Genomic DNA, 56,803 nt, shown 5'->3' on the forward strand with positions numbered 1-56,803 from the left:
TCACCCCGCTACGCACCCCAAAACCGGAAGAGCCCGTTAACCCCAGCCCGCTACTCTGGAGTGCATGCCAGTAAACGAGGAAGCACACGTAGCACAACGCCCCGTCCGCATGGTTTTCACCAGCCGTGCCGGCGGGGCGTCGTCGTCCCCTTATAACTCTTTCAACTTGGGCGATCACGTTGGTGATGAGCCCGAGGCCGTGACCGCCAATCGCCAGCGGCTTCTGCGGGTGACTGGTCTAGAAGACATCGTGTGGATGGAACAGCTCCACACCAACACGGTCACGGTGGTGGGGGCCGAACGCCGCGGTGTCCGCGAACCCGTCCCCGCCACCGATGCCGTCGTAACCACCGAAAAGCGCTTGGGGCTAGGCGTGCTCGTTGCTGATTGCACGCCGGTGCTGCTTGTCGACGTCTCCGCGGGCGTCATCGCCGCCGCCCACGCCGGACGCCTAGGCGCGCGCAACGGAATCGTCCGGAACACCGTGAACGCAATGGTTGAGCTGGGGGCGACTCCCGCGTCGATCCAGGTACTTATGGGGCCTGCTGCTTCTGGACGCAACTATGAGGTGCCGGAGGAGATGGCGGAAGACGTCGAGAAGCACCTGCCCGGCTCCAAGACTCGCACCTCGTCTGGTACGTGGGGAGTTGACGTGCGCGCCGGCCTGATTCGCCAGCTGATGGGGATGGGAGTTACGGCCATTGAGTCGGATCCGCGCTGCACGATCGAAGACACTGAATTCTTTTCTTATCGCCGCGAGGGCGTCACCGGGCGTCAATCCGGTGTGATTTGGTTGGAGGATTAAATGACTAGCAAGGACCCCGCTGAGCGTCGCGAAGAACTACGGGCCGGTTTGGAGCGCACCCGCGCTGAGATTCGAGGCTTCGCCGCCACGTATGACCGTCCCGTGCCACAGCTGCTGCCGGTGACGAAATTTCACCCGGCAGAGGACATCGCGCTGCTGGGGGAGCTGGGAATTGCGGATGTAGCAGAAAACCGTGAGCAGGAGGCGCGCGCCAAAGCAGAGGCGCTGCCCGAGATTCGCTTCCACATGATCGGCCAGATTCAAACCAAAAAGGCGAACCACGTCGCCCGCTGGGCGCACAGCGTGCACTCCCTTGACTCAGAAAAGCTTGCCCGGGCGCTGGACCGAGGCGTGGCGCTTGCCCAAGAACGCGGGCAACGCGAGGACGCCCTTCCGGCATTCATTCAGGTTTCCGCCGATGGCGACACCGCACGCGGCGGATGTCCGCTGGAGGATGTCCCCGCTCTGGTGGATGTCGTTGAAGAGCTGGAGAATGTGCAGCTGCAGGGATTCATGGTGGTTCCTCCACTGGAGAGCGAGCCTGCGGAGGTATTCGCTCGGGTAAGGGCGCTGACCGACGAGGTCGCGGCGAAGCTCGGACGGGCTTTAAAAATGTCAGCCGGAATGAGCGCAGATTTGGAGGCGGCGATTGCATCTGGAACGGATATCGTGCGTGTCGGAACCGGAATCATGGGAGCTCGCCCGCTAGGTTAATTGACATTGCAAAAGTGCATTACAAGACAGCAAATGAACAGCACACACTAGGTCAGAGGGAGACCCAGAATGTCACTGATTGATAGGACTAAAGAGTTCTTCGGGCTGGGCCCGATGGACATGGACACCGACGATGCTTACTACGCTGACGAGCGCAGCTACAGCGCTCCGGCGTATGCACCTTCCTACGAGAAGCCGGAAGAGGAATTTGTCCCGACCATCGTGGCGCTGTCGCTCGTCTCTTTCGACGATGCAGCGAAGGTCGGTGGCCCTTTCCGCGACGGTGACGCAGTGGTCTTCGAGCTCACTGACGCTGACCGTGGCTCCGCAAAGCGCTTCGTTGATTTTGCCGCTGGCCTCTGCTTTGCATTGGAGGGCCGCATGAAGAACCTGACCAAGGGCGTGGACACCAGCCGAAAGGTGTTTGCCATCGTGCCGAAGGGCGCCGATATCTCCACTGTTGAGCTGGAGCGCGCAGCTCATCTGCGCTAAGTACGTCGCGTTCTGCCGTCTCATCGATTTCTTTTCTCCCGTGTTGGCTTAGGGGAGGGGAAGCGATGGGGCGGTTTCGCATTTATGGGGCCGGCGGCGAACTGAGTTCGGGGATAGTTCAGCCGACGATTAGCCGTTCATGTTCGCCGAGCGCGAACCGGAGGGCAGGGGAATACCGTTAGCGGGGGTGGTTCGGATAGGCTCGGGCACTGTGAATGCTTTAGGTTCAATTCTCCTCGTTGCCGTGAGTCTTTACTCGTGGATTTTGTTAGCGCGAATCGTCATCGAAATGATTCAATCTTTTTCGCGCCAATTCAATCCACCCCGCTGGTTCATGATGGTTGCAGAGGTGCTTTTCGTAGTCACTGACCCGCCGGTTAAGGCGCTGCGAAAGGTGATTCCTCCGCTGCAGTTGGGAGGCGTTGCGCTGGACGTTTCCATCATTGTTTTGTTCCTGCTTTTGTCCATTCTTTCGCAACTGATTTCGTGGCTATTTTTCGGCCCCAGCGGACTTGCTGTGTAACTAACGGGTGTATTAAACCCTCCTGTTAACGTTGAGACTCGTGCCAGCGTTAGATAATGTGTTGATTCGGATACAATGAGTTAGCAAAATCCGTATTATTAACCGCATATGTACCCGGCCTCTGGAACCTCTAGAGGTTTGACCGATTCGTAAGGGGAAGAGAAGTCAATGCCACTGTCACCCGCTGATGTACACAACGTCGCTTTCAGCAAGCCGCCAATTGGCAAGCGTGGCTACAACGAGGATGAGGTAGATCAGTTCCTCGACCTCGTTGAGGATGCTCTTGCTCAGCTGCAGGACGAGAACGATGATCTCCACGCCCAGGTTGAGGAACTGAAGTCTCAGACTTCGGCCGGCGCCGCTGGCGGCGCTACTGCCGCTAAGGTCGACGAGGCCGCTGTGCGCAAGGAAGTTGAATCCAAGCTTCGCGCTGAGTACGAGGCAAAGCTGGCTGACTCCAAGAATGAGATTGCCAAGGCCAAGGAAGAGACGAAGCGTGCGCAGGAGCAGGCAAAGGCTGCTCAGGCACAGTCTTCCCAGGCATCGGCTGCTCAGGCAAAGGACAACTCCGCCGAGCTCAAGGCAGCTCGCGAGGAAGCTGCCGCCGCCAAGCGCGAGCTGGAGGCTTCCAAGAAGGAACTGGCGAACACGAAGAAGGAGCTGGAGTCCGCAAAGAAGAACTCCGCAGCCTCCACCACCGCCTCTTCCGCCGCTGCCGTGGCTGGTGCGGGCGCTGCCCAGTCCAACGCACAGGGCCTGGCTACCCCGGATACTCACATGCAGGCAGCCCGCGTGCTGGGCTTGGCTCAGGAGATGGCGGACCGCCTCACCAGCGAGGCCAAGGCTGATTCCGAGTCCATGCTGGCTGAGGCCCGCACGGCGGCAGAGAAGCAGCTTGCCGATGCTGACTCCCACTCCAAGGCCCAGCTCGCGGATGCCCAGAAGCGCTACGAAGCTCAGCTGCAGGAGGCCGATACCCGCTCCAAGAAGCTGGTGGCGGACGCTGAGAACAAGGCAAAGCAGACTGAGTCCGATGCTACGTCCCGCGCCGAGGCGCAGATTCGCCAGGCAGAGGAGAAGGCAGCTGCGCTGCAGGCCGATGCCGAGAAGAAGCACACCGAGGTCATGAACACGGTCAAGCAGCAGCAGACCGCTCTGGAGGCTCGCATCTCCGAGCTGCGCACCTTCGAGCGCGAGTACCGTACTCGCCTCAAGACGCTGCTGCAGTCTCAGCTTGAGGAGCTGGAGTCCCGCGGCACCGCTGCTCCCAACGGTGAAGCCGGCAAGTCCAACAATTAATCACTGAATCAGCGGCGTCCCTGCGGGGGCGCCGTTATTCTTTTCTGTGGGTATGTATTCTCAGTAGGTATTGATTTTTGAGGCAGTGACGGGGAAGGAGAGCGCGCATGCTTATTGGTGCATTGCTTTTGGCCTTTGTGGCTTTCTTGGCGTTCGTGAATTACATCCTCTCCGCCGCTGAGTGGTCTCTGTACCTGCTCTTTGCTTCTGCCGGGGTAGGCATTGTTCTGTTTATCGCAGATACCGTGATTAAACTGCGCCGCAAGCACGACGAGTAGCCCTCGCCCCAGCAGTAATTCTGGGTGGAGGGCTTTTGCGAAGACTCCTAGTTGTGTCGCTCCTAGTCGTCTCTTTCCAGGGCGTCGAATAGCCCGGGAGGCGCTTGCAGAGGCGTGGGCGGCGGGAGGGGACCGTACGTCCTCATGGCCGTTCCGTTGACCCGGGCCATGCGGCCGCGTCCCGGTGGCGCGTTCGGATCGTCCTGGTTCACGCCATTGTGATATGGGCACAGCATCACCAGGTTTTCCTGGTTGGTATACCCGCCGTTCTTCCACGCGATGAGATGGTGAACTTGGCATTCATCGGCGGGCTTCATGCAGGAGCCCCAAGCACAGACCGGGAACTCGGCCATGGCCATGATGCGTTGCTTGATGCTGGCGGAGCGCTCCTCATAGTAGAGATTGACCGGCCCGTGATAGGGGTGGAAGAGAGTCGCGAGCGCGCCATCGAGGTCGATCTCTTCGGCTAGGACCTTGTTGAGGTATTCCGCGCCGGTCATCGTTGCGCCGTTGGTCATCTGCAGCGTGATTTCCTCGCCGTCGCCGTTGAGAATCTTCGTCATTGCATCCAGCGGGACCAAGATATTGGTTTGCAAACTGCGGCGCGGGGCGGCGCCTTTGAAGAAGGCTTCGCGGATGGATTCGAGGGGACGTTCGCGGTCGACGGCGTCGCTAAGCTCTGCAATCATTTGCGCGGGGCCTGTGATTGCCATCGTCCACGGTGCATTGCGGCGGCGGTAAATGGTCACGCCCTCCTTCGGTGCGGGCGGAGCCGAGTGCTCCTTGAGCCTCTTCTTCGCCAGTGTTTCCATCGCGAGGGTATCGGCGCTGGTCCGACACAACTCTAGGCGCAGCTTCCAGCCCAATGCCTGCGTCTTGGCTTTGCGGGCATAGCGGTCAATGACTTCCAGAGTGGGCAATGAGTGGCCGCGCTGGCGCGCAGCCTTCACCGCATCACGTTGCATCTTGGTCATGGCGGTCTTGCCAAAGAAGCTCGTGTGCAGCCGCACCAACTGCGCGGCAGTTTTGTCTGGGGAACCGGCGGCGATGAGGTCTGCTTCAGACATGCCTTCGCACTCGGCGATGACATCGATGCCGGCCCCGAGTGCGTTGAGGAAAGTCTGTAGCGCGTTCATATCTGTGGAGCATAAAACACCTTCTGAGCTGCGCGCATTAGAAAAAATGTTCCTGTGGAAAACCGTTTCTCAGACACCTCTTTTGTGCACTGTCGTTTCTATTTTGGGGTTCACGGGAACCTGCGCCTGTGAAAACTTGACCCCTCGGTTATACTTTGGAGCTATATGCAGTGAGCCGGCTATCACCGGGGAGCATTCCGGAAGAACGTGAGGCGCGTGAGCGTCGCATCATTAGAACCGGGCGGGTAGGGACCGTCATCTCCTTCACATCAACGAAGCGGGGCGCCTCGGCGCCCAAGCGGGGTGGTACCGCGAGCCGTACGGCGCGTCCCCGTCACAGCGAACGAGTGAAGGAATTTTTAGATGAGTAATAACCCCGCGAACGTCGGCAGTGTTTATCCCAAAGTTGATATGACTGCTGGGTCTTCCCGTTTCCCCGATATGGAGCAGGAAGTCCAGAAGTACTGGAAGGCCGACGACACCTTTAAAGCCAGCCTCAAGCAGACAGAGGGCTGCCCCGAGTATGTCTTTTATGATGGCCCTCCCTTTGCCAACGGTCTGCCGCACTACGGCCACCTGCTGACCGGTTACGTCAAGGACATCGTCCCGCGCTATCGCACCATGGCCGGCAACCACGTCCCGCGCGTCTTTGGCTGGGATACCCACGGATTGCCGGCGGAGCTGGAGGCAGAAAAGCAGCTCGGCATCACGGACAAGGGCCAGATCGAGGAGATGGGCCTGGAGAAGTTCAACGAGTACTGCGCCAAGTCCGTCCTCGAGTACACCGATGAGTGGGAAGAGTATGTCAACCGCCAGGCTCGCTGGGTGGATTTCGAGAACGGCTACAAGACCATGGACTTGGAGTACATGGAGTCCGTCATGTGGGCGTTCAAGGAGCTCTATGACAAAGGCCTGATCTACCAGGGCTTTAGGGTTTTGCCGTATTCCTGGGCGGAGCACACCTCCCTGTCGAACCAGGAGACCCGCCTGGATGACTCCTACAAGATGCGTCAGGACCCGACCCTGACGGTGACGTTCCCGGTGGCTGGTGCCGTGGAGGGAAGTGCGGCGGAGAAGACGTTGGCGGAGAACACCGAGCTTGCCGACGCCTCCTTCCTCGCCTGGACCCCCACCCCGTGGACCCTGCCGTCCAACCTGGCTCTGGCGGTCCACCCGGAGGTTGATTACGTCCTGTTCAAGGCCACCGAGGGCGACTTTGCTGGCCGTACCTTCGTGATGGCTGAAGCGCTGACCGGCACCCTGGCGAAGGAGCTGGGTGAGGCGGAAGTCCTCAAGACGTTCAAGGGCGCGGAGCTGGAGGGCTTTAAGTACCAGCCCATCTTCGATTTCTTCCCGGATGTCGAGAATGCGTACCAGGTCTTGCTTGCTGACTACGTCACCACCGAGGACGGCACGGGCGTGGTCCACCAGGCTCCGGCCTTCGGTGAGGACGATATGCTCACCTGCCAGAAGTACGGCGTGGGCCTAGTCATCCCGGTGGATGAGGACGGCAAGTTCACCTCCCAGGTACCGCCGTATGAGGGCCAGCTCGTCTTCGATGCCAACAAGGCCATCATCAAGGACCTCAAGGCCGCTGGCCGCGTGGTACGCCACGTGACCATCGAGCACTCCTACCCGCACTCCTGGCGCTCCGGCGAGCCGCTCATCTACATGGCGCTGCCTGCATGGTTCGTCAAGGTGACGGAGTTCCGTGACCGCATGGTCGAGCTCAACCACAATGAGATCGAGTGGCTGCCGGAGCACATCCGCGACGGTCAGTTCGGCAAGTGGCTGGAGGGCGCTCGCGACTGGAACATCTCCCGCACCCGCTACTGGGGCGCTCCGATCCCGGCGTGGATCTCCGATAACCCGGAGTACCCGCGCGTCGATGTCTATGGCTCGCTGGATGAGCTGGAGCGTGACTTCGGAGTGCGTCCGACGAGCCTGCACCGCCCGTACATCGATGAGCTGACTCGTCCGAACCCGGATGATCCGACGGGCAAGTCCACGATGCGCCGCGTGCCGGACGTGCTGGATTGCTGGTTTGAGTCGGGCTCGATGCCGTTCGCGCAGAAGCACTACCCGTTTGAGAACAAGGAATGGTTTGAGACGCATTCCCCGGCGGACTTCATCGTGGAGTATTCCGGCCAAACGCGCGGCTGGTTCTACCTCCTGCACGTGTTGTCCACCGCCCTGTTCGACCGCCCGGCGTTCAAGAAGGTTGTCGCCCACGGCATCGTGTTGGGCAATGATGGCCTGAAGATGTCGAAGTCCAAGGGCAACTATCCGAATGTGAATGAGGTCTTCGACCGCGATGGCTCGGATGCGATGCGCTGGTTCCTCATGTCTTCGCCGATCTTGCGTGGCGGCAACCTCATCGTCACCGAGCAGGGCATCCGCGAGGGCGTGCGCCAGGCCATCCTGCCGATCTGGAACTCGTACACCTTCCTGCAGCTCTACGCCTCCCAGGACACAAAGTTCGACGTGAGCTCCACCAACGTGCTGGACCGCTACATCTTGGCCAAGACCCATGACTTGGTGAAGAACACCAACGACGCGCTGGCGAATACCGATATTGCTTCGGCAACGGAGGAGGTCCGCCTCTTCGCGGATGCGCTGACCAACTGGTACGTGCGCCGCTCCCGTGACCGCTTCTGGGAGGGCGAGGAAACCCATCCGGAGGCCTTCAATACGCTCTACACGGTCCTGGAGACGGTCTCCCGCGTGGTCGCGCCGCTGCTGCCGCATGTGGCTGAGGTCATCTACCGCGGCCTGACCGGTGAGCGATCCGTGCATTTGGCTTCCTACCCAAAGGCCGAGGATTACCCGGCTGACGATGCCCTCGTGGCCGCCATGGATGCCACCCGCGCGGTGGCCTCCGCGGCGTCCTCGGTGCGCAAGTCCAACAAGCTGCGCAACCGCCTGCCGCTGCCGAAGCTGACGGTGGCGATGAAAGATTCGGCGCGCCTGGCGGATTTCAAGGACATCATCCGGGATGAGGTCAACGTTAAGGACGTTGAGCTTACCGACGATGTCGACGCGGTGGGCACCTTCGAGGTCGTGTGCAACGCCAAGGTAGCCGGTCCGCGCTTGGGCAAGGATGTTCAGCGAGCCATCAAGAACCTCAAGGCGGGCAACTACATGCGCGAGGGCGAGGACGTCGTGGTCGACGGCGATATCCGCCTATCCCCGGACGAGTACACCGAGCGCCTCAAGGCGGCGAATGCGAAGTCGACGGCTCGTGTGGAAGGGCTCGATGGCCTCGTCGCCGTGGATACCGAGGTGACGGAAGAGCTCGAGGCAGAGGGCTGGGCTGCGGACGTCATCCGCGGTTTGCAGGATGCGCGTAAGGCCGAGGATTTCGTGGTGACTGACCGCATCACCGTGGTTCTCTCCGTTCCCGCGGAGAAGGAAGAGTGGGCTCATCGCCACCGCGAGCACATCGCGGCGGAGGTGCTCGCTGTCGACTTCACTGTGACGACCCAGGCTCTCGAGCCAAGCGATGGACAGAACATCCATGATGTCCTCAAGGGCGTGACGGCTACCGTGGCAAAGGCCTAAATCCGCAGCGAAAAGCTCCGCTTCCCTCGAGCGGGGAGGCGGAGCTTTGAGCATCTGCGCACTGGTGGCGCAGGGCGGCCCGGAGGGGGCCGCGATGACGGGGCGTGTGCGCTAGCGGCGGGTTCCGGGCAGGTGTGCGCGCCACGCAAGGATGACGTTGATGAGGCACACCAGCGCCAAGAAGCTGCCGATGCTGAACAACGCCGTGAAGCCGATATAGGGCGCAAGCGCGCTAAAGGCCATCGGGATGAAGAAGCCAGTGTAAGAAATGGAGTAGTACACGGCGGTCAAGCCGGCGAGCTCTCGCTCGCCCGCGATGCGCTGGACCTCGGACAATCCAGCGACCAGCGCCAAACCGTATCCCGCGCCCATCGTGGCGGCGGCCGCGATGCCGAGCGGCAGGGACAGCGAGTGCGCAGCAAACGCCCCGAGGATTGCGCCGACGGTGATGACGAACATCGACAGGGCCGAGGCTCGCGCGGACTTGTGGGTATCAACCAGGCGGCCCAGCATCTGGACGGCCACGCCGCAGCCCAGGGTGATGACGGTCATCAGGCCGGAGAAAGCGATGGGGGCGTTTCCAGCGGATTCGGATAGCAGCTGTGGAAGGAGCGCATAGGCCGCTCCCGCGCAGCCAAAGACCCAGGGGGCCACAGGCACGACGACACGCAGGAAACGCTTGTGCGCAGCGGCGGGGATGTGGAGCATCTCCAGCATGTCACGCACCCTGAGCTCCAGGATGGTGGTCTTGACATCGCCTCGGCTGGGCTGGCGGGTCTCAGGCGTATGCAGGATCCACACGGCAGTCAACAGCGTGAGCAGCATGTGGAGGATATAGGCCGTGTGAGTCGGCCATGGCCCCCACTGGGCCAGCACCGAAGCGATACCCGCGCCGACGAGGAAGCCGGCGGTCAAACACAACGAAGCCTTACGAGCGCCGGACGCTGGGTCGCCGCCGGCGCTCGTGATGAGCTCCGTAATCCACGTTGAACCCACCGCCATGACTAGGCCTAATGCCATACCGCACAAGACGCGTCCCAACGCGATGATGAGTGGTTCGTTGGGGGCGATGGAGAGCAAGAAAGATCCCACCAAGGACAGCGGTGCCGCGGGGAGCAGCAGTGGGCGGCGGCCGAGCAGATCGGACAGCGGGCCACCGATGAGCAGTGCGGGGATGATGCCAACCACGTAGGCGGCTAAGAGCCCGTTGACCGTCACCTGGGAAAAATTCGAGGTCTCGCGGTACATCACCAGCAGCGGGGTGAATTCATTTCCGCCCCAAGCAACCGCGATCATGGCACCGGCGACGGGGAACCACGCGCGCTTAGGCAGCGGCGCTTCGGCGGAGCGGCTGGGCGAGCCTGGGGAGGCAGCGCTTTCAGTGCTTTCGGTGGTGTCGGCGTCTGTGGGGGCGTCGGGTTGGGGAGTAGGCGCCTCGACAAGCGGGTTCGAATGCGCAGAGACAGTCACAGTTGCTTCCTTGAGGAGTTGAGGTGGGAATGGAGTTCGGTCAGGTAGGTGTCGATGTCGCCGGTGCGGAGGGCGTCGGCAAGCAAGGCGTGCTGGGCCACGAAGCCGCGTGCCTTCTCGACGCTGCGGCCGATGGCAGTTGCGGTAAAGCGCTGTTGGCGCTCGCGCAAGGTGTGGCCGAGGTGGGCGAGGAGGCGGTTGCCGCCGTTGTCCATGATGGTTTGGTGGAACTTCGCATCCAGTTGGGTATAGGTGCCCAGATCGCCAGCGTCTAGGGCGGCCTTTTGCTCATCGATGGTGGCGACGAGGACATCGGCGATGAGACCGCGCTCCTCTGCGGACAGTCCGCAAATATGGCGGGCAGAGTTCTCATCCACGAGGAGGCGCGCCTCGTAGACCTCACGGATTTCGCGGGGGCTAATCGGTACGACCAGCGCACCGCGCTTGGGATAGAGCTTCAAGAAGCCCTCCACCTCCAAACGGAGGAAAGCCTCGCGCACCGGGGTTCTACTCATTCCCAGCTCGGCGGCAAGGGCGGCTTCGGAGAGCATCTCCGAGTCATCGATGTCGTCATCGATGATGCGGCGCTTGAGGTGATCGTAGGCCCGTTCCGCGGCGGGTACCTTGTCTTTTTGCATGTATACATGATGCATGCATGCGGTGCTCTCGGTCTAGCGCAAACGCCAATTCGTGAGACATTGATCACGCGGTGGGCAAGTGAGAGCTAGTTCTCTGAGCGGCGCGTGTGGTCAGGTAGGAGATGTGTTAGAGGCGAGTGAGGGAGGAAGTGGGGACGTCGTAAAGCACTGCCTCTCCCATACCGACCCAACCGATAAAGGGATTGTCCTGAAGCACTTGTGGAGTGTGGACGTGGCCAAGAATCCATGCGTCGAAGCCACAGGCCTGTAGCTGTTCGGGTGTCGTGGGCAAGCATATGCCTTTAGAGAATTCACCGGTCACTGATGAGTGCAGTAATCCCAGATGCGGCTCGTTGCTCTGGCGCGTTGGAAAGGTGAGTGTGCGGGGATCGGGATCGGCAGCTACCGCGGCGGTGACAACGGTAGCGCCGGCGCAGTGAAAGGAGTGAACGTCGGCGGAATGAACCGTTACAGGCGAAGAGAGACTGAGTTCGTGGTGGACGTCGTGATTCCCGGAGATGAAATGGACGTCGCTGAAAAGCTCGCATGCGCGAGCCATGACTTTCTGTGCTTGGGGTACGTAGGTGGCTGCGTCGGCTTTGCGGTCAATGATGTCACCGAGGCAGATACATGCATCCGCAGTCGTGACCTCCAGTACGTTTAGCACCCACTCCATGCCTGGCGCGTCGGGGCGGCCAAGGTGAAGGTCCGCGAAAATGAGGATACTAGCCACGCGCCCTCCTTCCTTGCCACCAAGTGATTAGGACTAGCACGACAGTGGAGGTTCCTACACCGATGAGCGTCATAGCCATGGCTTCAGCGCGGTGGCCCTGGTCAAATTGGTTCATGATCCACGGCGCAAGGAGATTGAGCTGGCTCGGGCGGATCAGGGAGGACATGACGAGCTCGCGGAAGCCCACAAAGAACGCCAGCAGCCAACCGGCAAAGATACCCGGGGCAAGCAGCGGCAAGGTGATGCTGCGCAACGTGTGGGAGGCGGAGGCACCGGACACGGCGGCTGCCTCGTAGACCGAAGGGGAAACCACGCCAGCGGAGGTCTTGATGTTCTGCACCGCCATCGGCAGGAAGAGAACAGTAAAAGCCATGACGAGGATGATCATGGAGCCATAAGGTGTCCATGGCAGCCAGGGAGCGTTCCATAGGAGAATGAAGCCAATGGCGAGAACGATTCCGGGGACGGTATCCGGTGCTACAGCAAGGAAGTCGACAACACGGGCGCTGATCTGCCTGGTTCGCTGGGTGAGCAAGGTGACCGCGATGCCGAGGATGACCGCCGTTGTGGCGCCAATTGCACCGAGGGCGATGGAACGCAGCAAAGCTTCTTGAGCGGAAGGCATCTGCAGGACGATGGCGAAATAGTCGAAGGTGAGGTTTTGAGGCGTTGGGGGCGCGGATCGCAGAATGGTCATGGCGGCCAGGGTGATGGAAATATACGGGATGAGCACCGAGCAGGCGATGATGAGGAAAGCAACTAAGCTGCCAAGGACCTTGCCTGCGGTGCCGATGCGGAGCGAGACTTGGCGGGATACTCGTCCACCACCGGTAAGGTCGCGCCGCGAGACCCATTGCTGGAATGCCCATGCGCCCACACCAAGTGCAAACAACACCGATGAGGAGGCTGCTGCATCGGAGAAACTCAACGGGTCGATGGTGACGTCTTGGTAGATGGAGGAGACGAGGACCGTGAAACCGATGGCGTTTCCCAAGGTAACTGGGGTGCCGAACTCGCCGGCAGCCTTGATGAAAATGATCAGTGCGCCCAGTGAATAGGGGCCCACGACGGTGGGGAGGATGATGCGACTAATCTGTTGCCACCGGCTGGCGCCTGCGACTTGAGCCATTTCCAGAGAGGATGCAGGAATTGAGGTCAGACAGTTGCGCAGGATGAGATAGAGGAAGGGGAAGAGCTCGCACGCCATGATGAAAGCCATGCCAGGAACCGAGTAAATGGCGTCATGCGCGAGCTTGCCGACGGTATGCCCGAAGAGCAATTCGGAGACTCCACCGCGGCGGGTGAAATCCATCCACGCCATTGCTGCGGCAAAAGGCGGGGTCATGAAAGGAATCATGATGGCGATTTCTATCCAGTTCGCCTTAGAAAAAGACGTCCACGCGCGCAGGAAAGCTAGCGGGGCGGCGAACAGAGTAGAAAAGACCACCACGAGGAGGGAGAGGACGACCGTATTGAGTAGCACCTCTCCCATGCCCGGCTCCACAATCTTGTGGAGAGAAGAAGGCTCATCGCGGTACCCCACCACAGCGCTGATGAGCACCGATGCCAACGGCGCAGCGACAAGCACGAGCAGCACGAAGAGTACTGCATAAATGCCGAGAGTGCGCTGAGGGCTGCGGGTGGTGGTGCTCATAAGGTGGGGTTGCTCCGTGGTGAGATAGTAGAGGCTACTTCAGGTAGCGCTCAGCGAACTTTTCCTTGATGTCCTTGGAGGAGGAGGCGATGCCATCGAGATCCTCGTTGAGGGTTTCAATCTCCTCCAGCTTCGGGCCGTTCTTCGGGGTGATCTCGGTGTTGGCCGGGATCATGTTCTTGGAAGCAGAAATCTCCTGTGCTTCATCGGAGAACATGAAGTCGACAAAAGCTTCGGCAGCGTCCTTGTTGTCGGTGGTCTTGAGGATCATGACCGGTCGCGGGGTGACGGTAGTGCCGGAGGAGGGGATAACAACCTCAAGCGGCTCTCCCTTGGCCTGAGCGGAGTATGCGGAGTAGTCCACACCACCCATGACGATGCCTCGAGAACCGGAGGTGACCTGGTCCAGGGCCGGACCGTTAGCGCCCTGGACAATCATGCCGTTGTCGAAGAGTTTGTCAAAGAGCTCCCAGGTCTTGTCCTCGCCCCACTGATCCACCATGGCGGCAATGAGGTCAGCGGCGGTGCCGGACTCGCGCGGATCCGGCATAATGACCTGATCCTTGTATTTTTCGTCAGCGAGGTCCTCCCAGTCCTGAGGAGCGGAGTCCACCACGTTGGTGTTGGTCACCAGTGCCAAGGCGGAGCCATCGCGGCCGGTGAATGTGCCGTTCTTGGATACCCAGCTGGAAGTGATCTTGTCAGCACCTTCCGGGGTGTACTCCGCCAGAGCGCCGGCCTTGTCCTGCTTGGAAGCAGCGGACCAAGAAGCCAAGTAGACCACGTCTGCCTGCGGGTTAGCCTCTTCCGCCTTGAGCTTGGCGGTGATCTTGCCGGTGGTGTCGGCGAAGACGTTGACCTTGACATCGGTCTTTTCCTCGAAGGCTTCGACGAGGGCGTCGGTAAGGCCCTGCGGGTTCGCGGAGTAGTAGTCCAGCTCGCCGGACAGTCCCTCCGGGGCTTCCCAGGCCTCGGCGCTGGTTTCAGCACCGGTGTTGTCGGCGGAGGATGCGTCGGTGGAGTCAGCGGAATCAACAGAACCGCAGCCAGTCAGAGCCAGGGCAGAAGCAGCGGCGGCAGCGAGGGCGAGAGAAAGTTTCTTATACAGCATGGAGAATCCTTAAAGTAGAAAACGGATGTGACTAGTACGCAAGACGTACCGTCGAACCACGATCGACTCGAGAGCGGCTGTAAGCCACCCAAGGCTCGTCAGCGCCTTCGACATCGCAGTGCAGCTCGTAGCGTCCGCCGATGTACTGAGCGGTGCGGACGATTCCGTCCACGTGGTGCGGGAAAGACCCGATGTCTTCCTCCGCGTCAAGGACGGTGAGGTTTTCCGGGCGGACGTCGGGAAGCCCAGCGCGGCGGTTCATAGTACCCACGAAGCCACCGACGAAGGGGGTGGCAGGGGAGTCGTAGAGGGTGACAGGATCGGCGAACTGTTCGATGACGCCGTCCTTCATGACGACGACGCGGTCCGACATGGACAGAGCCTCGGATTGATCGTGGGTGACGTAGATGACCGTGAGTCCTAAGTCGTGGACCAAGGCAGTGAGCTCGGCACGTATCTGAACACGCAGGGCAGCATCGAGCGCAGAGAGTGGCTCATCCATTAGGAGCAACTGCGGGTTGGACACAAGCGCGCGGGCGATGGCTACGCGCTGCTGCTGGCCACCGGAGAGTTGATTAGGGCGAGCTTGTGCCTTCGGGGTAATTCCGACCATGTCCATGCACGCGCGCACACGTTCTGTGCGTTCCACAGAAGACAACTTGTTACCCGCGGTGGTGAGGGGAAACTCGATGTTCTTCTCCACAGTCATGTGCGGCCACAGCGCCAGATCTTGAAACACCATGGACAGGTTGCGCTTATTAACGGGAACGTTCGTGTGTGGGCCGAACACTTCTTTATCGGAGAAGGTGATGGTGCCAGCATCGGGGGTTTCGAGGCCTGCGATGCAGCGCAGAAGCGTGGACTTACCGCAACCGGAGGGGCCGAGAATGGAGATGAACTCGCCGGTGTTAATGGCGAGGTCAGTGGCATGGAGACCAGTGTTGTCCGCGAACTCGCGCTTAATGCCGGTAACGACCACGTGGGCCTGGGAGGCAGGTGGTTGGGGCGAGAGTTGAGAAGTCACGGCGGAAAAGGTTAGGGCGATAAAGTAAGCGGATGGGGGCGTTGAAGTTACGAAGGTGGTAAAGAAACATGAATAATGGGTGACGGACATGCGGTGTTTAAACTGGAGCACATGCAGCGCTGGGTTCTTCACATCGACATGGACGCGTTCTTTGCGTCGGTGGAGCAGCTCACCCGCCCTACCTTGCGCGGCCGGCCTGTGTTGGTGGGTGGAACGAGCGGACGCGGCGTCGTCGCCGGTGCCTCTTATGAAGCCCGCGCATATGGAGCTCATTCCGCAATGCCCATGTTCCGCGCGCAGCAGCTCGTGGGCTATAAAGCCGTGGTGGTGCAGCCGCGCCGGGCGGTGTATGTGGCGGCCTCGCGCCGGGTATTTGGAATTATTGCGCAGCATGCGGGGGTCATCGAACAGCTCTCCATCGACGAGGCCTTCATGGAACCGGCCGCACTCGCCGGAGCCACGCCCGCCGAAGTCCGTGAGTGGTCGGAGAATTTGCGCCGAGTGATTCGAGCCGAGACGGGCCTTCCCAGCTCCATCGGCGCCGGTGCAGGCAAGCAAAGCGCGAAGATTGCGTCAGGGGAGGCCAAACCGGACGGGACTTTCATCGTGCCCCAGGAGCGCTTCGATGAGCTCATCCACCCGCTGCCGGTGGGCAAGCTCTGGGGAGCGGGCCCAGTCACCCAGCAGAAGCTCGCAGCTATCGGCGTGGAGACTATCGGACAGCTGGCGGCGATGAGCCGCAAGGAAGTCGAGATCTCACTGGGCAACGTGGTGGGCGTGCAGCTGTGGAAGCTCGCCCAAGGGATTGATGAGCGTCCGGTCGCCCCGCGCGCGATTGCTAAACAAATCTCCACCGAGTTCACCTACCCCACGGACCTGCGCACGGCGGCGGAGGTGGATGCGGCACTAATCCGCGCGGCGCAGGGCGCGCATTCCCGCCTGCTCAAGGACGGCCGCGGCGCGCGCACGGTGACGGTGAAGTTGCGGATGGCGGATTTCCACATCGAATCCCGCTCGGCCACGCTGCCCTATGCCACGGATGACCTGAAGGTCCTCGAGGCTAAGGCCTTGAGCTTGGCGCGCTACCCGGAGGAGCTCGGGCCCATCAGGCTGGTCGGGGTGAGCTACTCGGGTTTGGAGGAGGCCCGCCAAGACGTGCTATTTCCTGAGCTCGACCGCGAGGTCGTGCGTCCAGCTCCGGATACGGATTACGAGACTGGCGTCAGCGACCACCTGCCCGGCGCGCCGGAAACGGAGACGGAGCCCAGAGCAGAGTCGGAAACGCTGGGAGAAGCGGGATCGGATTCGATGCGCCGCTGGCACGCTACGCAGGACGTCCACCACCCCGAGTTTGGACACGGCTGGATTCAAGGCGCCGGCCATGGGGTGGTCAGCGTGCGCTTTGAAACTCGCGCTACGGGCCCGGGGTTTGTGCGCTCTTTTGCGGCTGAGGATGAAGATCTCCACCCGGCCGATCCATTGGACTCACTGGCGTGGGAGGGGGCGCTGCCAGGCGACGCCACCGAGGCCGATGATCCTGTGACTGACACCGCTGGGGAGGAACCGCCACGCGAGGATAGCTAGCCCGCGGTATAAGCAGTGGCGGAGGGGGCAGTGCTAAACATCTCTGCCACCGGTGTGTCGGTAGCGAGTGCCGCGGCGAGCATAATGCGGGCTTGGCCGGCTCGGAATCCACCGGAGGCTACCGCACCCATCTCGCCCAAGGTGGCACCGCCACCTGCGCCGCCATAGGCCAGCTTGGTAGCTCCGTAGGGCGTGCGGGTGCTAATCACCACGGGCACGCCCGCTTGCAGCGCGCGGGCAACCCCAGCTCCCATCTCTTCACCCATGTTCCCCGAGCCCATGGCTTCGATGACGAGGCCATGGGTGTGGTTGAGGGAGGCGTCGACAAGCGCGGCGCCGGCACCCGGGTAGGCGGCGATGATCTCAACGGGGTGTTGCGCCATGGGGGAGAGCGGCAACGGCGCCAGAGCGGAGTCACCCACCGGTAGCTCCTCAAAGCCGTTGAGCTGCGAAGTATGCCACTTGCGCGCGCCGCGTCCGGGAATGGTCTTGCCGCCGAATTGCACCCACACGCCGGCCTTTCCGGAACACAGGAGCTCATAGGAATCGCGCAGGTTGCGCGGGCCATCACCAGCCGGGTGGTCGAAGGCGCGCTGCGCGCCAGTGAGCACGATGGGCCCCTCACCGAGGTCGAAGAGGGATAACGCCAGCGCGGTTTCCTCCATGGAATCGGTGCCGTGCGTGATGAGGACGCCATCAATCTCTGGGCGCGCAAGGTGCTGGCGCGCACACAACAGTAGCTCATCGAGGTCTGCCAAAGTAATCGAGCTGGAATCCAGCGCGCGGAATTCCACCACCTCAATGTCGTGTGTTCCGACTTCAGCGTCGAGGAATTGGGCTAGCTGTTGCCCACTGACGGTGGGGACCAGGGATCCGTCACGGACCGTCGTGCAGGCGATGGTGCCACCGGTGGCGATGAGGGCGAAAGTCATGACAGCAGGCTACTACAGGCACGCACCTGCGCGGGAACCCCAGGGCGGCGGTCGTGGACGCTAAAGTAAAAGGGATAAACCACGATCCCCTACGTGAGGAGTATTTGTGAAATCCTTCAAGCTGAGCGCCGCCGTTGTGGCCCTGGGCGCCGCGACTGCCCTGGCTGCCTGCTCGTCTTCCGAGGATGCAGACACCGAGAACAGCACCGCCGCTAAGCCTTCGGGCGAAACCTCCGCATCACAGGTGGCCTCCACCGAGATGCCTACCGTGGAGCAGCTCAATGAGATCCTGACCAAGGCCGCCGACCCGAACCTTCCGCAGGAAGAGAAGGTCCAGCTGGTCCAGGGCAGCGAGACGGCGCCGGAGCTTTTCGACGTCATGTCGCAGTCCCAGGCCGAGTCCGGCGCCACCTTCGAGGTCGTTGCCCCGGTCATCCCGGGCCTCGTGCCGGATTCCGCGCTGGCCACCGTCCACATCAATACCCCGGACGGCCAGCAGCAGACCGCCGACCAGGTGGAGTTCATCAACGAGGGCGGCACGTGGAAGCTGTCCAAGACGTGGGCCTGTGTCCTGGTCACCAACATCGTCCCGCCGGAAGAGGTGCCGGAGATGTGTGCTGATTCCGTACCGGAAGGCGCAGAGGCGCCTGCCGACGCCCCCGCTGAAGGCGCCGAAGCTCCTGCCGACGCCCCGGCAGAAGGCGCTGAGGCCCCAGCCGACGCCCCGGCTCAGTAAGACTGGGATTCAAGCTTCACCGCCCGCCACCACACTGGATTGAGAGCCGGTGGGTGGCGGGCGCTGCGCTGTCCGAAGGTCGGCGCGCGGTTGCCTGATGCGGGGCAGGCGCGGCGCGCAGCGGACTAGTCGGTGGTGAACGTCATATCGGTGGCGCTGGTTTGCACCACGCGAAGATCGGAGCTGTCCGCACCATAAGAAATGGCAGTAGTCACGGAGACATCGCCGGCTGTGGGAAGTGGTTTGGTCAGATCAACGGTGACCGTGCCCTTCGACGTCGACGTGGTGTCCATGACCTTGAGCTCTTTGCCCCGCAGCTCCTCGGGGGCGTCAGCGCCGTCGAAGGAGAGCGCGCCCAGGGACGGCCGCTGCTCAACCTCGACGTTGAGCGTGGCGATATCCCCGTCGAGCTTGTCCAAGGTATAGGTCGTGGTTTGCAGCAGCGTGGACTCGCCGGTAACGCGCGATTCCACGACCCACTGAGCGCCGGAGCCAATTTCCTCATCCGGGAAGACGATGGGCAGCGAGGTCAGGCTGGTGATGGCGTGCTCCACAGTGCTGCGGGCCTCGTCGGTTGCGGCCTGCGGGGCGGCAAGGCGCAGCGAGTTCATTTGCCCGCTATCCGTGCCGCGCCACCCAAATTGGAAGCCCTCGGCGGAGGAGACGTCCGCGCCGTCAGCCTCAGGCTTGCCCACGGTAACGAAGGCGTTGCGGCTGGCCGGCAACTGGCCCTCAACATCCTCGGTGGCAGCCTCCACCGAGGCCTGTAGCGGAAGGGTGACCTTGTCCTTGGACGCTGGTGCAGGAGCCGAGCTGCCGTCCTTGCGCAATTGCTGGTCAAAACCCGTGGCGACCTCATAGGTCAGCTCCTGAGTGGCATCGAGATCCTTATAAGCCACAACGCGGCTTGCGTCGTCACCGGGTTCTAGGAGGGTGACGCGCGGGGCATCGAGGGCTAAGCCCACTGGCTCCTCTACTGGCTTGGCCGGCTGGGAATAGGAACAGCCGGCGAGCGCGCCGCTGACTCCCAAGACGGTGGCGGACAGGACTGCTAGAGCTCTCACACGAAACACGCATTCCAAATTACCGGATGAGCCTGTTTAGAATGGAACGGGTGAAAGCAAGGAGTTATATCGGAGTGATGGTTGCGGTGGTGCTCGGTGTGGCCGCCGTCGACCAAGCCGTGAAGGCACTGATGCTGTCCATCCTCACGGAAGGCGAAGCCCTACCGGTAATCGGTGACTGGTTCCGCTTCTACCTTCTCTTTAACCCCGGCGCCGCCTTCTCCATGGGAGGGGAAGGCTCGACGTGGCTGTTTACCACTATCCAACTCGCCTTCGTTGTTGGTGTAGCAATCGCCGCCCCGCGCATTCATGACAAGTGGCAGGCCATCGGGCTGGCGATGATCGCCGGCGGTGCTCTGGGCAACCTCATCGACCGCCTCGTGCGCGAGCCAGGGTTTTGGTTCGGCCACGTGGTGGATTACATCTCCGTGGGCAGCTTCGCTGTTTTCAATATCGCGGATGCGGCCATTACCTGTGGAGTCGTGGTCTTCATCATTGCGATGTTTTGGGCGGAGATGCACGAGAAAGCTGAAGAAAAGGAAACGGGGGAGAGTAATGCGCGAAAGCCGTAGGTTGCCGGTGCCCGAAGGTCTCGATGGCATGCGCGTGGATGCCGCCTTGGCCAAGCTCCTGGGCATTTCCCGCGCCCGCGTGGCCCAGCTGTGCACGGCGGGTGATGTGGAAATCGACGGTGCGGCCGTGGGCAAGTCCGAGCGCTTAAACGCCGGTGGCTGGATCGACGTCATGATGCCAGCGCCCGAGGAGCCGCTCATCCCCAAGGAGGAGCTGGTGGAGGGCATGGATGTCCTCTACGCGGACGAGGATGTCATCTGCGTGTTCAAGCCCGTGGGTGTGGCCGCGCACCCGACTTTGGGCTGGGATGGGCCCACCGTCATCGGCGGGCTGCGGGCGGCGGGCTATGCGCTTGCCGACGCCGGCCCTACCGAACGCAAGGGCATCGTCCACCGCCTCGACGTGGGAACCTCAGGCGTCATGGTGGTAGCCGCTAGTGAGCGGGCCTACTCGCAGCTCAAGAACGCCTTCCGCGAGCGCACCGTGAAAAAGACCTATCACGCCGTGGTCCAAGGCCTACCCGATCCCATCGTCGGCACCATTGATGCGCCTATCGGGCGCCATCCTTCCGCGGGGTGGAAGTTTGGGGTCATTGATGACGGCAAGCCGGCGGTGACGCACTACACGCTGCTCGAGGCCTTCCGCGAGGCCAGCCTCCTCGAAGTCCACCTGGAGACCGGCCGCACCCACCAGATCCGCGTGCACATGTCCGCCACGGGGCATCCCTGCGTGGGCGACCCGATGTATGGCTGTGATCCGAACCTGGCGAAGCGCGTGGGGCTTAACCGCCAGTGGTTGCACGCGGTCGAGCTCGGTTTTACCCACCCCGGAACTGGCAAGTGGTTTGAATGCACCGCACCCTACCCGGACGATCTGAAGCACGCCGTGGAGGTATTGCGCGGATGAGCCCGCAGCGGAGCACGCGCCAGCGCATCTACCGGCGCCGCCGTGCCGCGGCGTTGGTGCTGCTGGCCGTGCTGGCGCTGGTGGTGATTGTCCTTTTCGGTCTGCTTGGCACGCAGCCTCGCTCGGCGTTGCAGGGAGACCAGCTGGGCCCGGATGGAACCGAGACTGCCGCCGAATACCGCGAGCGCGCGGAGGCCTCGCTATCGCAGGCGGATAAGCCAGCCTATGCGTTGGTGGGTTTTACTAAGCCGCTGAGTCCGCACGACGTCTCTGAGGCCCTGCAACCAATCCAGCGCATGGATGCCATCGTGATCGGCTTGGCTGCCCCCATCGCTGTTCCCGAACCCGTCACAGGGGCCGAGCGCGCCGACGTCATCGAGGCGGTGTTCGCCCGCGTGGCTGCGCAAGCCAATGGCATGGGCGAGGAAGTCCCCACGCACGTTGATGCGGTGGTGGTCTATTCTGCGGGCACCCAACTGCGCGCACTCGCCTCCGACCCGCGGGTCGATACCGTGGAGGTTGCCCCCGACGATGCCGCCTGGGGATCCTTCGGCGTGCGCCCGCCCGCTAACGTCGGACAGAACGAGAACCGCTAAAACAGTCAAGGAGAAGACATGCGCTTGTTTCCGAACACCTCTACGTGGCCGCCGAACTACCGCTTTGCTTACCTCTTGATGTGGGCGGGCGCTTTCATCGCCTCTGGGGCTGCCATCGCGCAAGGGATCTGGGGTGCGGACAAGCTCGCCCTCGGCATTCTCATCGTGGTGGCCATCTACTGCATCGCCATGGCCGTCCTCATGCCGCGGTGGGCGCTGAACGCGCGCGAGGAATCCGCCCGGCGCGCCCAGGCTAAGCAAGCGCGCGAGGAGCTGAAGCGCCGCTAGCCCTCTGCGGTGGCGCGTGATGCGTCGGCAGGGTGGAGGCGGGCGCGGCGTCGAGAAGCGCGGCCCATGCGCACCAAGTCCGCAAGGTAGATGATCACCGCAACCCAGATGATGGCAAAGCCAATCCAGCGTTCGGTGGACATGTGCTCCTGGGTCACGAACAGCGCCCACAGCATCTGCATGATGGGGGTCATGTACTGCAGCATGCCGAGGGTAGACAGGCGCAGGTGCTTAGCACCCTGCGCGAAACACAGCAGCGGTAGGGCGGTGACGAGGCCGGAGGTAATCAGCAGCGCGATGTGCCCGGGGCCTTCGGTAATGAAGGTGGATTCGCCCTGTGCCTGCAGGTAGCCCAGATAAATGAGTGCGAAGGGGAGCATGACAATCGTTTCCGCGGCCACCGACCCCATGGAGGAGACCGTGATGCGCTTTTTAAGCAGGCCGTAGATACCGAAGCTGAAGGCTAGGGCCAGTGAGTAGTAAGGGGCCTGACCGGTCATGAAGGTCAGCCACAACACTGCGATGAAGGCGATGCTGACCGACGCCACCTGCGCCTTCGTCAGCTTTTCCTTGAGGAAGATGATTCCTAGGGCCACGGAGACGAGCGGGTTGATGAAGTAGCCAAGTGCGGCATCGGCCACGTGGTCGCTGTTGATGGCGATGACGTAGGTTCCCCAGTTGATGGTGATGGCCACGCCGCAGGCGAGCATCCACCCCCAGGTGCGCAAGCTGAACGCGCGTAACTCGCGCCAGCCGCCGGTTACCAAGAGCATTGCGGTGACAAGAACCGCGGTCCACACGATGCGGTGGGCCAAGATCTCGAAAGGGCTGGCGGGGCGCAGCAGCGGGAAAAACGCCGGGAAGAAACCCCACATGAGATAGGCAGCAATGGTGTAGAACATTTAAGAAAATGTACCTTAACGAGGACGTACGAGCGAAGTTTGACGTCCCCGCTAAGATGAGCCGCATGGCCAAAAACTCCTCCTTCGTCCACCTGCACAACCACACCGAGTTCTCCATGCTGGATGGCATGGCCAAGGTGGATATGTTGGCGGATGAGGTGGTTCGCCAAGGAATGCCTGCCGTCGGCATGACAGACCACGGCAACATGTATGGCTCCAATGCCTTCTACCAAAGGATGACGAGCGCTGGCGTGAAGCCCATCATCGGCATCGAGGCCTATCTTGCGCCCGAGTCACGCTTCAACAAGAAACGCGTGCTGTGGGGAACCCCGGACCAGAAGCGCGATGACGTCTCCGCTTCCGGTGCCTACCTGCACCAGACCATGCTGGCGGAAAATGAGACCGGCCTGCGCAACCTGTTCACGCTGTCCTCCCTGGCCTCCTATGAAGGCCAATTGGGCAAGTGGCCGCGCATGGACGCGGAATTGATTGCCGAGCATGCCGAGGGCATCATCGCCACCACCGGCTGCCCGTCGGGTGACGTGCAGACCCGCCTGCGCCTGGGCCAGTTCGATGAGGCGCTAGAGGCGGCCGCTATGTGGCAAGACATCTATGGCAAGGACAACTTCTTCTTGGAGCTCATGGACCATGGGCTGGACATCGAGAAGCGCACGCGCGATGGCCTGTTGGAGATCGGCCGCAAGCTGGACCTGCCGCCGCTGGTGACCAATGACTGCCACTACGTGCTGGAAACCCAAGCCCCCGCGCACGAGGCGATGCTCTGTGTGCAAACCGGCAAGACCTTTATGGATCCGGACCGCTTCAAGTTCGACGGCACCGGCTATTACATCAAATCTGCCGCCCAGATGCGTGAGCTGTGGGATCATATGGTGCCGGAGGCTTGCGATAATACTCTGTGGATTGCGGAGCGCGTGCAAGACTACGGCAAGATCTGGGAGGAACATACCCACGACCGCATGCCGATTGCCGACGTCCCCGAAGGCCACACCCCAACCTCCTGGCTGACCCATGAGGTTATGGAAGGACTCAAGGATCGCTTCCCCGGTGGAGATGTTCCGCAGGAGTACATCGACCGTGCTGAATACGAGATCAGCGTCATCGATATGAAGGGCTACCCGTCCTACTTCCTCATCGTGGCCGAGCTCATCAAGCACGCGCGGTCCATCGGCATTCGCGTTGGTCCGGGACGTGGTTCGGCGGCCGGTGCACTCGTGGCCTACGCGCTGACGATTACCAACATTGACCCCATCGAGCACGATCTTCTCTTCGAGCGATTCCTGAACCCGGAGCGCCCCTCCGCGCCGGATATCGATATCGACTTCGATGATCGCCGCCGCGGCGAGATGATTACCTACGCCGCCGAGAGGTGGGGCGAGGACAAGGTGGCGCAGGTGATCACCTTCGGCACCGTGAAGACGAAGCAGGCTATTAAGGACTCCGCGAAGGTCCACTTTGGCCAGCCCGGCTTCCAGATGGCCGACCGCATTAACGGCGCTCTGCCACCGGCCATCATGGCCAAGGACATCCCGCTCGCCGGCATCATGGACCCGGAGCACGAGCGCTATTCGGAGGCGGCCGAGGTCCGGCAGATGATTGAGACCGACCCGGACGTCAAGAAGATCTACGAGACCGCCCGTGGTCTTGAGGGCGTGGTCCGCCAAGCCGGCGTGCACGCGTGTGCCGTGATTATGGCTTCGGTGCGCCTCATGGACCACATTCCGATGTGGAAGCGCCCAGCCGACGGCGCCTACATCACCGGCTGGGACTACCCGGCCTGCGAGGCCATCGGGCTGCTGAAGATGGACTTCCTGGGCCTGCGCAACCTCACCGTGATTGGTGACTGCCTGGAGAACATCAAGAAAAACCGTGGCGAGGAAGTCCACCTCGAAGACCTTCACGCCGACGACCCGAAAGCCTCGAAGGTCTATGACCTGCTCTCGCGCGGCGATACCCTGGGCGTGTTCCAGCTGGACTCGGGCGGCATGCAGGAGCTGCTCAAGCGCATGAAACCGACTGGTTTTAAGGACATCGTGGCCTCGCTGGCGCTCTACCGCCCGGGCCCGATGGGCGTGAACGCGCACTGGGATTACGCGGACCGCAAGAATGGGCGCAAGGAAATCACTCCGATCCACCCCGAGCTGGAGGAGCCGCTCAAGGAAATCCTCGATGAGACGTACGGTCTCATCGTGTACCAGGAGCAGATCATGCGTATCTCGCAGAAGGTGGCAAACTACACCGCCGGCGAGGCAGACGGCTTCCGTAAGGCCATGGGTAAGAAGAAGCCCGAAGTCTTGGCGCAACAGTACGACAAGTTCTGGGGCGGCATGAAGGACAACGGCTACTCCAAGGAAGCGATGGACGCTCTGTGGGGCACCATCGAGCCCTTCGCCTCCTACGCGTTTAACAAGTCCCACGCCGCAGGCTACGGCTTGGTGTCCTTCTGGACGGCCTATCTCAAGGCCTACTATGCGCCGGAGTACATGGCTGCGCTGTTGACCTCGGTGGGTGACAAAAAGGATAAGTCCGCCATCTACCTGGCCGACTGCCGCCACCTGGGCATCCGCGTGCTCTCCCCGGATGTCAATGAATCGGTGGAGACTTTCCAGGCCGTGGGCGATGATATCCGCTTCGGCATGGGCGCTATCCGCAACGTTGGTGGGGATGTGGTGGATTCCATCGTGAAGACTAGGCGGGAGAAAGGCGCCTATACGTCCTTCTCCGACTACCTGGACAAAATCGAGCTGGCGGCCTGTTCGAAGCGCGTCACCGAATCCCTCATCAAGGCCGGTGCCTTCGATTCTTTGGGGCATCCGCGCAAGGGACTCATGCTCATCCACGAAGATGCCGTGGATTCGGTGCAGACGACGAAGAAGGCGGCCGACAAGGGCCAATTCGATCTCTTCGCCGGCTTTGGCGGGGAGGAAGGGCAAGGCGAGTCCGTCTCCGCCTTCGCCATCGATATTCCGGACGAGAACTGGGACCGCAAGCACGAGCTGGCCCTGGAGAGGGAAATGCTGGGCCTGTATGTCTCCGGCCACCCGCTCGACGGATTCGAAGAAGCCCTCAACGCGCAGACCGATACCCCGATTACGAAGATCCTCAACGGTGAGGTGGGCAATGGCCAAGAGCTGGTGATTGGCGGCATTATCTCGGGCGTTGACAGGCGCTTTTCCAAGCGTGATGGCTCGCCCTGGGCCATCGTCAGCATGGAGGACCACAACGGTGCACAGGTAGACATCCTCGTGTTTAACCAGGTGTATTCGTTGGTGGCCGCGCAGATCGCGGAAGATAACATCATCCTGGCCAAGGTGCAGGTGAAGATCCGCGATGAGCGCATGTCCCTGTTCTGCTCCGATATCCGCATCCCCGATCTTGGTCCCGGCAACGGTGCCGGCCTGCCGCTGCGCCTGACCATGCGCACGGATCAGTGCACGATGGACAACATTGCGCGCCTCAAGCAGGTCCTGGTCAACAACAAGGGCGAGTCGGATGTGTACCTCACGCTTGTCGACGGCGAAGAGTCCACCATGATGGTCCTTGGTGAGCATTTGCGTGTGGAGCGCTCCAGCAACCTCATGGGTGATCTCAAGGCGACGATGGGCGCCGGCATCCTGGGCTGAGACAGCATGCTTCGTTCGGGTGCTGAATAAAAGTACAGAATGAAGCGGGCTGCGCCTCGCCCGTGGGTTACGCTAGACAGCACAGTCTAGTTGAAAGGGAGACCGTTTCCTCATGGTCAATAAGATCCGCACCACCCACGTTGGCTCGCTGCCGCGCACGAAGGAGCTGCTGGAAGCTAACCTCGAGCGCTCCGCAGGCACCATCTCCGATGAGAAGTTCCACGAGATTCTGGAACGCTCGGTCGCAGACGTCGTTAAGCGCCAAGTCGATCTCGGCATCGACATCATTAACGAGGGCGAATACGGCCACATCACCTCCGGCGCCGTGGACTACGGCGCGTGGTGGAACTACTCCTTTACCCGCCTGGGTGGTCTGACCATGACGGACAAGGACCGCTGGGAAATCGGTGACAAGATTCGTTCCGAGCCGGGCAAGATTCGCCTTTCGTCGATGAAGGATCGCCGCGACCGCGCCCTTTTCGCCGAGGCCTACAACGACCCGGATTCGGGAATCTTTACCGGCCGCAAGAAGGTGGCCAACCCGGAGTTCACCGGCCCGGTTACCTACATTGGCCAGGAACAAGTCGAGGCAGACGTGAAGCTGCTTGCCGACGCCCTGCCAGAGGGCACCGAAGGTTTCGTCGCCGCCCTGTCCCCGGGTGCTGCGGCGCGCTTGCCTAACAAGTACTACGAGGATGAGACCGATCTCGTGCGTGCCTGCGGTGAAGCGCTCAAGGTGGAGTACAAGGCCATCACGGATGCTGGCTTGACCGTGCAGTTCGACGCCCCGGACCTGGCTGAAGCCTGGGACTCCGTGGTCCCGGAGCCGACGGTCGCGGACTTCCAGGCCTTCCTACGCGAGCGCATTGAGATCCTCAACGAGTCCATCAAGGACATCCCGCGTGAGCAGACTCGTCTGCACATCTGCTGGGGTTCCTGGCATGGCCCGCACGTGACGGATATTCCGTTCGAGGACATCATTGAGGAGATCCTGCAGGCCAAGGTCGGCGGATTCTCCTTCGAGGGTGCCTCGCCGCGTCACGCCCACGAGTGGCGCGTGTGGAAGGACCACAAGTTGCCGGAGGGCACCGTCATTTACCCGGGTGTGGTTTCTCACTCCACCAATGCTGTGGAGCACCCACGCTTGGTAGCAGACCGCATCATCCAGTTCGCTGAACTGGTCGGCCCAGAAAACGTGATCGCATCGACGGACTGTGGTCTCGGCGGCCGTCTGCACCACCAGATCGCGTGGGCCAAGCTGGAGTCCCTCGTGGAGGGTGCGCAGATTGCCACCGAGGAGCTGTTCTAATCAGCGAGCGGCCATGAACCAGTGAGCAAACTAAATAAACGCGCGAACCTGCTCGGTTCGCGCGTTTAATTTTTGGTGGGGAGGCGGTTACTTCGCAGCCGCTTTCTCGCCTTCCTTCTTCTGGGAGTTATCCCAGTGGAAGCCCTGGCTCTTCAGGAAGGCGCGCAGACCATCGAGAACGGATGGGTCGAATTGTGCGACCACGGTCAGCGCATTAATAGCGACGGCGACCAGAGCGATAATGCCGCCGACCCACGCAAAGACCTCTTCGGCTGTGTCATTGGGGCGGGCGGACTGTACCCATTCGGGCATCTCGTCCCATTCCTTCTCCAACTCGGCGTCCTTTTCCGCTTGGACGCAGTCTGGCTCTGCTGGCATGCCAGAGGAACCATAACCGTTAAGGATGCCGAGCCCCAGCTCCTGCGGCCCCATGAAGGAAGAACCCGCGGTGCCATCGGCAACCGCCTTTTCGTGCTCCTCACGCGCCTTGTGCACAGCGTCCGCACATTCCTTGGAGAGATCGGAGGTGTCGATGTGACCGACGTTCATCGAGCTTCCACCGTTGGGGCCCTGAGAGCTTCCGCCACTAGAGCTTTGGCTCTGGGAGGAAGCGGAGGACTGGCTGCTCTCAGCAGATTCTGCGGCTGTGGCCAACGGAGTGACCAGGGCCATCGTCGTCGCGCACACTGCGATAAGGGAGGTGGAAAGGCGCATAATCAGGAATTCTCCTTGAAAGAAGGTGCGAAGGGGGTGTGAGAAAAAAGGGGGCTAGCTTGTCCTAAGCCCACTTCAATGTAGCAGCCCGCCCCGAGGAAAAGTAGGGATTACAGGAACTTCTCCAGCTGCTCACGCAGCGGCGCCGGTGCAAGGCTGAGGACGGTTTCGCGGATACCCGGAGTGTTCAGCAGGCCTACCGCGGCAGCCACCGCGGCGATGACTCCGATGACAGAACCGGCGATGATGCCCGCGGTGGATGAGTGGGAGCTGTGGTTATTCTTGCCCTCGTCGTCCTTGTTGTCGGCAGCGTCTTCGTCGTCGAGCACATCTTCAACGGAGTAGATGGTGGTGGTTCCGGAGACTTCGTTGCCCACGATGAGCAGGTGCTCGCCGTTGGGGGAGTTGGCCTTGTCGACGAAAGTGAAGCCCTCCGGGCCCAAGTCACCGGCAGCGGCGAACTCATCGGTGGAGAAGTCGCGATTGTTGACATAGGTGACGAAGGAGGCATTGGCCGGGTCAGTGACGTCATAGACGAAAACGCCGCCGACGCGCTCGGCGCCAACGAAAGCATAGGTGCGATCCCCAACCTTGCCGATTGTCAGGGCCTCCGGTTCAGGGCCCTTGTTGTCAGAGCGGTCATCAAACTCGGCCGCTTCGTTATCGGCGTTGTGGTGGAACACACCCGGTTCATTCAGCTCAGCGGTGATCTTTTCAAAATCGCTACCGGAGTCGAAGACGACCGTGCCGTTGGCATCGTAGATGCTAAAAGACCGGGAGCCGTAGGCATAGAGTTCATCGAAGCAGCCCTTCTCTTCATTCCAGCCGGAAGCAGTACTCAGCTTCAGGTTGCCGGCCTGTTTCTTATCGGCGAGGTCTTCCGCAGAGACGTCGCCCAGCGCGCCCTCGCACACCTTGCCGTCCTCGATGAGGTCCTTGAGCTCGACTTCATCGGTGTAGACGCCGGAACCACCGTCCTTTTCCTTGACACCCCACTCGCGGGCATCGCCTTCGTTCGCGGTAGCAAAGTAGGTCTGGCCACCGGCGGTGAAAGCGCCGATGGAATCCGGCATGGACAGCCCCTTGACCGGGATGGTGCGCAGCTCAGCCGAATCATCCTTGTTGGAGGAGTCGAGCGGCACCTGCGAGTGATCCGCAATGTGAGCCGGCAGGATCTTCTCCACGGTGGCGGATTCAATATCGATGACCCCAATGGCATTGGCCTCCTGCAGCGTCACGTATGCCTTGCCCGCCTGGGAGGAGATGTACTCCGGTTCGAAGTCAATGGAGGGCTTCGCCTCGTGCCCGGAGGGACCAAAGACGCGCACGCCCTCAGGCAGTGGCTTGCCGTCGAAAGCCGTGAAATCAGCGATGCGGGCATCCGCCTGAGTCGGCGCCGCAACTCCCGCCGGCAGCTTGATAACGGAGACGGAACCTTCTGGGTCGGCGACGTAATCGGTGCCCTCGGCGTTGAGCTCGTTCGACGGCTCGCCCTCGTTGGCCACGAGAGCGTAGCTTCCGTCCGCAGTGAGGTGGACGTTATCCGGCAAAGCGCCCACCACCACGCGCCCCAGCTCGGCGGCGGCCAAGTCCTCGGCCGCAGCGTTGAAGAAGAGCGCCTCGCCGTTCTCGGTCTTGTCCGCCTGCTGGACGGCGGCCACAGCCAGGCCATCAGGGCGCACGGCTACGGAGTTGATCTCCTTGCCTTCACCGGCAGAAATGGAGCCGATCAAGGTGGGCTTGGCCGGGTCAGCGGCGTCGAGGACGTCGATCTGGCCCGCGTGCGCGTTAACTGTAAGGATGCGCTTGGAGGCTGGGTGGAAGGCCACGATTTCCGCGGCTGATTCTGCGTACACGCCGGACTCATAGGTGCCGATCGGGGTCACCTTGAGGTTGGCGTCAGCGGCGGAATGCTCGATGACGTTGTCCACAATCGCGGCCGAGGATGCCGGAACGGTCAGGCTAAGGCTAGTCGCGGTCGCAGCACACAGCGCGAGAGCGCGGCGGGAGAAAGAGCGAGACATTGAGAAAGACTCCTTGAAGCGGAACGAAAAAGTTTCCGAACCACCGTACGTTGCACCCATGGTGCTTTTGGGGAACGCAGCGTTGCAAACAATCGATATCTAGGTAAACGTTGGGTGAATCGGTCGAATGCTAGGTAATGTGCGACGCGAGAGAGCTGGGGCGCTAAAATGAGCCACCATGACAAGCACCCCGCAAGACTTCGAGCCAATCCACGCCTCTGATATCCAACTGGCACAATCGCGAATTAGCTCGGAGATTGCCCCGACTCCGCTGCAGTATTGCCCGCGCCTGTCCCAAGAAACCGGCTATGAGGTGTACTTAAAACGCGAAGATCTGCAGGACGTGCGTTCCTACAAAATTCGCGGCGCTCTGTACGGCATGTCGAACTTAAGCGAAGAGCAGCGGAAGCAGGGGATTGTTACAGCCTCTGCCGGCAATCACGCCCAAGGCGTGGCTTATGCCTGCCGCACCATGGGGATCCACGGCAAGATCTTCGTGCCGGAGCCGACCCCGAAGCAAAAGCGCGACCGCATCCTGGTCCATGGCGGTGACGTCGTGGAACTCGTTGTCACCGGCGCCAACTTCGATGAAGCAGCTGCCGCCGCGCACGCGGATGCTGCGGAGCGCGGTGCCTTCTTTATTGAGCCTTTCGACGCACGCGATACCGTTACCGGCCAGGGAACCGTCGCCGCGGAAATCGTGTCCCAGCTGTCGTCCATCGGTAAATCCCTCGACACCGTGGTTGTCCCCGTGGGCGGCGGCGGCTTGATCTCCGGCATTACCTCCTACCTCGCTGACATGGCCCCGCGCACCGCGGTGGTTGGCATTGAGCCGGCTGGGGCGGCGTCGCTCAGCGCTGCATTCGCTGCCGGCGAGCCGGTAACGCTCGACACCGTGGATCCTTTCGTCGATGGGGCTGCGGTCAAGCGCATTGGTGAGCTTCCCTTCAAAATCCTGGAGGCCAATCAAGGCCGCTTGCACTGGGATGTCGTCTCCGAAGGCGCCGTGTGCACTGAGCAGTTGGCGCTGTACCAGAACGAAGGCATCATCGCCGAGCCCGCCGGCGCGCTGAGCGTGACCGGCCTGCGCACGCTGAACCTGCAGCCGGGCTCAACAGTGGTCTGCGTTATTTCCGGCGGCAACAATGACGTGCTGCGCTACGCCGAAATCATGGAGCGCTCCCTAGTACACCGCGGCCTCAAGCACTACTTCTTGGTGAACTTCCCGCAGGAGCCAGGCCAGCTGCGCCACTTCCTGCAGGATGTACTCGGCCCTGAAGATGACATCACGTTGTTCGAGTACCTCAAGCGCAACAACCGCGAGACCGGCGCGGCGCTGGTAGGCATCGAACTGGGCAGCGCAGCGGGCATCGATGGCCTGCTGGAGCGCATGGAGAAGTCGAAGCTGAATTGCCAGCAGCTTAAGCCGGGCACCCCTGAGTACGACTTCCTCGTCGCATAATGCTGGAGAGTTATCAGCGCCCGGTCGCAGGTGACGTCGTCGAGCACGAGATTGAGATCAAACGCTCGCGGTTTATCACCCTCATCGGCCGTGCCACGAACGAGGCGGAAGCACGCGCGCTTATCGACGCCGCCCGCGACCGCTTTCCCGACGCCCGCCACCACTGCTCGGCGTATATCTACCACGTCGATGGCTCAAATCCAGTGGAGCGCTCCTCCGATGAAGGCGAGCCCTCCGGCACCGCCGGTAAACCGATGCTCGATGTTTTGAAAGGCTCGGGGCTGCTGGACATTTGTGCGGTGGTCGTGCGCTATTTCGGTGGTATCAAGTTGGGCGCGGGCGGGCTCGTTCACGCTTATGGCGGCGCCGTGAGCGAGACGATGGAGCAGGTTGAGCATGTCACGCGCGCCTTGCGCGAGCTCTATACTGTCGAGGTTTCCCACGCGGAGGCCGGCCGGCTGGAAGCGGAGCTGCGCAACCGCGGCGTCGACATGGTGGATACCGCTTATGGCCAGGCAGTGACTTTCACCGTGTCCGTTGAGCCCGGCGGTGAGGAGAAACTCGCTGCAACGCTCGCGGCACTGACTCAGGGTGGGGTAGAGCCGAAGGAAGCCGGAACAGCCTGGGTGGAGCTTTAAGGTTGCGGGCTTCTGGCCATGTAAAATAAGCCCCATGACTATGCAGCGACGCCCCAACAATCCCATTGAGCAACGCAAACAAGCCGTACGCACCCACGCACGCAACGGCGCTATCTGTGTCGTGGGCGGCGTCGCTGGCGGTGTGCTCTTGGGCTGGGCGCTTACCGGTTTCTGGACCTGTATGGCGATTGGCCTCATCGTCGCCGTGGTCGGCGGCGCCTACAACTGGGTAAAGATCCAGAAGATCGTCAACGAAAACCACAACCTATAAGCGTCTATGGTGAATCAGCCCGACGGGCGGCCCGTCCGCATTGACGCCTGGGTCTGGTCCGTGCGCATGTTCAAGACTCGGTCAGAAGCTGCCACAGCGGTGCGCGCCGGGCACGTCAAGCTCAACGGCAACGCCACCAAGCCCGCACAGCAGGTTGTCCCCGGCGACCGCGTGCGCGTGTGGCGCAACCACCACGAACATGATCTCGAGGTGCTCGCCACCGTGTCCAAGCGCGTGGGCGCTCCCATCGCGCGGACCTGCTACATCGACCACGCACCGCCGCCACCGCCGAAGGAGTTTTTGCCCTCGGTTCCGGTTCGCCCGCGCGGTGCCGGCCGCCCCACGAAGAAAGAGCGCCGGCAGATGGACAAGTTCCGCGGCGGATTCCGCTAATTATTCCGGAAGTTTTTTAAGGCCTTCAGGCGCGCGTTCAGGCGACGCTTGCGGTCCTTGCGGTCACCGGCTTGGGCGGTGGCCTCGATGTGCTGGGCGCCGAACTTGTTGAGCAGCAAATCGTCGATAAGCCTGACCTGGCCCGGGCGGAAGCGGTAGCGCATGGCGTCGTGCACGTGGGCGATAGCGTCTTCATCGAGGAGCTGCTTGAGCTGGCTTAGACGATTGATGCCGTTGTTTTCTAAAAGCTCCGCTAGGAAGCGGTAGTGCTCCGAGCGTGAACGCGGAAAGCGGTTACCCAGAATGATGGCGAGGACGCCGGGGAGGGTCTCTGCCGTGATTTCCACGTCATCGTCCGCCTCGGAGCTGGGGGCTTTGAGTGCGGCAATCTCATCGAACTGCTGGTCCGCCAACTCAATGAGGCCCGCAGCGAGCGTGAAGAGGCGATCCACCTGTGGGGAAGGCGGGTTTGGTCCCTGCTTGTACCGGATATCGTGCTCAAATTCCGCCCAGGCGTGCTGCAGCACAGTGCGGATTTGAATCTCAAAGGTCCAGCCAACATAGGCTTCAAGTTCCTCAAGGGCAGCGGCACTATCTTCAGAAACCTTGAGCACTAGGTGGTGTGAACCATAGCCAAAGCCGCCGGAAATCCGCGTTTCTGCTGCCTTGTCCACCGAGCGAAGCACGGTGAAGGTTTCTCCCAGAACTTCGAGGGCCTCCGGAATAACCGTGGAGTGGAAGACGGTAATCCGCACGCCCAAGACATCGTGGATATCCTCCCACGGAGTGGGGTACATGAGCTCGCCGTTGCCGCGACGCTTCTTTGCCTTGGCCTTCAGAGACGGCCATTGCTTCACACGGGTAGCTACGCGGTCGAAGATAATTCCGGCGTCGTTAAGCAAGTCCTCGATGGCATCGCGGAAGTCCTGCGCCGCAGTGGGATGCGCGTGCACCCAGGAATGATACTGGTTGCTCAAGCGGGACATGGATGATTCAGCCATCGTGAAACGTGACTCCTTTCGGCCACGGCGGAAAAGTGCGGGGGTGTGTCTACACCTCCAACGGGAAGCCGTTAGCTAATACTAGCGGTTGCATGCTGAGCGGGGCTCGATGGCGCGGACGCAATTCAGCAGCGCGCCACGCTAACTCCGTGGCGCGATGCGGGGATACGTTGAACAACGCATGAAGAGTGTGCGCATCAGGCACGAGGTACGTGATGCTTCGAGCCTGGCTGAGCCTCTGAAGATGATTGTCTAGGATAACGAAAGCCTGCGGATGGGCCAACCAGGACGATATCGTGCAGCGATGAGCTCGCACCTCGAGGCCTGCCTCGGACCCCATGAAGCCGAGCTCGGCAGGGCGGGTGAAGAATCGCAGTCCCTGCTCCGTCAACGCTCGCCGCTGCAGATTCAGCGCTGCGGAATCCCATGCCTGGCGTACGGTTAAGCCCATATCATCCAGAGCGCGCTGGCTCACACGCTTGGCCTCCGTACCCGTGCCGCGCACTATGGACATCGATAGCGTGCGCGATAGCTGGAGGCTAGCAGGTGAGTCCCCAAAACCATCATCACACAGCTTATTTCCGGTCAGCTCTTCGCTCGGGCAGAGCGAGGGGAGAAGGCGATCGACGTGGAGGGAAGTGGATAGCGCGATGGTCATAAGGATTTATCTCCGTAACGGTTGGGCAGGTGCAGATTCCTTATGCTTATTGGACTGCGCTCCACGCCCACCGGTTCCCAGCGAAGGGGAGAATTCCTTTGTATTTGGGCTTATCGCGGATGCCTTGAGGCCAATCGCGGGTTAAAACGGAGGTGCTTCATCGAGTTGAAGCTCCTCGAGGAGCTTGTCTGTCTGCCAGATCTCAATATCCTGGCCCTTGCCTTGTAGCTCTTCGGCGCGCTTTTCCTTCGATGTCTTGGTGGCCCACTGGCCTACGACGAGGATGGTGGTCTTCTTCGTGACGTTCTTGCCCACCTTTCCACCGCGCTCAGCAATCTTGGACCACAACAGACCTTTATCAAAAGGTTCGAAGTCACCAGTGAGGGTGACATTCTGGCCAAACAATGCGCCTTCTGGATCGGCGTCGGGGTTCGGATCCGGGATGGTGTCTGGCGTGGATACGGACTGCCATGGGGCCGGCCCGCGGCGCTGTGCGGTCCCGGAGCTCTTCTTTTTCGCACCCGAGGTCGTCCCCGCCATGCGCGTCTTGTCGCGGAAATCCGTGCCGGCGCCTAAGTCCGCTGCAGACAACGGAGCAGTGTTGGCGCGCAGAACTGGGATGACGGACTCCTCGCTCAAGGTGCCCAGGGCAAAGTCCCGGGTGGTGAATAAGTCCTCGATGGAACCAGAGTGACCAAAGCGCTGGGCCAGGGCGCTAATAATTTCGCCGGCTGCCCGGGCATCCGCTGTGGCTTCGTGGTGGTGGAAGTCCTCGGCCCCGATGTAGGAGGCGACGGTCGGAAGCTTATGGTTGGCCACGTCGATGACACCGGCGCGGGAGGCATCGCGAGCCAGGGCCAGCGAGCACGCCAAGCGAATCTCCGGAACCGGTGCCGCAGATTTCATAAGGCCGCTGCGCAAGGCCGTGGAATCGAACTGTGCGTTGTGGGCCACCATCGTGTCAGAGCCGAGGAAGTCGAAGAGCTCGGCAGCAGCATCCGCAAAGGGCGAAGCATCAGCGACGTCATCTGGCGTGATGCCGTGGATACTGATGTTGACGTCGTCGAAGTGCTCTAGGCCCGGCGGGGGAGTGCACAACCACGTACGGGACTCGGTCTCTTCGCCATCGCGGAAGCGGACCGCGCCGATCTGGCACACCGAACCCCAGTTGTCATTGGCCGTTTCCACATCGACGGCGGTGAAGTTCAATCCCTGAACACGAGTGCTGGCGGCCGGTGCTTCGCCGCGCAAGGCAGCCTCCACCGCCTGCGCGAAAGCCGTGGCATCCTGGACGGGTGCAAAACGGATGACCGTGTCACCAGCACCACCTTCGGCACCGCTAGTGCCGTGAACGATGACCTGCCCAAAACCCGTTGCCGTCGGCTCCGTGCATTCCACGCCCGTGGCTCCAGCGAGGGAGAGACTCTCGTGGGCTGGTGCGCCGAGGGAAGAAGCAAGCAAAGAGCGGCGGAAAACAATGGCTTCGGCGGTGACATCAATGACGGCACCGTGGGCAGTGTAGGACACGGATTCCTTTCAAAGCATGGTGTTGGTGGTGGAGAGCAAGCGGTGAAGAAGCAGCCAAAGCTTCAGCTGCTTCTTGCCGAAGCAACCGATTATGCAGGTTCGTCGTTGTCGTCGAAGACTGGGGGCTCGGTCTGGCGCAAAATCAGCGTGGAGCGCGGCTGCACCATGATGGTTCCTTCGGCAGAGATCAGCTTTTCCTCGTCCGGGTATCCGCCGGAATCAGAAGTATCGACGATGAGCCGCCAGCTAGCGCCCAAGTCCTTCTTCGGCAGGGTGAACTCAATGTCCTCGTGGTGGGCGTTGAAAATCATGATGAAGGAATCATCCGTGATGCGCTCACCGCGGGCGGTGGTCTCCGTAATGGCGTTGCCATTGAGGTAGACCATGAGGGCCTTGCCGAATTCAAAATCCCAGTCCTCAGAGGTCATCAGCTTGCCGGAGGGCACGAGCCATGCAATATCGCGGTCTTTCACCTCAGAACCAAAGGGGCCACCGGCCAAGAAACGCTGGCGACGGAACACCGGGTGGTTCTTGCGGATGTTAATCAGGCGCTTAGTAAAACCGTGCATGGCGATGTTCTTTTCCTGCTCCAACATCGACCAATCGATCCAGGAAATCTCGTTGTCCTGGCAGTACACGTTGTTGTTGCCGCCCTGGGTGCGGCCTAGTTCATCGCCGTGGCACAGCATCGGGGTGCCTTGGGAGAGCAGAAGAGTGGTGAGGAAGTTGCGGACCTGGCGGCGGCGAAGCTTCTTAATTTCTTCGTCGTCAGTCGGGCCCTCCACGCCGTGGTTCCACGAGCGGTTGTGGGATTCACCGTCGCGGTTGTCCTCCCCGTTGTCCGCGTTGTGCTTTTCGTTGTAGGACACCAAATCACGCAGCGTGAAGCCGTCGTGAGCGGTGATGAAGTTAATGGATGCGGTGGGGCGGCGGCCGTTGTTGGCATACAAGTCGGAAGAGCCGGTCAAGCGTGAGGCAAACTCACCCATCTTCGACGGTTCCCCGCGCCAGAAATCACGGACGGTATCGCGGTACTTACCGTTCCATTCGCTCCAAATGGGCGGGAAGTTACCAACCTGGTAGCCGTTATGGCCCACGTCCCAGGGCTCGGCGATGAGCTTGACCTTGGAGACCACTGGGTCCTGCTGCACCAGGTCGAAGAAGGTGGCGAGCTTGTCGACGTCATCCAGCTCGCGCGCCAGAGTAGACGCGAGATCGAAACGGAAGCCATCCACGCGCATCTCCGTCACCCAATAACGCAGCGAATCCATAATCAGCTGGAGGGAGTGCGGGTGGCGGACATTGAGGGAATTACCGGTGCCGGTGTAGTCCATGTAGTGCTCGGGATTGTCATCGACCAAGCGGTAGTAGGCGTGGTTATCAATGCCGCGGAAGGCGATGGTTGGCCCCATGTGGTTGCCCTCGGCGGTGTGGTTGTAGACCACATCGAGGATGATCTCAATCCCTGCCTCGTGGTAGGCGCGAACCATAGCCTTGAACTCAGCCACCGCCTCGCCGGGCTTCTTGGCATAGGCGTAGTCCGCATGCGGGGCGAAGAAGCCGAAGGTGTTGTAGCCCCAGTAGTTGCGCAGATCCAGCTGGCGCAGACGGTCATCCTGGAGGAACTGGTGGACCGGCAGCAGCTCGACGGCCGTCACACCCAAGTCCTTGAAGTAGTTGATGATCGCCGGGTGCGCCATGCCGGCGTAGGTGCCGCGCAGCTCCTCTGGCACATCCGGGTGCGTCATCGTCATGCCCTTGACGTGGGCTTCGTAGATGATGGTTTCGTTATCCGGGGTATGCGGCCGGTTGTCGCCGTGCCACTCGAAAAAGGGGTTAATGACCACCGACAGCATCGTGTGGCCCAAGGAATCATCCTCGTTGCGCCCAGTGCCAGGCTCTTCAGCGAAGATATCGTAGGAGTACAGCGAGGCATCGCCGTCAAAATCACCGTCGAAGGCGCGGGCATAAGGATCGACAAGCAGCTTCGAGGGATCGCAGCGCAGGCCGTGCTCCGGTTCATAAGGGCCGTGGATGCGGTAACCGTAGCGCTGTCCGGGGCTGACGTTGGGGAGGTAGGCGTGCCAGACATGTGCGGTGACTTCAGTCAACTCAATGCGCTCTTCGCTGCCATCGTGGTCGATGAGGCAGAGCTCAACCTTTTCCGCGATTTCGGAAAAGATAGCAAAATTAGTTCCGGCTCCATCGAAGGTGGAGCCGAGCGGGGAGGGGGAACCAGGCCACACCTGGCGAGATGGCGTTAGATCAGCACGGGTCTCAGTCATGAGGCTCAGCTTAGTCAATTCTATTCGCAGCGATCGGTTCGCAGTGACTTTAGACCGGCAACCATGAGTTCCGCGGCGCGCACAGAGGTGGCGTCCACGGGCGCGGTGCCCGGAGAGGGAGAGGCCGTGCTGGGCGACGTCCCGCTCGGCGACGCCCCACTGAGCTGCTCGCGGGATTGCTCCATGAACGTAGCCCCGAGTGTGTAGTGGATCAGCGTACGAGCGGCGACGGTGATATCCTCCGGTGACGCATCGGGGGCTTCTTTCTGCAGCGTGGTTGTGAATAACTCTTCTAAGTCAGTGCTGGCTGAAGACTCTGGGAAAGCGGCGCCAGCGATGGCTACCTCGGCTCCATCGCGCCAGCGGCGCAGCTCCCGGTGCAGCGAGCTGACCAACTCCGCCGTGGTTTCTCCCGCGACGGGGGAGAGGATCTCAGCGGTCATGGCGGCGATGAGCGATTGCTTGTTAGCTACATGCCAGTACAAGGCGCCGGGAGCCACGTCGAGGTTGGTGGCGACGCGGCGCATGGTGACGTCGGCAAGCCCGTAGCGGGTCAAGAGTTCGAGGGCGGTGGAAACGATAGCGTCGCGAGATAGATGCACACGACCAACTCTACGCGGCGCAAGAAACCCCTAGTGGGGCTCACAGGAAGCTTCAAGGTGTAAAATATGATTTCTTCAAACAGCCCTTGTTAGGGTTGTCGGAGATGCCCAAGAGCAACCACCACGCCTAGCGTGGATTTACCTATCGCTCTCTATTTAATTTGAGGAGTTATCCCTTGTCCTTTTTGACACCTGCCAAGAAGTCCCTCATCGCTGTTGCACTCGTTGCACCGCTTTCCTTGGCTGCTTGTGGTTCCGATGACGAGAACGCAGGCGACACCGCTTCCTCTGCGGCAAAGACCACCACGACGACGAAGTCCAAGGAAAAGACGTCTGAGAAGAAGACGGAAGAGAAGACTTCTGAGGAAAAGAAGGAGGGGGAAGAGAATAAGGACGGCGAGAGCGCTGCTCCGAAGCCGGAGGGAGAGAATCCTGAGGGCGGCAACCAAGCCGTGGCCAACCCCTTCGAAGAGGGCGCTGACCCGTTCCAGAACATGCCAAAGGTTGAACCGGTTCAGGGCGAGGCCGCAAGCCAGGAGGATATCGACGGTATCAACACCCTGGTACGTGGCATGTATGAGCAGCAGACCATGCGCTCCTTTGTGAAGTACCTTCCGGAGCACACCTGCGCGGCCGTGCGTAATGATCCGAACTCCGGCCTCGACCAGGTGGACTACAACCAGGTCCCGGATGTGCCGATGAACCAGCTCAAGGACATGATGGCCGCAGCTGGCCAGGACACCTCCCAGATGGAGGGCTTCGACTGGTCCAAGACCGGCGTTGAGTCCATCAACGATGTCGTGGTTAACGGCGATGACGCCTCCGCGACCGTGAACGTCAACACCAGCCAGGGCATGGATAGCTCCACCATGCGCTTCAAGCGCGAGAACGGTAACTGGACCTTCTGCGGCTAGAGATTATCGTGCCTGCACTGCGTGCACCTAGCTTTCATAGACCCCGCGCCATTGGATTCGGCGCGGGGTTGCTCGCGTTAGCGCTCCTTGGTTTCTCCGCTGTTGGCGCTGTCTGGGGGCTGTGGCGGCCTACTCTGGAGGGCCATCGCATGGAGGATGGCGGCTATGTCCTGCGTAACGTTGCCGACGTGCAATTCGATTCTTATATCACCTTCGTGCTGATCACCGGAGTCCTCGGTATGGCCTTGGGAGCAATCGCCCACCGTTGGGGAGAGCGCTACCGTGGCGTCGGTGTGCTGCTGTGGGTGGCGCTGGCGGCTTTGGCCGGTGCGGCGTCCTTCTATGTCTTCGGTGGGGCGACGGCCACTGATGTTCCGGAGAACCCCGGGGAATTCGTGGAGTTCGTGCCGAAGTTTTCGCCCGGCATCGCGTGGCTTGTGGGACCATTTATGGCCATGTTTGTCTACTGGTCCGCGCTGTTCTTTGAGCCGCCCAGCGTGGCGCTCGAAAGTGAAACGGAAGAAAATGAGGCAGCGGTCGACGTGCGCTAGGGCCACGCGACGGGGGAGGAGCCCACGGCATCGCGTGAAATGTCATCGATGCCGTGGAGGACGTGCTTGATGCCGCGGCCGAGGGCGGTTATCAGTTGGGCGTCGGATAGCCCAGCGCCCGTCATGACCGCGTAATCAATGCGCACCTGCAGCCCGTCAACGTTGGAGTGGCAGAAGGCCGAGGCCGAGTGATTGTTCCGGTTCCAATCATTGCAAATGAGGAAGATCTTGGAGAACTCGCTGCCCTGTAGATTCGGGTCCCAATGGCCTTTGATGATGAGGCTTGGGCCGGAGTCAATGGCGAAGGCAAAGAGGACGTCATTGATCCAGGCATAAACTGCTTCATCGCCATCTGATTGGAAGCGCGAAATTCCCAGAGCGGGTAAGAGAGCTTCGAGGCGGGCCGTATCGACGCTGGCGACGGGGCCGTCGAGTTCTGTCTGTTCTTCCGGGACTGCCGGGCGGGGAAGCGTGAGAACGGGGAAATGTTTAGCCAGTTCTTCGAGGCAGGCCGCGGCGTTGTGGAGCGCTGGCACTACCGAAGCGGAGAGTTGGGCGCTCGTGGGTTTCTGGTGCACCACGAGGAAGGAGTGACCCCACACTTCGACTTCGGTAGGGGAGGAATAGTTGAGCACGAGGTGCGGCGAGAGGCAGTCGTGGTTCCAGTCGTTGACGAACTCGCTGAGACTGGGGATATCGCCGAAACCAAGAATGCCATGGTGGGTGGTGTAGAAACGCAGGATCGGCTCGCCCTCAGTGTCCATGAAAGCGCGGGTTTCCCCGAGTGGCGAGTGCGGGAAGAGGAGTTCGTGTGCGGTTACCCGTATGCAGTCAAGGTTTTCCCGGCGCGTGAGGCGTTCGACGCGGGCGAGCAGGTCTGACGGGGACTGGCGGTCCAGGCCGTCGGCGCCGTTGCTCATTTCGCCACCTCCCTCTACCGATTCGGGATGCCGGAATGTGTTACTAGTGGCACATTCTATAACCCGCACCTGCCGGTTCGCTGGCTTTTCGGTCCGGGTATAGTAATGGGAAGGTATAGAAACCACTGCATATTATAAAAAGAGGTCCCAGCATGCTACGAACCATCGACCTGCGTGGAGAGGCACTTACTACCTCCCGTTTGCGCCGAGTATTGCCGCGAGGCGGCACGGACGTGTCCTCGGTGATGGGCACTGTTATCCCCATGGTGGAGAAGGTCCGTGACGGCGGAGCGGCGGCCGCCCTCGACTTCGGCGAAAAATTTGACGGTATACGCCCGGCCGCGGTGCGAGTGCCTCAGGAGGAGCTAAAGAAAGCAGCCGAAGAGCTGGACCCGAAAGTGCGGGCAGCCATCGAGGAATCCATCGCACGCGTGCGTGCTGTCCACGCTGACCAGAGGCCGGATTCGCACACGACCACCCTGGCACCGGGGGCAACGGTCACCGAGGTCTTTCACCCCATCGAGCGGGTGGGGCTGTACGTCCCGGGCGGCAAGGCGGTGTATCCATCTTCCGTCATTATGAACGCCGTCCCCGCCCAGGAAGCGGGCGCTGAGGCGATGGTCGTGGCCTCCCCGCCACAAAAGGAGTTTGGCGGACTGCCGCACCCGACGGTGCTGGCCACGTGCCACATGCTCGGCGTGGACGAGGTGTGGGCAGTAGGCGGCGGGCAAGCCATTGCGCTGTTGGCCTATGGCGATGATGAACCGGTTACCGGTGAGGAAGCACTGGAGCCTGTCGATATCATTACCGGCCCAGGCAACGTTTTTGTTGCCGCCGCTAAACGGGCAGTGCAGGGCGTGGTGGGCATTGATGCGGAGGCCGGGCCCACGGAGATCGCCATTTTGGCAGACGATAGCGCCAACCCCGTCTACGTGGCCTATGACCTCATCTCCCAGGCAGAGCATGATCCCATGGCTGCTTCCGTGCTCATTACTGATTCAGAGGAGTTTGCCGCCGCCGTGAACGCGGAGGTAGCGCAGCGTTATACCGCCACCGCCAATGCCGAACGCGCCGCCGAGGCGCTGCGCGGTGAGCAGTCGGGCATTGTCGTGGTTGAGGACCTTGAGGCGGGAATCGCCGTCGCGGATGCCTATGCCGCCGAGCACTTGGAGGTTCACACGAAGAACGCCCGGGCAGTTGCGGAGCGCATTCGCCACGCCGGTGCCATCTTCGTTGGCGACTATTCGCCCGTACCTCTTGGTGATTACACCGCGGGTTCCAACCACGTTTTGCCAACCTCTGGAACCGCGCGGTTTAGCGCCGGCTTGTCGACGCACACCTTCCTTCGCCCAGTAAACCTCATCGAGTATGACCGCGCGGCACTCGGCGAGGTAGCAGAGAACGTTATCGCCTTCGCCACAGCGGAGGCGCTGCCCGCCCACGGCGAAGCAATCGCCGCACGATTCGCCGAAGACACAGATGCCCAGAAAGGAGAGGCTTAAACCATGGCTGAGCTGAAGGATCTTCCCCTGCGTGAAGAATTGCGTGGTTCCAGCGCCTATGGCGCCCCGCAGCTGACGGTAACTAACCAACTCAACACCAACGAGAATCCTTATCCGCCGTCGGAGGCGCTGGTGAAGGACATGGTGGAGGCCGTCGAGAAGCACGCACGCCAACTCAACCGCTACCCGGAGCGCGATGCCGTCGAGCTGCGCACGGCGCTGGCGGAATACATCAGCGAGCAGACCGGTGTCACCGTGGGCGTGGAGAACGTGTGGGCAGCCAACGGTTCCAACGAGGTGCTCCAGCAGCTGCTGCAGGCCTTCGGTGGGCCGGGCCGCAGCGCGCTGGGATTTACGCCGAGCTACTCCATGCATCCGATCCTGTGCGCAGGTACACAGACCGAATTCATTTCCTGCCCGCGCGATGAGGACTTCCGCATCGATGAGGAGGCGGCTTTGGGGGCCGTCGCCAAGCACAGCCCCGACGTCGTCTTCATCACCACCCCGAACAACCCCACCGGTGATGTCACCCCGATCGAACTGGTGGAGAAGATCGCGCAGGCCGCGCCGGGCATCGTCATCGTGGACGAGGCCTACATGGAATTCTCGCCCTCGCCCTCAGCTACAACACTGCTGGCGAAGTACCCGACCAAGCTCGTGGTCTCGCGCACGATGTCCAAGGCCTTCGATTTCGCCGGCGGGCGCTTGGGCTACTTCGTGGCGGATCCCGCTTTCGTGGAAGCCGTGATGCTCGTCCGCTTGCCGTACCACCTCTCCGTGCTATCCCAGATCGCGGCCACCGTGGCTCTTGCTCACAAGGAGGAGACCTTGGGTACCGTGGCGAAGCTTTCGGCGGAGCGGGATCGGGTTGTCGCACGGCTCCAGGAACTTGGCTATTACGTTGTGCCGAGCGAATCCAACTTCGTCTCCTTCGGACGTTTTGCCGATCAACACGCGGTGTGGCAGGGATTCCTCGACCGCGATGTGCTGATCCGAGACAACGGCGTACCGGGTCTCCTGCGCGCCACGATTGGGCTGCCCGAAGAGAATGACGCCTTCCTTTCGGCCGCGGCGGACTTGGCAGATACAGTAGAGATGACTAACTGAGAACTGAAACTTGAGCCCAGGAAAAGGCTCATGATGAAAAGAAGGAGCGTGGGACAATGAGCGCTGGTGAAGCTACACGCCACGACTTAGGCGACCGCATTGGCCGCGCAGAGCGCGTGACTGGGGAGACAAAGATCTCCGTTGAAATCAATCTCGATGGCACCGGCCAGGCGGATATTTCGACGGGGCTGCCGTTCTTTGACCACATGCTCAACGCTGTGTGCACTCACGGCTCCTTCGACCTTAAGGTCCATGCCGAGGGCGATATCGATATCGATGCCCACCACACGGTGGAAGACACCGCGATTGTTCTTGGCCGCGCTTTCCTCGAAGCACTGGGGGATAAGTCCGGCATCCGCCGTTTCGGTTCCCAGCTTCTGCCCATGGATGAAACGCTGGTGGAGGCCGTCGTTGACATTTCTGGGCGGCCCTACTTTGTCATGAATGGCGAGCCGGAGAACTTGGAGTGGCAGGTTATTGGCGGGCACTACGCCACGGTGATCAACCGGCACTTCTTCGAAACCTTTGCCACACACTCGGCGACGACTCTGCACGTCAACGTGCGCTATGGGCGCGATCCGCACCACATCACGGAAGCCGAGTACAAGGCAGTGGCCCGCGCCCTGCGCCAGGCAACCGAGCGGGATCCGCGAGTAACCGGAGTTCCTTCGACGAAGGGAGCACTCTAAGACGCTATGAATGTCATGGTTCTCATTCTCTTTCTCGTCGCCGGTCTGCTCGTCGGTGGCGCGTGGGCGGCGTATCAGAACGGTTCAGTATTGCTGACTGTGGTCGCGGGCGCGCTCGCGGCGGTCGCCGTGGCCGCCGCGTTGGTCTGGTTCCTCGACATCTTTTTGGCAGGATTGGCGGCAAAGTGACAGATAACGCCCCTCAGAGTGTGTGGAAGGTTGCCGGCTTCAAGGAAACCATGATCGCGGTGGTTTCCGCCTTCGGCGCGTGGTCAGTTTTGCTACCCGTGGTGCCGTTGGCTGTGTTGGATTCCGGCGGATCGGCCACGCTGGCTGGCGCCACAACCGGCGTGTTCATGCTGGCCACCGTGCTTACCCAAATGGCGACTCCGATGCTGCTGCGCATCTTTGGCTACCGGCCGATCATGGCGGCGTCGGCGCTGCTCTTGGGCGTGCCGGCGTTGGGCCACATGCTGGGCGACGCCGCCCCAATCGCCCTAGGCTTTTCCGCACTGCGCGGTATTGGCTTTGGTGCCCTGACGGTGTCAGAAAACGCGCTCATCGCGGAAATCACGCCGCGGCGCTTGTTGGGCAAGGCCACTGGAATCTTCGGCCTTTTTATCGGCGCGGCACAGATGGCCTTCCTGCCCGTCGGCCTTGCCGTCGCCGCAGCGTACAACTATAACGTGGTGTACCTCTTGGCCGCCGGCCTCGGCCTTCTGGGTTTCTTCACCTGCATCCTCGTACCGCAGATCAAGGCTGCCCCGGTGGGAATGCCGGACCCATCGGATACCACTCCGCGTGCTCCAATGTGGAAGCTTGTGCTCGTGCCGGCACTGGCGTTGATGAGCTTCTCCGTGAGCTACGGCGTGGCCTCGAATTTCATTTCGCCGGCCGTGCGCGAATTGGATCCTGAACGCGGCGCGGTTTTGGGCGGCTTCATGCTGTCCGTGATTGGTGGCGCGGGCATGATTGCGCGCTACGTCGCCGGTGTCGTGGCGGACCGGGTGGGCAAGCCCGGCACACTCATGATTCCGGCCCAGGCTTCCTCGGTCGTGGGTGTGGGACTCATCGCCGCCGTGCTGTGGCAAGAGTGGTCGGTATGGCTGCTCGTGTTCGGTACGGTCATCTACGGTGCCGGCTTCGGCATCGTTCAAAACGAGGCGCTGCTGTCGATGTTTGACCGCCTCCCACGCGAGCGGCTCTCCGAGGGTTCTGCGGTGTGGAACATCTTCTACGACGGTGGTACTGGCCTTGGTTCGACGGTCCTTGGCGCCGTCGTGGCGATGTCAGGATACAAAGGCGCTTTTGCCGCAGGTGCCGCCATCATTGCAGTGGGCTTGCTCATGACGGCTGCTGACCTAGCTTTGGGTAAGACTCGCGTGAGCGAACTTAATGACATCCAAACGCGCTTGCGCAGGATTAGAAGGCCGAGGAGGCCCGGAAAGGAGCCACGATGAGCTCACACGACGTAGTTGTCCTTGATTATGGTGCCGGCAACCTCCGCTCGGCTTTGCGCGCACTTGAGCGGGTCGGTGCCACCGTGACGGTGACCGCAGACCCGAAGCTAGCGGTGGAAGCCGATGGCCTGTTGGTGCCCGGCGTAGGCGCCTTCGCCGCCTGCATGGAAGGCCTGCGTGCGGCCCAGGGCCCACGGATCATTGGCCAACGCCTAGCTGGCGGCCGCCCAGTTCTCGGTATCTGCGTAGGTATGCAGATTCTCTTTGAGTCCGGTACAGAACACGGCGTTTATACGGAAGGCTGTGGTGAGTGGCCGGGGGAGGTGACCCGCTTGCAGTCGCCGGTTCTGCCCCACATGGGCTGGAACACCGTTGAGCTTCCCGACGATAGCCTTATGTTCCATGGCGTGAGCGCGCAGGATCGCTTCTACTTCGTGCACTCCTATGCCGCGCGGAGCTGGGAGCTCGAGACTGAAATCACTGAGCCGCCGAAGGTGGCGTGGTCCGAATATGGCGGTGACCGTTTTGTCGCCGCGGTAGAAAACGGTGCGCTATGGGCCACGCAATTTCATCCGGAGAAGTCGGGTGACGTCGGCTCGCAGCTGCTAAAGAACTGGATTGGAACGCTTTAAAGAGCCCACTCGAAAGGTAGACTACCCACCATGAGCTTTACACTGTTGCCCGCGGTTGATGTCGTCGACGGTCAGGCGGTTCGCCTTGATCAGGGAGAGGCCGGAACTGAAAAACCCTATGGCTCGCCGCGTGAGGCCGCCCTTAAGTGGCAGGCCCAAGGCGCGCAGTGGCTGCACGCAGTAGATCTGGACGCAGCCTTTGGCCGCGGCTCCAACCACGAGCTGCTCGCTGAGATCACCACGAGCGTGGACCTTAACGTGGAGCTGACCGGAGGTATCCGGGATGATGACTCCTTGGCCCGTGCACTCGCCACCGGAGCCCGCCGCGTCAATATTGGTACCGCGGCTTTGGAGAACCCCGAATGGATTGCCAAGGTCTTGGCAGAGCATGGTGACCGCATCGCGGTCGATCTCGCAGTCCGGATGGTGGACGGCGAGTGGCGCACGCGCGGTAACGGCTGGGTTTCCGATGGTGGCGACCTCTGGGAGGTGCTCGAGCGCCTTGACGCCGCTGGTTGCACTCGCTTCGTGGTGACGGACGTGTCCAAGGACGGGACGCTGCAAGGTCCCAATATCGAACTGCTGCGTGAGGTTGCGGCCGCCACGGAGGCAAAGGTAACAGCCTCCGGTGGGATTTCCACCCTTGATGATCTGCGTGAATTGGCCCTCTACGAAAATGAGGGAATTGATTCCGCCATCATCGGCAAGGCTCTCTATGAGGAGCGCTTCACACTGGAGGAGGCGCTTGCGGCGGTTGCGGAAGTTACGCCGTTGCCGGGCGAAGAATACATTGACCCGATCGAGGAGAGGTAGGCCAATGGCCCCGATGTCAGGAACCTCCGCGTCGGATCCGCGCGAACTCGTGGCCTTTGCAGAAGCAGCGGTGGACCAGGTTGATGATCTCTTCCGCCGGGGCCTCGGTGCAGCGCCCGCGCGTTTCAAGGGCGAAGGGGACTTTGCCACTGAGGTGGATTTGCTGATTGAACAGCAGCTGCGACTGACGCTGAACCAGCTCACCGGTATCCCGGTACTCGGTGAAGAATCAGGCGGCAGCCTTGAGGAAACGGTGTGGGTTGTGGATCCCGTGGATGGAACCGCGAACTACTCAGCCGGGAATCCATGCTGCGGCATTCTTGTCACGCTTATCCACGAAGCAAAGCCGGTTGTTGCAGTAGCGGATTTCCCCCTGCTACACCGCCGCGTCGTTGCGGCGCAGGGCATGCAGCTGCGAACCAGCGGCGGCCCCTCCACTGGTTTCGGTGGTGGCGAAGAAGCCCAGGGATTCGACGAGGCTCGTGGCCACGTGGGCTGCTCCTCGCACCTGCCGACGGGCCTGTTCAATGATCTCCGGGAGACCGGGCTGCGTCCCCGCATGACCGGGTCCGTGGGTCTGGATAATGCATTTGTGGCTCAAGGCGTGTTTGACGGCGCGGTGAATTTCTCGCCGCACCCGTGGGATAACGCGGCGGGTGCTCTCATGATCAAGGCTGCCGGTGGCCGCGTGAGTGATCCAGAAGGCAACGAGTGGACCGCGCATTCACAGGGATTCGTGGGCGGTACCCCGCAGGTGCATGCCACGATCTTGGATGCCATCGCCCGAAACCCCCGCGGAAGCCGTTGATAGGCGCTTGGCTTGCCTAGGACGCTAGCGCTCGTCGCTAGCGCCGCATACCGGACTTGAATTTCATCAATCGGCAGTTCGATTCGAGCTGCCTTTCATTTCGCTTTGAGCTTTAGGAGGATTGTCACCATGGCTCTTGCCGTGCGAGTGATCCCGTGCCTTGACGTTGATAATGGCCGCGTGGTCAAAGGCATTAACTTTGAAAACCTGCGTGATGCCGGCGACCCAGTCGAGTTGGCCGCCCATTACGACCGCGTGGGTGCTGATGAGCTGACTTTTCTCGACGTGTCAGCGTCGAAGGACGGCCGCGGTACCATGCTTGACGTCGTACGCCGCACCGCCGATCAGGTCTTTATCCCGCTGACCGTTGGCGGTGGAGTGCGGTCTGTCGACGACGTCCGCGAACTGCTGCGTGCCGGCGCCGATAAGGTCTCCGTCAACTCCTCTGCCATCGCGCGCCCAGAGCTACTGCGCGAGCTCGCGGATGTGTTTGGCTCGCAGTGCATTGTGTTGTCGGTGGATGCGCGCCGTGCTGCAGATTTCCCCAGCGGATTCGAGGTCACCACGCATGGCGGAACGCGTTCTTCGGGCCTCGATGCCGTGGAATGGGCCAAGCGCGGTGAGGACTTGGGCGTCGGCGAAATCTTGCTGAACTCCATGGACGGCGACGGAACCAAGGCGGGCTTCGATATCGAATTGATCGAGGCAGTGCGCGAGAAAGTTTCCGTTCCGATCATCGCCTCCGGCGGTGCGGGAAAGGCCGAGCACTTCCCACCGGCTGTCGACGCTGGGGCAGATGCGGTGCTGGCCGCCAGCATTTTCCACTTCGGAGAAGTGGAGATCTCTGAGGTCAAGCAGGCGCTAGCCGCGGCAGGCAAGGAGGTGCGACGGTGACGAGGAACAGTGACAACCCCACCACCGACCCAACGGCTGTCGGGGCTTATGAGCTGAGTGATGAGATTGCTCAGCAACTTAAGCGCAACGAGGCGGGGCTTGTTCCAGCCATCGTGCAGTCGGAGCGCGGTGAGGTGCTCATGTTGGCGTGGATGGATGACCATGCCTTGGCCTACACGTTGGCGACGCGCCGCGGAACCTACTATTCACGTTCCCGCCGCGAGTATTGGATCAAAGGCCTAACATCCGGCAACACCCAAGAAGTGGTCGGCGCGCGCTTGGATTGCGATGGTGACACCATCCTGCTCACCGTTCGTCAGCGCGGCGGGGCATGCCATACCGGTGACCGGACCTGTTTCGATGCACGTGATCTCTTAGGGGAGGAGAATGATGGCTAAGCGCATTGGACCCCTGTTGATGTTTGTCGGTGCCATCCTATTGTGGCTGTCTTCCCGCATGACGTGGGTAAAGGCTGCGGTTGAGGATGATAAGGCCGGCTCCAGCGTTGCGGAGCTATCGGGTTCCTTGTGGTCCCTCGAGCTCATCGCGTTGAGCGTTGTGGTCCTCGCTGGCGGTGTTGCGGCCTTCGCGCTACGGCGCACCGGCCGCCGAATCGTATCTGGCCTCACAGCACTTGCCGCGGCGGCTGCGGGATGGCGGCCTGTTGCGTTGCTGACCGCCGGCCCAGAGGCGGAGCGCGCCGAGGAACTGCTGCAGGGAGGCACGAATGATACCTCCGTGGAGTCCACGACCATTTCCGACTGGGCCACGGTGCTCTCCGCGGATGCCTCGACTGCCGGCCCTGTCCTCGCCCTCGTCGGCGCTGCACTCGCGCTCTTTGGTGCGGTCATGGTGGCCAGCAATCCGGGAGGCGATAAGCCCCGCTCCGCCAAATATGAGACACCAGCTGTACGGCAGGAGCGCCTGCAGGAAGATCTAGAAACCTCCCAGGATTCTGGCCGCGTGATGTGGGACGCTTTGGACGCCGATATCGACCCCACAGATCCTCGCACCACCTAGGGGAGGTGGCGGCACGAGCCACCGGCTCGTCTCATCTCCACCACGGGGTGTTGCGCTGATAGAAGGGGACCCCGGATTTCTGGTTGGAGGTAAGAGCACGCTAGCCTAAGTGTGATCTCGAACTCCATCCTGTTTCTTTCATTGAGTTTCCTTCGGGGAAGGGAGGTGCTCCATGCCTACCCCGATTGCCGTCGATCACCTCGTGGCCGGCGTACTAGCTGATGTCGCCGCGCGGGAGGCCCGCGTTCCCTTCAAGGAAGTAAAGGCGCGTTCCCGAGACATGGATGCCCCGCGCGATGCTGCACAGGCTTTGCTGCGTCCAGGATGCTCTATCATTACCGAAATAAAGCGCGCCGTACCTTATGGCGGTGAAATTGCGCACTTGGAGAGCCCGCAGTCCGTGGCAACGCTGGCGCATAGCCTGGAGGAAGCCGGAGTGCATGTGATGGCGTGCCAAACGGATCGCCGCCGCTTCCACGGTTCCCTCGAAGACATGCGGGCGGCCCGGTCCGCCGTTGACATACCGATGCTATGCCGCGACACCATCGTCGACCCCTATCAGATCCATGAGGCGCGGTGCTATGGGGCGGATGCGATTCCCCTGCAAGTGGAGCTGCTCGACCAGGCTCGCCTCGAGTCTCTCCTAGACCGCGTGGAATCTCTCGGCATGACCGCCATCCTGGAAGTTCGTACGTGCGCTGAGGTGGATCGCGTCATTAAGGCAGGGGGAACTGTCGTGGCGATCAACGCGTGGTCTTTGGCCTCCGATGCTATTAATCGGGAGGCCTTTTCTACTATTTCGCCGGGTCTTCCTGAGAGCATGACGCGCATCGCGGTGGGTGGGGTCAATAGCCCGCGAAACGTGTTGTCTTATGCTTCTCAGGGCGCTGATGCCATCTTGGTCGGTGAGTCCATCATGGCTGCCCAAGACCCCATGGCCTTGGCGCGTTCTTTGGTGGCTACCGGCCAGCATCCGGCGTGCCCTTCGCGCAGGACCTAGACGCGTTGTAGTGGGCGTTATTTTCAGGCACACTGTTTCCCGTGCAAATTTACAATCTCGCCAACATTCCCTCTCCGCCGCAAGGCGTGTGGCATCTAGGTCCGGTCCCAATTCGCGCTTATGCCATGTGCATCATCGTCGGCATCCTCGTTGCGATGTGGATGACGCTGCGCCGCTATACTGCCCGCGGTGGAAACCCGGATGTGGTGTGGGATGCGGCCTTGGTGGTGATACCGGCCGGAATTATTGGTGGGCGCCTCTACCACGTGATTACGGATAACGAAAAGTACTTCTGTTCCACGTGCAATCCAGTTGATGCGCTGAAGATTACCAACGGCGGCCTCGGCATTTGGGGCGCAGTGGCGCTAGGCACAATAGCGGTGTGGATCATGTTCAAGGTTAAAGGCATCCCATTGGGGCCATTTGCGGACGCCGTCGCGCCCGGACTTGTCTTGGCCCAAGCTATCGGGCGCTTGGGTAATTGGTTCAATCAGGAGCTCTACGGCCGTGAAACCACGGTTCCGTGGGCCTTGGACATCTACTACCGAGTAAATGACAGCGGCGCGTACGCACCAATCAGCGGACGCTCGACCGGGGAAGTAGTGACCTCAGTGCATCCGACCTTCCTCTATGAACTGTTGTGGAATGTGGCGGTGTGTGTGTTCCTGCTGTGGGCGCACAAGGCGTTCAAACTCGGCCATGGGCGTGTGTTCGCGCTGTACGTTGCCGGATACACGGCGGGGCGCTTCGTTGTAGAAAACATGCGCGCTGATGAGGCCACGCACATCTTCGGGTTGCGCGTCAACGTCATTGTTTCGGTGGTCTGCTTCGTTGTTGCGCTCATCGTGTACTTCCGGTTGCCACGTGGGCAGGAGTCACCGGAGGAAGTGGATCCCGCTCGTGCCGCGGAAGTTGAGAAGAATGGTGGCTCCGCAGGCTTTAATTAGGTACAGCTTTCGTAGCGTCTGCCTGTTTTAGGCGCTGAAAACAGAAAAAGTAGCCGGGATCACACACGGTGTTTTTGAGCTCTTATTCGGAAGTCTGAGGTTCCGAATGATGAGTACGAAATGCCCAGATGTGCCCGGTTATTCCCGTTTATTGCCGAATATTTGGGGCTTTGCTCAGACCCGGAGGCGCTCGGGACGAGGGTTGAAAACGCGCTACGAGCGTCATTCGTAGTGGCCGAGACCAGTAAACCGGGGTAGTTTGGGAACCGTTAGAAGCTCCCGATGTGAGTAAGGCATTCCATGTTGGATAGAAGAACCAAAATCGTTTGTACGTTGGGTCCCGCGGTAGCAAGCAAGGAAGGAATCCTTGGCCTCGTTGAAGCGGGCATGGACGTGGCGCGTCTGAACATGTCTCACGGCGAGCACGCGGATCATGAAGCGAACTATCGCTGGGTCCGCGAGGCCACCGATGAGACCGGCCACGCCGTCGGTGTGTTGGCGGACTTGCAGGGTCCGAAGATCCGTCTGGGTCGCTTCATCAACGGTGAAGAGATGTGGAAGGACGGCGAGATCGTCCGCATCACTGTTGAGGACGTGGAAGGCACGCACGACCGCGTGTCCACCACGTACAAGAACCTGGCGAAGGACGCGAAGCCGGGTGACCGCCTGCTTATCGACGATGGCAAGGTCGCCGTCGTGTGCAAGGAAGTCGATGGCAACGACGTCGTCTGTGAGGTCACCGAAGGCGGACCGGTCTCGAACAACAAGGGCGTGTCCCTGCCGGGCATGGACATTTCCGTCCCGGCCCTGTCGGAAAAGGACATCGCAGATCTCCGCTTCGCCTTGAAGCTTGGCGTGGACTTGATTGCTCTGTCCTTCGTGCGTTCCCCGGCCGACGTGGACAAGGTCCACGAGATTATGGATGAGGAAGGCCGCCGCGTTCCGGTCATCGCCAAGCTGGAGAAGCCGGAAGCTGTCGATGCCCTCGAGTCCATCGTGCTGGCATTCGATGCCATCATGATTGCCCGCGGTGACCTCGGCGTCGAGGTGCCGCTGGAGCAGGTTCCGCTGTTCCAGAAGCGCGCCATCCAGATTGCGCGTGAGAACGCCAAGCCGGTAATCGTGGCAACGCAGATGCTCGATTCCATGATTTCCAATCTGCGGCCGACCCGTGCGGAGGCGTCCGACGTTGCCAACGCAGTGCTCGACGGCGCCGATGCAGTCATGCTCTCCGGTGAGACGTCCGTGGGCATCGACCCACAGAATGTCGTGCGCACCATGTCCAAGATCGTCGCGAATGCCGAGCAGGGTGGCCGCGTTCCTCCGCTGACGCACGTTCCGCGCACCAAGCGCGGTGTCGTGTCCTACTCCGCACGCGATATCGCTGAGCGCCTTAACGCGAAGGCAATCGTGGCGTTCACCACCTCCGGTGATACCGCAAAGCGCGTGGCTCGTTTGCACTCGCCGCTGCCGCTGCTTGCCTTTACCCCGCACCCGGCTGTGCGCTCGCAGCTGGCCTTGACCTGGGGCGCCGAGACCTTCCTGAGTGAATCGGTGGAGTCCACCGATAACATGATGGAAGCCATTGATGAGGCGCTGCTGGGGATGGATAAGTACAAGGAAGGCGACATGATCGTCGTCATCGCCGGTACGCCTCCTGGAATCTCTGGTAACACCAACATGATTCAGGTCCACGAGCTGGGTCAGACGCTGCGCGATAAGTAGGGCTCTCGCGCAGTAAGGCAACGCCGCCTCACTCGGCCTCTTTCCCGCAATGGCGGAAGGGGGTAATTGAGTGGGGCGGCGCTTTTGCCTTGAAGGAGCCTTGAAGGACTACCCATCTAAGGGTTAATAGGCACTAGCGCGCCTATTAACCCCGTCTACCTAGACGTTGGCGATGGGAGTCGGGGCCAGCTTCCACACCTCGTTGGCGTAGTCGGCGATTGTGCGGTCGGAGGAGAAGCGGCCGGAGTAGCAGATATTAAGCCATGCCTTCTTGGCCCATGCCAGCTCATCAGCGTCATAGTCGGCTGCCATGCGGTCGCGGGTCTCGCGGTAGTCGGCAAAGTCCCCAAGAACGTAGTAGGTGTCCTGGGCGTGCTCGCCAAATCCATCGAGCAACGAGGAGCGAAGATCTCCAAACATGCCCGCATTTTCAGAGCCCAGCGTGCCATCGGTGAAGGCGTCGAGGACGCGTGCCAAGCCCGGAACCGTGTTGTAGAGCTCACCCGGGTTGTACTCGGCGCGCAGCTGCGGGATCTCCTCGTTGCGGGCACCGAAGATGTAGGCGTTTTCTTCGCCCACTGCCTCGACGATCTCCACGTTGGCGCCGTCCATGGTGCCCAAGGTCAGGGCACCGTTCATCATGAACTTCATGTTGGAGGTACCGGAAGCTTCCTTGCCAGCGACGGAAATCTGCTCGGAGACGTCAGCGGCCGGGATGATGTGCTCGGCGGGGGAGACGTTGTAGTTCTCAACGAAGACCACGTTGAGTACGTCCTTGGTGGCTGGGTCGTTGTTGACCAAGTCACCGATGGCGTTGATGAGCTTGATGATGGCCTTGGCGCGGACATAGCCCGGGGCGGCCTTCGCGCCGAAGATGAAGGTGCGCTTCGGGACGGTCTCGCCGTCGACCTTGATGCGGAAGTACAGGTCCAGGATGTAGAGCGCGTTCATCAGCTGGCGCTTGTACTCGTGCAGGCGCTTAATCTGGACGTCGAAGATGGAATCCGGGTCCACGGTTGCGCCCTGGTGCGCGTCAATCCAGGCGGCGAAATCCTGCTTGTTGGCGCGCTTGATATTGATGAGTTGGCGCAGTACCTTCTCATCCTCTGCCAAAGGAGCCAGCTTCGCCAGCTCAGTCAGATCGGTGACCCAGGCATCGGAGCCAGCTTGTTCTGTGAGCAGGTCGGACAGGCGCGGGTTGCACATGCGCAGCCAGCGGCGCGGGGTCACACCGTTGGTCTTGTTGTTGAACTTCTCCGGCCACAGCTCGTGCCACTCGGAGAGCGTGTCCGCCTTGATGATTTCGGTGTGCAGGGCAGCGACGCCGTTGATGGAGTACGCGGCATAGCAGGCGATCCACGCCATGTGGACGTGGCCGTCGGATACCGGGGCCATGTAGTCGATGCGGCCCTGATCCAAGCCGCGTTGGGCCATGTCCTCGCGGAAGCGGCGGTCGATCTCTTCCACCAGTTCCCAGATGCGCCAGAACAGCTTCTGGAAGATGGACACTTCCCAGCTCTCCAGGGCCTCAGCCAGCACCGTGTGGTTGGTGTAGGCGAAGGTCTCGGTGACGACCTTCCAGGCTTCATCCCAGCCCATCCCGTGTTCGTCGAGAAGCAGGCGGAGCAATTCCGGGATGGCCAGTACCGGGTGGGTGTCGTTGAGCTGGATGCAGTTATACTCAGCGAAGCCGGTGAGGTCCTCGCCGTGGTGCTCGATGTAGTTATCGATCATCTGCTGCAGCGAGGCCGAGACGAAGAAGTACTGCTGGCGAACGCGCAGCACCTTGCCCTCGTAGGTGGTGTCGTTGGGGTAGAGCACGCGGCAGATGTCCATGACGCGCTCGCGCTCCACGATGGCTTCGGTGAAGCGCTGCGAGTTGAAGGCATCGTAGTCGAATTCATCGATAGGCTCGGACTTCCACAGGCGCAGGGTGCCCACGTTATTGGTGCCGTAGCCAGTGATTGGCATGTCATAGGGGATAGCGCGTACGTCCATGTCATCGAAGTGGACCAAGCGCTGCTCGGAGGCACGGCGAATGATGAAGTCGTAGCCGTTTTCCATCCATGCATCCGGCTCCTCGCGCTGGAAGCCGTTCTCGAAGGACTGGCGGAACAAGCCATAGCGGTACAAGAGACCATAGCCGGTCACCGGGTAGTCCTGGGTTACTGCGGAGTCGAGGAAGCACGCGGCGAGGCGGCCCAAGCCGCCGTTGCCGAGTGCGGCATCGTGCTCGGCTTCGAGGACATCAGCCAACTCGTGGCCCGCAGCCCTGGT

Annotated in this window: 54 protein-coding genes (1 of these 54 cut by a window edge); 35 read left to right on the forward strand and 19 right to left on the reverse strand. The window is 61.3% G+C overall.

Going from position 1 to position 56,803, the window contains the following annotated elements; genetic code table 11:
* Nucleotides 1–64 precede the first annotated feature (64 nt).
* From pgeF to HMPREF2698_RS13440, 6 genes are all read left to right on the forward strand, one after another.
* Nucleotides 65–805, forward strand: coding sequence for a peptidoglycan editing factor PgeF (pgeF, locus tag HMPREF2698_RS05230; protein WP_070562661.1), 741 nt, complete (start codon nt 65–67; stop codon nt 803–805).
* Nucleotides 806–1,519, forward strand: coding sequence for a YggS family pyridoxal phosphate-dependent enzyme (locus tag HMPREF2698_RS05235; RefSeq protein WP_070562664.1), 714 nt, complete (start codon nt 806–808; stop codon nt 1,517–1,519).
* Nucleotides 1,520–1,588: 69 nt separating this feature from the next.
* Nucleotides 1,589–2,011 carry a cell division protein SepF gene (locus HMPREF2698_RS05240; protein ID WP_070519876.1) on the forward strand — a complete coding sequence of 141 codons (423 nt, stop codon included), beginning with the start codon at nt 1,589–1,591 and terminating at the stop codon, nt 2,009–2,011.
* Between the two features lie 211 nt (nt 2,012–2,222).
* Nucleotides 2,223–2,534 (forward strand): YggT family protein, encoded by a 312-nt coding sequence (locus HMPREF2698_RS05245; protein ID WP_070520150.1) that lies wholly within the window; start codon nt 2,223–2,225, stop codon nt 2,532–2,534.
* Between the two features lie 168 nt (nt 2,535–2,702).
* Nucleotides 2,703–3,833 carry a DivIVA domain-containing protein gene (locus HMPREF2698_RS05250; RefSeq protein WP_070562665.1) on the forward strand — a complete coding sequence of 377 codons (1,131 nt, stop codon included), beginning with the start codon at nt 2,703–2,705 and terminating at the stop codon, nt 3,831–3,833.
* Between the two features lie 107 nt (nt 3,834–3,940).
* The gene (locus HMPREF2698_RS13440) at nt 3,941–4,111 is read left to right on the forward strand and encodes a hypothetical protein (RefSeq protein ID WP_168162406.1); all 171 of its coding nucleotides are present in this window, start codon (nt 3,941–3,943) and stop codon (nt 4,109–4,111) included.
* Between the two features lie 62 nt (nt 4,112–4,173).
* Here HMPREF2698_RS13440 and HMPREF2698_RS05255 read toward each other — a convergent pair whose 3' ends face one another.
* Nucleotides 4,174–5,247 (reverse strand): HNH endonuclease signature motif containing protein, encoded by a 1,074-nt coding sequence (locus tag HMPREF2698_RS05255; RefSeq protein ID WP_070562668.1) that lies wholly within the window; start codon nt 5,245–5,247, stop codon nt 4,174–4,176.
* Between the two features lie 363 nt (nt 5,248–5,610).
* Between HMPREF2698_RS05255 and ileS the strand changes: the two genes are divergently transcribed.
* On the forward strand, nt 5,611–8,808 hold the full coding sequence (ileS, locus tag HMPREF2698_RS05260; protein ID WP_070562671.1) for an isoleucine--tRNA ligase: 3,198 nt from the start codon (nt 5,611–5,613) through the stop codon (nt 8,806–8,808).
* 111 nt (nt 8,809–8,919) lie between these two features.
* Here the strand turns inward: ileS and HMPREF2698_RS05265 are convergent, their stop codons facing one another.
* The 6 genes from HMPREF2698_RS05265 to HMPREF2698_RS05290 form a co-directional block, all read right to left on the reverse strand.
* The gene (locus HMPREF2698_RS05265) at nt 8,920–10,104 is read right to left on the reverse strand and encodes an MFS transporter (protein ID WP_154761861.1); all 1,185 of its coding nucleotides are present in this window, start codon (nt 10,102–10,104) and stop codon (nt 8,920–8,922) included.
* Between the two features lie 170 nt (nt 10,105–10,274).
* Complete coding sequence (locus HMPREF2698_RS05270; RefSeq protein WP_070562676.1) at nt 10,275–10,916, reverse strand: GntR family transcriptional regulator; 642 nt, start codon at nt 10,914–10,916, stop codon at nt 10,275–10,277.
* A 127-nt stretch (nt 10,917–11,043) separates the two neighbouring features.
* Nucleotides 11,044–11,649 (reverse strand): metallophosphoesterase family protein, encoded by a 606-nt coding sequence (locus tag HMPREF2698_RS05275; protein WP_083303797.1) that lies wholly within the window; start codon nt 11,647–11,649, stop codon nt 11,044–11,046.
* Nucleotides 11,642–13,303, reverse strand: coding sequence for an ABC transporter permease (locus HMPREF2698_RS05280; RefSeq protein WP_070562679.1), 1,662 nt, complete (start codon nt 13,301–13,303; stop codon nt 11,642–11,644). The genes HMPREF2698_RS05275 and HMPREF2698_RS05280 overlap by 8 nt, the downstream gene beginning before the upstream one ends.
* 34 nt (nt 13,304–13,337) lie before the next feature.
* Nucleotides 13,338–14,414 (reverse strand): ABC transporter substrate-binding protein, encoded by a 1,077-nt coding sequence (locus tag HMPREF2698_RS05285; protein ID WP_070519889.1) that lies wholly within the window; start codon nt 14,412–14,414, stop codon nt 13,338–13,340.
* Nucleotides 14,415–14,445: 31 nt separating this feature from the next.
* Nucleotides 14,446–15,438 (reverse strand): ABC transporter ATP-binding protein, encoded by a 993-nt coding sequence (locus HMPREF2698_RS05290; protein ID WP_070563153.1) that lies wholly within the window; start codon nt 15,436–15,438, stop codon nt 14,446–14,448.
* Nucleotides 15,439–15,549: 111 nt separating this feature from the next.
* Between HMPREF2698_RS05290 and HMPREF2698_RS05295 the strand changes: the two genes are divergently transcribed.
* Nucleotides 15,550–17,022, forward strand: a complete 1,473-nt coding sequence (locus tag HMPREF2698_RS05295; RefSeq protein WP_070563154.1) for a DNA polymerase IV — start codon at nt 15,550–15,552, stop codon at nt 17,020–17,022.
* On the opposite strand, the gene HMPREF2698_RS05300 is transcribed toward HMPREF2698_RS05295, so the two are convergent.
* Nucleotides 17,019–17,954, reverse strand: a complete 936-nt coding sequence (locus HMPREF2698_RS05300) for an asparaginase (RefSeq protein ID WP_070562682.1) — start codon at nt 17,952–17,954, stop codon at nt 17,019–17,021. The genes HMPREF2698_RS05295 and HMPREF2698_RS05300 overlap by 4 nt on opposite strands.
* A gap of 106 nt (nt 17,955–18,060) precedes the next feature.
* Here HMPREF2698_RS05300 and HMPREF2698_RS05305 point away from each other — a divergent pair, with 106 nt between their 5' ends.
* On the forward strand, nt 18,061–18,690 hold the full coding sequence (locus HMPREF2698_RS05305) for a WKL family lipoprotein (protein ID WP_070519893.1): 630 nt from the start codon (nt 18,061–18,063) through the stop codon (nt 18,688–18,690).
* A gap of 125 nt (nt 18,691–18,815) precedes the next feature.
* On the opposite strand, the gene HMPREF2698_RS05310 is transcribed toward HMPREF2698_RS05305, so the two are convergent.
* Entirely contained in the window at nt 18,816–19,763 is a 948-nt protein-coding gene (locus HMPREF2698_RS05310) for a DUF6263 family protein (RefSeq protein WP_070562684.1), read from the reverse strand.
* A 32-nt stretch (nt 19,764–19,795) separates the two neighbouring features.
* Between HMPREF2698_RS05310 and lspA the strand changes: the two genes are divergently transcribed.
* From lspA to HMPREF2698_RS05330, 4 genes are read left to right on the forward strand one after another with little or no spacing between them, the layout of a single operon-like run.
* Nucleotides 19,796–20,326 (forward strand): signal peptidase II, encoded by a 531-nt coding sequence (gene lspA / locus HMPREF2698_RS05315; protein ID WP_070562687.1) that lies wholly within the window; start codon nt 19,796–19,798, stop codon nt 20,324–20,326.
* Nucleotides 20,310–21,233 (forward strand): RluA family pseudouridine synthase, encoded by a 924-nt coding sequence (locus HMPREF2698_RS05320; RefSeq protein WP_070533289.1) that lies wholly within the window; start codon nt 20,310–20,312, stop codon nt 21,231–21,233. The genes lspA and HMPREF2698_RS05320 overlap by 17 nt, the downstream gene beginning before the upstream one ends.
* Complete coding sequence (locus HMPREF2698_RS05325) at nt 21,230–21,829, forward strand: hypothetical protein (RefSeq protein WP_070562690.1); 600 nt, start codon at nt 21,230–21,232, stop codon at nt 21,827–21,829. The genes HMPREF2698_RS05320 and HMPREF2698_RS05325 overlap by 4 nt, the downstream gene beginning before the upstream one ends.
* An 18-nt stretch (nt 21,830–21,847) precedes the next feature.
* A complete protein-coding gene (locus tag HMPREF2698_RS05330) occupies nt 21,848–22,117 on the forward strand; it encodes a type II secretion system protein (protein WP_070519902.1) in 270 nt (89 codons plus the stop codon).
* On the opposite strand, the gene rarD is transcribed toward HMPREF2698_RS05330, so the two are convergent.
* Complete coding sequence (gene rarD / locus HMPREF2698_RS05335; RefSeq protein ID WP_070562693.1) at nt 22,114–23,019, reverse strand: EamA family transporter RarD; 906 nt, start codon at nt 23,017–23,019, stop codon at nt 22,114–22,116. The two genes, HMPREF2698_RS05330 and rarD, sit on opposite strands and share 4 nt — an antisense overlap.
* A 65-nt stretch (nt 23,020–23,084) precedes the next feature.
* On the opposite strand from rarD, the gene dnaE reads away from it, so the two are divergent.
* Both dnaE and HMPREF2698_RS05345 read left to right on the forward strand, forming a co-directional pair.
* Nucleotides 23,085–26,660, forward strand: a complete 3,576-nt coding sequence (gene dnaE, locus HMPREF2698_RS05340) for a DNA polymerase III subunit alpha (RefSeq protein WP_070562696.1) — start codon at nt 23,085–23,087, stop codon at nt 26,658–26,660.
* Between the two features lie 112 nt (nt 26,661–26,772).
* The gene (locus tag HMPREF2698_RS05345) at nt 26,773–27,969 is read left to right on the forward strand and encodes a cobalamin-independent methionine synthase II family protein (RefSeq protein ID WP_070519906.1); all 1,197 of its coding nucleotides are present in this window, start codon (nt 26,773–26,775) and stop codon (nt 27,967–27,969) included.
* A gap of 87 nt (nt 27,970–28,056) precedes the next feature.
* Here HMPREF2698_RS05345 and HMPREF2698_RS05350 read toward each other — a convergent pair whose 3' ends face one another.
* On the reverse strand, nt 28,057–28,683 hold the full coding sequence (locus tag HMPREF2698_RS05350) for a hypothetical protein (protein WP_070519908.1): 627 nt from the start codon (nt 28,681–28,683) through the stop codon (nt 28,057–28,059).
* A 110-nt stretch (nt 28,684–28,793) separates the two neighbouring features.
* Nucleotides 28,794–30,707, reverse strand: a complete 1,914-nt coding sequence (locus HMPREF2698_RS05355) for a choice-of-anchor I family protein (protein ID WP_070562699.1) — start codon at nt 30,705–30,707, stop codon at nt 28,794–28,796.
* 178 nt (nt 30,708–30,885) lie between these two features.
* Between HMPREF2698_RS05355 and ilvA the strand changes: the two genes are divergently transcribed.
* From ilvA to HMPREF2698_RS05375, 4 genes are read left to right on the forward strand one after another with little or no spacing between them, the layout of a single operon-like run.
* On the forward strand, nt 30,886–32,169 hold the full coding sequence (ilvA, locus tag HMPREF2698_RS05360) for a threonine ammonia-lyase IlvA (RefSeq protein ID WP_070562702.1): 1,284 nt from the start codon (nt 30,886–30,888) through the stop codon (nt 32,167–32,169).
* Entirely contained in the window at nt 32,169–32,807 is a 639-nt protein-coding gene (locus tag HMPREF2698_RS05365) for a YigZ family protein (protein ID WP_070562706.1), read from the forward strand. Before ilvA ends, HMPREF2698_RS05365 begins: the two co-directional genes overlap by 1 nt.
* Nucleotides 32,808–32,841: 34 nt before the next feature.
* Nucleotides 32,842–33,078: a hypothetical protein gene (locus HMPREF2698_RS05370; protein WP_070546804.1), complete on the forward strand. Its 237-nt coding sequence runs from the start codon at nt 32,842–32,844 to the stop codon at nt 33,076–33,078.
* A 6-nt stretch (nt 33,079–33,084) separates the two neighbouring features.
* Nucleotides 33,085–33,471 carry an RNA-binding S4 domain-containing protein gene (locus HMPREF2698_RS05375; protein WP_070519918.1) on the forward strand — a complete coding sequence of 129 codons (387 nt, stop codon included), beginning with the start codon at nt 33,085–33,087 and terminating at the stop codon, nt 33,469–33,471.
* On the opposite strand, the gene HMPREF2698_RS05380 is transcribed toward HMPREF2698_RS05375, so the two are convergent.
* From HMPREF2698_RS05380 to HMPREF2698_RS05400, 5 genes are all read right to left on the reverse strand, one after another.
* Nucleotides 33,468–34,472 carry a GTP pyrophosphokinase gene (locus tag HMPREF2698_RS05380; protein WP_070533272.1) on the reverse strand — a complete coding sequence of 335 codons (1,005 nt, stop codon included), beginning with the start codon at nt 34,470–34,472 and terminating at the stop codon, nt 33,468–33,470. The two genes, HMPREF2698_RS05375 and HMPREF2698_RS05380, sit on opposite strands and share 4 nt — an antisense overlap.
* Before the next feature lie 49 nt (nt 34,473–34,521).
* A complete protein-coding gene (locus HMPREF2698_RS05385; protein ID WP_070562710.1) occupies nt 34,522–35,130 on the reverse strand; it encodes a hypothetical protein in 609 nt (202 codons plus the stop codon).
* Nucleotides 35,131–35,271: 141 nt separating this feature from the next.
* A complete protein-coding gene (locus HMPREF2698_RS05390) occupies nt 35,272–36,657 on the reverse strand; it encodes a 3'-5' exonuclease (protein WP_070562713.1) in 1,386 nt (461 codons plus the stop codon).
* 89 nt (nt 36,658–36,746) lie between these two features.
* Nucleotides 36,747–38,942, reverse strand: coding sequence for a glycogen debranching protein GlgX (gene glgX / locus HMPREF2698_RS05395; protein WP_070519926.1), 2,196 nt, complete (start codon nt 38,940–38,942; stop codon nt 36,747–36,749).
* A 20-nt stretch (nt 38,943–38,962) separates the two neighbouring features.
* A complete protein-coding gene (locus tag HMPREF2698_RS05400) occupies nt 38,963–39,544 on the reverse strand; it encodes a TetR family transcriptional regulator (RefSeq protein ID WP_070562716.1) in 582 nt (193 codons plus the stop codon).
* Between the two features lie 176 nt (nt 39,545–39,720).
* On the opposite strand from HMPREF2698_RS05400, the gene HMPREF2698_RS05405 reads away from it, so the two are divergent.
* Both HMPREF2698_RS05405 and HMPREF2698_RS05410 read left to right on the forward strand, forming a co-directional pair.
* The gene (locus HMPREF2698_RS05405) at nt 39,721–40,458 is read left to right on the forward strand and encodes a hypothetical protein (protein WP_070533264.1); all 738 of its coding nucleotides are present in this window, start codon (nt 39,721–39,723) and stop codon (nt 40,456–40,458) included.
* Between the two features lie 8 nt (nt 40,459–40,466).
* Nucleotides 40,467–41,009, forward strand: coding sequence for a hypothetical protein (locus tag HMPREF2698_RS05410; protein ID WP_246819441.1), 543 nt, complete (start codon nt 40,467–40,469; stop codon nt 41,007–41,009).
* Here HMPREF2698_RS05410 and HMPREF2698_RS05415 read toward each other — a convergent pair.
* Nucleotides 41,006–41,929, reverse strand: coding sequence for a YbjN domain-containing protein (locus tag HMPREF2698_RS05415; protein WP_070519932.1), 924 nt, complete (start codon nt 41,927–41,929; stop codon nt 41,006–41,008). The two genes, HMPREF2698_RS05410 and HMPREF2698_RS05415, sit on opposite strands and share 4 nt — an antisense overlap.
* A 152-nt stretch (nt 41,930–42,081) precedes the next feature.
* Between HMPREF2698_RS05415 and hisD the strand changes: the two genes are divergently transcribed.
* From hisD to pyk, 14 genes are all read left to right on the forward strand, one after another.
* Nucleotides 42,082–43,431 carry a histidinol dehydrogenase gene (gene hisD, locus HMPREF2698_RS05420; protein ID WP_070562719.1) on the forward strand — a complete coding sequence of 450 codons (1,350 nt, stop codon included), beginning with the start codon at nt 42,082–42,084 and terminating at the stop codon, nt 43,429–43,431.
* Between the two features lie 3 nt (nt 43,432–43,434).
* Nucleotides 43,435–44,538, forward strand: coding sequence for a histidinol-phosphate transaminase (locus tag HMPREF2698_RS05425; RefSeq protein ID WP_070562721.1), 1,104 nt, complete (start codon nt 43,435–43,437; stop codon nt 44,536–44,538).
* 56 nt (nt 44,539–44,594) lie between these two features.
* Nucleotides 44,595–45,227, forward strand: a complete 633-nt coding sequence (gene hisB, locus HMPREF2698_RS05430; RefSeq protein ID WP_070519938.1) for an imidazoleglycerol-phosphate dehydratase HisB — start codon at nt 44,595–44,597, stop codon at nt 45,225–45,227.
* Nucleotides 45,228–45,233: 6 nt separating this feature from the next.
* A complete protein-coding gene (locus HMPREF2698_RS05435) occupies nt 45,234–45,416 on the forward strand; it encodes a hypothetical protein (protein WP_070562724.1) in 183 nt (60 codons plus the stop codon).
* Nucleotides 45,417–45,466: 50 nt separating this feature from the next.
* Nucleotides 45,467–46,687, forward strand: a complete 1,221-nt coding sequence (locus HMPREF2698_RS05440) for an MFS transporter (RefSeq protein WP_070520166.1) — start codon at nt 45,467–45,469, stop codon at nt 46,685–46,687.
* The gene (gene hisH / locus HMPREF2698_RS05445; RefSeq protein ID WP_070519943.1) at nt 46,684–47,319 is read left to right on the forward strand and encodes an imidazole glycerol phosphate synthase subunit HisH; all 636 of its coding nucleotides are present in this window, start codon (nt 46,684–46,686) and stop codon (nt 47,317–47,319) included. Before HMPREF2698_RS05440 ends, hisH begins: the two co-directional genes overlap by 4 nt.
* 30 nt (nt 47,320–47,349) lie before the next feature.
* A complete protein-coding gene (priA, locus tag HMPREF2698_RS05450) occupies nt 47,350–48,132 on the forward strand; it encodes a bifunctional 1-(5-phosphoribosyl)-5-((5-phosphoribosylamino)methylideneamino)imidazole-4-carboxamide isomerase/phosphoribosylanthranilate isomerase PriA (protein ID WP_070519945.1) in 783 nt (260 codons plus the stop codon).
* Between the two features lie 4 nt (nt 48,133–48,136).
* The gene (locus tag HMPREF2698_RS05455) at nt 48,137–48,940 is read left to right on the forward strand and encodes an inositol monophosphatase family protein (protein ID WP_070533252.1); all 804 of its coding nucleotides are present in this window, start codon (nt 48,137–48,139) and stop codon (nt 48,938–48,940) included.
* Between the two features lie 129 nt (nt 48,941–49,069).
* Complete coding sequence (gene hisF / locus HMPREF2698_RS05460; RefSeq protein WP_070562727.1) at nt 49,070–49,834, forward strand: imidazole glycerol phosphate synthase subunit HisF; 765 nt, start codon at nt 49,070–49,072, stop codon at nt 49,832–49,834.
* Between the two features lie 53 nt (nt 49,835–49,887).
* Nucleotides 49,888–50,232: a phosphoribosyl-AMP cyclohydrolase gene (hisI, locus tag HMPREF2698_RS05465; protein WP_154736475.1), complete on the forward strand. Its 345-nt coding sequence runs from the start codon at nt 49,888–49,890 to the stop codon at nt 50,230–50,232.
* Nucleotides 50,225–50,854, forward strand: a complete 630-nt coding sequence (locus HMPREF2698_RS05470) for a TIGR02234 family membrane protein (RefSeq protein ID WP_185963198.1) — start codon at nt 50,225–50,227, stop codon at nt 50,852–50,854. Before hisI ends, HMPREF2698_RS05470 begins: the two co-directional genes overlap by 8 nt.
* Before the next feature lie 172 nt (nt 50,855–51,026).
* Nucleotides 51,027–51,854: an indole-3-glycerol phosphate synthase TrpC gene (locus tag HMPREF2698_RS05475; RefSeq protein WP_070533247.1), complete on the forward strand. Its 828-nt coding sequence runs from the start codon at nt 51,027–51,029 to the stop codon at nt 51,852–51,854.
* Nucleotides 51,855–51,895: 41 nt separating this feature from the next.
* Nucleotides 51,896–52,801 (forward strand): prolipoprotein diacylglyceryl transferase, encoded by a 906-nt coding sequence (gene lgt / locus HMPREF2698_RS05480; RefSeq protein WP_070562730.1) that lies wholly within the window; start codon nt 51,896–51,898, stop codon nt 52,799–52,801.
* A gap of 303 nt (nt 52,802–53,104) precedes the next feature.
* The gene (gene pyk, locus HMPREF2698_RS05485) at nt 53,105–54,526 is read left to right on the forward strand and encodes a pyruvate kinase (RefSeq protein ID WP_070520168.1); all 1,422 of its coding nucleotides are present in this window, start codon (nt 53,105–53,107) and stop codon (nt 54,524–54,526) included.
* 159 nt (nt 54,527–54,685) lie between these two features.
* On the opposite strand, the gene HMPREF2698_RS05490 is transcribed toward pyk, so the two are convergent.
* Nucleotides 54,686–56,803 carry the 3' portion of a glycogen/starch/alpha-glucan phosphorylase gene (locus HMPREF2698_RS05490; RefSeq protein ID WP_070562733.1) on the reverse strand. It continues 273 nt past the right edge of the window, so 2,118 of the gene's 2,391 nt are visible here — the last part of the coding sequence; its start codon lies beyond the right edge, outside the window; the stop codon is at nt 54,686–54,688.

This window comes from Corynebacterium sp. HMSC072A02 (genome assembly GCF_001810085.1).
GTDB classification, from domain to species: domain Bacteria; phylum Actinomycetota; class Actinomycetes; order Mycobacteriales; family Mycobacteriaceae; genus Corynebacterium; species Corynebacterium hesseae.

Coding starts and splice junctions, on each gene's coding strand:
- pgeF (WP_070562661.1), top strand. CDS start 65: ATGCCAGTAAACGAGGAAGCACACGTAGCACAACGCCCCGTCCGCATG.
- HMPREF2698_RS05235 (WP_070562664.1), top strand. CDS start 806: ATGACTAGCAAGGACCCCGCTGAGCGTCGCGAAGAACTACGGGCCGGT.
- HMPREF2698_RS05240 (WP_070519876.1), top strand. CDS start 1,589: ATGTCACTGATTGATAGGACTAAAGAGTTCTTCGGGCTGGGCCCGATG.
- HMPREF2698_RS05250 (WP_070562665.1), top strand. CDS start 2,703: ATGCCACTGTCACCCGCTGATGTACACAACGTCGCTTTCAGCAAGCCG.
- HMPREF2698_RS13440 (WP_168162406.1), top strand. CDS start 3,941: ATGCTTATTGGTGCATTGCTTTTGGCCTTTGTGGCTTTCTTGGCGTTC.
- HMPREF2698_RS05255 (WP_070562668.1), bottom strand. CDS start 5,247: ATGAACGCGCTACAGACTTTCCTCAACGCACTCGGGGCCGGCATCGAT.
- ileS (WP_070562671.1), top strand. CDS start 5,611: ATGAGTAATAACCCCGCGAACGTCGGCAGTGTTTATCCCAAAGTTGAT.
- HMPREF2698_RS05265 (WP_154761861.1), bottom strand. CDS start 10,104: ATGATCGCGGTTGCTTGGGGCGGAAATGAATTCACCCCGCTGCTGGTG.
- HMPREF2698_RS05270 (WP_070562676.1), bottom strand. CDS start 10,916: ATGCAAAAAGACAAGGTACCCGCCGCGGAACGGGCCTACGATCACCTC.
- HMPREF2698_RS05280 (WP_070562679.1), bottom strand. CDS start 13,303: ATGAGCACCACCACCCGCAGCCCTCAGCGCACTCTCGGCATTTATGCA.
- HMPREF2698_RS05285 (WP_070519889.1), bottom strand. CDS start 14,414: ATGCTGTATAAGAAACTTTCTCTCGCCCTCGCTGCCGCCGCTGCTTCT.
- HMPREF2698_RS05295 (WP_070563154.1), top strand. CDS start 15,550: ATGCAGCGCTGGGTTCTTCACATCGACATGGACGCGTTCTTTGCGTCG.
- HMPREF2698_RS05300 (WP_070562682.1), bottom strand. CDS start 17,954: ATGACTTTCGCCCTCATCGCCACCGGTGGCACCATCGCCTGCACGACG.
- lspA (WP_070562687.1), top strand. CDS start 19,796: ATGGAACGGGTGAAAGCAAGGAGTTATATCGGAGTGATGGTTGCGGTG.
- HMPREF2698_RS05320 (WP_070533289.1), top strand. CDS start 20,310: ATGCGCGAAAGCCGTAGGTTGCCGGTGCCCGAAGGTCTCGATGGCATG.
- HMPREF2698_RS05325 (WP_070562690.1), top strand. CDS start 21,230: ATGAGCCCGCAGCGGAGCACGCGCCAGCGCATCTACCGGCGCCGCCGT.
- HMPREF2698_RS05330 (WP_070519902.1), top strand. CDS start 21,848: ATGCGCTTGTTTCCGAACACCTCTACGTGGCCGCCGAACTACCGCTTT.
- rarD (WP_070562693.1), bottom strand. CDS start 23,019: ATGTTCTACACCATTGCTGCCTATCTCATGTGGGGTTTCTTCCCGGCG.
- dnaE (WP_070562696.1), top strand. CDS start 23,085: ATGGCCAAAAACTCCTCCTTCGTCCACCTGCACAACCACACCGAGTTC.
- HMPREF2698_RS05345 (WP_070519906.1), top strand. CDS start 26,773: ATGGTCAATAAGATCCGCACCACCCACGTTGGCTCGCTGCCGCGCACG.
- HMPREF2698_RS05350 (WP_070519908.1), bottom strand. CDS start 28,683: ATGCGCCTTTCCACCTCCCTTATCGCAGTGTGCGCGACGACGATGGCC.
- HMPREF2698_RS05355 (WP_070562699.1), bottom strand. CDS start 30,707: ATGTCTCGCTCTTTCTCCCGCCGCGCTCTCGCGCTGTGTGCTGCGACC.
- ilvA (WP_070562702.1), top strand. CDS start 30,886: ATGACAAGCACCCCGCAAGACTTCGAGCCAATCCACGCCTCTGATATC.
- HMPREF2698_RS05365 (WP_070562706.1), top strand. CDS start 32,169: ATGCTGGAGAGTTATCAGCGCCCGGTCGCAGGTGACGTCGTCGAGCAC.
- HMPREF2698_RS05370 (WP_070546804.1), top strand. CDS start 32,842: ATGACTATGCAGCGACGCCCCAACAATCCCATTGAGCAACGCAAACAA.
- HMPREF2698_RS05375 (WP_070519918.1), top strand. CDS start 33,085: ATGGTGAATCAGCCCGACGGGCGGCCCGTCCGCATTGACGCCTGGGTC.
- HMPREF2698_RS05380 (WP_070533272.1), bottom strand. CDS start 34,472: ATGGCTGAATCATCCATGTCCCGCTTGAGCAACCAGTATCATTCCTGG.
- HMPREF2698_RS05385 (WP_070562710.1), bottom strand. CDS start 35,130: ATGACCATCGCGCTATCCACTTCCCTCCACGTCGATCGCCTTCTCCCC.
- glgX (WP_070519926.1), bottom strand. CDS start 38,942: ATGACTGAGACCCGTGCTGATCTAACGCCATCTCGCCAGGTGTGGCCT.
- HMPREF2698_RS05415 (WP_070519932.1), bottom strand. CDS start 41,929: ATGAGCAACGGCGCCGACGGCCTGGACCGCCAGTCCCCGTCAGACCTG.
- hisD (WP_070562719.1), top strand. CDS start 42,082: ATGCTACGAACCATCGACCTGCGTGGAGAGGCACTTACTACCTCCCGT.
- HMPREF2698_RS05425 (WP_070562721.1), top strand. CDS start 43,435: ATGGCTGAGCTGAAGGATCTTCCCCTGCGTGAAGAATTGCGTGGTTCC.
- hisB (WP_070519938.1), top strand. CDS start 44,595: ATGAGCGCTGGTGAAGCTACACGCCACGACTTAGGCGACCGCATTGGC.
- HMPREF2698_RS05435 (WP_070562724.1), top strand. CDS start 45,234: ATGAATGTCATGGTTCTCATTCTCTTTCTCGTCGCCGGTCTGCTCGTC.
- HMPREF2698_RS05440 (WP_070520166.1), top strand. CDS start 45,467: ATGATCGCGGTGGTTTCCGCCTTCGGCGCGTGGTCAGTTTTGCTACCC.
- hisH (WP_070519943.1), top strand. CDS start 46,684: ATGAGCTCACACGACGTAGTTGTCCTTGATTATGGTGCCGGCAACCTC.
- priA (WP_070519945.1), top strand. CDS start 47,350: ATGAGCTTTACACTGTTGCCCGCGGTTGATGTCGTCGACGGTCAGGCG.
- HMPREF2698_RS05455 (WP_070533252.1), top strand. CDS start 48,137: ATGGCCCCGATGTCAGGAACCTCCGCGTCGGATCCGCGCGAACTCGTG.
- hisF (WP_070562727.1), top strand. CDS start 49,070: ATGGCTCTTGCCGTGCGAGTGATCCCGTGCCTTGACGTTGATAATGGC.
- HMPREF2698_RS05470 (WP_185963198.1), top strand. CDS start 50,225: ATGGCTAAGCGCATTGGACCCCTGTTGATGTTTGTCGGTGCCATCCTA.
- HMPREF2698_RS05475 (WP_070533247.1), top strand. CDS start 51,027: ATGCCTACCCCGATTGCCGTCGATCACCTCGTGGCCGGCGTACTAGCT.